Source organism: Polaromonas sp. P1_G1 (genome assembly GCF_056405595.1).
In genome coordinates this window covers 1-44,105 of the sequence record NZ_JBFUBU010000042.1, presented here as the reverse complement: position 1 = coordinate 44,105, position 44,105 = coordinate 1, and the positions used below count along the sequence as shown (strand labels likewise).

At 66.0% G+C, this 44,105-nt stretch carries 42 protein-coding genes and 1 pseudogene; 18 read left to right on the top strand and 25 right to left on the bottom strand.

Annotated elements, in window-relative coordinates; translation table 11 throughout:
- Positions 1 to 399: 399 nt before the first annotated feature.
- Together AC1D1Y_RS20040 and murU are read right to left on the bottom strand one after the other, a co-directional pair.
- Positions 400 to 1,791, bottom strand: coding sequence for an aminopeptidase P N-terminal domain-containing protein (locus AC1D1Y_RS20040; protein ID WP_477683884.1), 1,392 nt, complete (start codon positions 1,789 to 1,791; stop codon positions 400 to 402).
- Positions 1,792 to 1,812: 21 nt separating this feature from the next.
- A complete protein-coding gene (murU, locus tag AC1D1Y_RS20035) occupies positions 1,813 to 2,547 on the bottom strand; it encodes an N-acetylmuramate alpha-1-phosphate uridylyltransferase MurU (protein WP_477683883.1) in 735 nt (244 codons plus the stop codon).
- Between the two features lie 25 nt (positions 2,548 to 2,572).
- Between murU and AC1D1Y_RS20030 the strand changes: the two genes are divergently transcribed.
- Positions 2,573 to 3,406, top strand: a complete 834-nt coding sequence (locus tag AC1D1Y_RS20030; RefSeq protein WP_477683882.1) for a nucleotidyltransferase domain-containing protein — start codon at positions 2,573 to 2,575, stop codon at positions 3,404 to 3,406.
- 6 nt (positions 3,407 to 3,412) lie between these two features.
- On the opposite strand, the gene speD is transcribed toward AC1D1Y_RS20030, so the two are convergent.
- Entirely contained in the window at positions 3,413 to 3,790 is a 378-nt protein-coding gene (speD, locus tag AC1D1Y_RS20025; protein ID WP_477683881.1) for an adenosylmethionine decarboxylase, read from the bottom strand.
- 132 nt (positions 3,791 to 3,922) lie between these two features.
- Between speD and tkt the strand changes: the two genes are divergently transcribed.
- The 3 genes from tkt to AC1D1Y_RS20010 all read left to right on the top strand — a co-directional run bounded on the left by tkt (position 3,923) and on the right by AC1D1Y_RS20010 (position 8,433).
- Entirely contained in the window at positions 3,923 to 5,965 is a 2,043-nt protein-coding gene (tkt, locus tag AC1D1Y_RS20020) for a transketolase (protein WP_477683880.1), read from the top strand.
- Between the two features lie 54 nt (positions 5,966 to 6,019).
- A complete protein-coding gene (gene gap / locus AC1D1Y_RS20015; protein ID WP_477655540.1) occupies positions 6,020 to 7,018 on the top strand; it encodes a type I glyceraldehyde-3-phosphate dehydrogenase in 999 nt (332 codons plus the stop codon).
- Between the two features lie 161 nt (positions 7,019 to 7,179).
- Positions 7,180 to 8,433 carry an adenylate/guanylate cyclase domain-containing protein gene (locus tag AC1D1Y_RS20010; protein WP_477683879.1) on the top strand — a complete coding sequence of 418 codons (1,254 nt, stop codon included), beginning with the start codon at positions 7,180 to 7,182 and terminating at the stop codon, positions 8,431 to 8,433.
- A 16-nt stretch (positions 8,434 to 8,449) separates the two neighbouring features.
- On the opposite strand, the gene AC1D1Y_RS20005 is transcribed toward AC1D1Y_RS20010, so the two are convergent.
- The 9 genes from AC1D1Y_RS20005 to AC1D1Y_RS19965 all read right to left on the bottom strand — a co-directional run bounded on the left by AC1D1Y_RS20005 (position 8,450) and on the right by AC1D1Y_RS19965 (position 14,407).
- The gene (locus tag AC1D1Y_RS20005; protein ID WP_477683878.1) at positions 8,450 to 8,905 is read right to left on the bottom strand and encodes a hypothetical protein; all 456 of its coding nucleotides are present in this window, start codon (positions 8,903 to 8,905) and stop codon (positions 8,450 to 8,452) included.
- Positions 8,906 to 8,907: 2 nt separating this feature from the next.
- Complete coding sequence (locus AC1D1Y_RS20000) at positions 8,908 to 10,014, bottom strand: pirin family protein (protein WP_477683877.1); 1,107 nt, start codon at positions 10,012 to 10,014, stop codon at positions 8,908 to 8,910.
- Between the two features lie 100 nt (positions 10,015 to 10,114).
- On the bottom strand, positions 10,115 to 10,876 hold the full coding sequence (locus AC1D1Y_RS19995) for an ABC transporter permease (RefSeq protein ID WP_477683876.1): 762 nt from the start codon (positions 10,874 to 10,876) through the stop codon (positions 10,115 to 10,117).
- Positions 10,873 to 11,832: an ABC transporter ATP-binding protein gene (locus AC1D1Y_RS19990; RefSeq protein WP_477683875.1), complete on the bottom strand. Its 960-nt coding sequence runs from the start codon at positions 11,830 to 11,832 to the stop codon at positions 10,873 to 10,875. The genes AC1D1Y_RS19995 and AC1D1Y_RS19990 overlap by 4 nt, the downstream gene beginning before the upstream one ends.
- Positions 11,833 to 11,999: 167 nt before the next feature.
- Entirely contained in the window at positions 12,000 to 12,620 is a 621-nt protein-coding gene (locus AC1D1Y_RS19985) for a glutathione S-transferase family protein (RefSeq protein WP_477683874.1), read from the bottom strand.
- Positions 12,621 to 12,642: 22 nt separating this feature from the next.
- The gene (locus tag AC1D1Y_RS19980; RefSeq protein ID WP_477683873.1) at positions 12,643 to 12,990 is read right to left on the bottom strand and encodes a YciI family protein; all 348 of its coding nucleotides are present in this window, start codon (positions 12,988 to 12,990) and stop codon (positions 12,643 to 12,645) included.
- Positions 12,991 to 13,003: 13 nt separating this feature from the next.
- Positions 13,004 to 13,438 (bottom strand): VOC family protein, encoded by a 435-nt coding sequence (locus tag AC1D1Y_RS19975; protein ID WP_477683872.1) that lies wholly within the window; start codon positions 13,436 to 13,438, stop codon positions 13,004 to 13,006.
- A gap of 46 nt (positions 13,439 to 13,484) precedes the next feature.
- On the bottom strand, positions 13,485 to 13,901 hold the full coding sequence (locus AC1D1Y_RS19970) for a nuclear transport factor 2 family protein (RefSeq protein WP_477683871.1): 417 nt from the start codon (positions 13,899 to 13,901) through the stop codon (positions 13,485 to 13,487).
- A gap of 32 nt (positions 13,902 to 13,933) precedes the next feature.
- Positions 13,934 to 14,407: a VOC family protein gene (locus tag AC1D1Y_RS19965; RefSeq protein ID WP_477683870.1), complete on the bottom strand. Its 474-nt coding sequence runs from the start codon at positions 14,405 to 14,407 to the stop codon at positions 13,934 to 13,936.
- A 146-nt stretch (positions 14,408 to 14,553) separates the two neighbouring features.
- Here AC1D1Y_RS19965 and AC1D1Y_RS19960 point away from each other — a divergent pair, with 146 nt between their 5' ends.
- On the top strand, positions 14,554 to 15,222 hold the full coding sequence (locus AC1D1Y_RS19960; RefSeq protein WP_477683869.1) for a TetR/AcrR family transcriptional regulator: 669 nt from the start codon (positions 14,554 to 14,556) through the stop codon (positions 15,220 to 15,222).
- A 45-nt stretch (positions 15,223 to 15,267) separates the two neighbouring features.
- Here AC1D1Y_RS19960 and AC1D1Y_RS19955 read toward each other — a convergent pair whose 3' ends face one another.
- From AC1D1Y_RS19955 to AC1D1Y_RS19945, 3 genes are all read right to left on the bottom strand, one after another.
- Complete coding sequence (locus tag AC1D1Y_RS19955) at positions 15,268 to 16,308, bottom strand: porin (RefSeq protein WP_477683868.1); 1,041 nt, start codon at positions 16,306 to 16,308, stop codon at positions 15,268 to 15,270.
- A 190-nt stretch (positions 16,309 to 16,498) separates the two neighbouring features.
- Positions 16,499 to 17,491 carry a Bug family tripartite tricarboxylate transporter substrate binding protein gene (locus AC1D1Y_RS19950; protein WP_477683867.1) on the bottom strand — a complete coding sequence of 331 codons (993 nt, stop codon included), beginning with the start codon at positions 17,489 to 17,491 and terminating at the stop codon, positions 16,499 to 16,501.
- Positions 17,488 to 18,378 carry an N-formylglutamate amidohydrolase gene (locus AC1D1Y_RS19945; protein ID WP_477683866.1) on the bottom strand — a complete coding sequence of 297 codons (891 nt, stop codon included), beginning with the start codon at positions 18,376 to 18,378 and terminating at the stop codon, positions 17,488 to 17,490. Before AC1D1Y_RS19945 ends, AC1D1Y_RS19950 begins: the two co-directional genes overlap by 4 nt.
- Positions 18,379 to 18,457: 79 nt before the next feature.
- Between AC1D1Y_RS19945 and AC1D1Y_RS19940 the strand changes: the two genes are divergently transcribed.
- Positions 18,458 to 19,360 (top strand): LysR substrate-binding domain-containing protein, encoded by a 903-nt coding sequence (locus AC1D1Y_RS19940; RefSeq protein WP_477683865.1) that lies wholly within the window; start codon positions 18,458 to 18,460, stop codon positions 19,358 to 19,360.
- Between the two features lie 15 nt (positions 19,361 to 19,375).
- On the opposite strand, the gene AC1D1Y_RS19935 is transcribed toward AC1D1Y_RS19940, so the two are convergent.
- Positions 19,376 to 20,326: a LysR family transcriptional regulator gene (locus AC1D1Y_RS19935; protein WP_477683864.1), complete on the bottom strand. Its 951-nt coding sequence runs from the start codon at positions 20,324 to 20,326 to the stop codon at positions 19,376 to 19,378.
- A 121-nt stretch (positions 20,327 to 20,447) separates the two neighbouring features.
- On the opposite strand from AC1D1Y_RS19935, the gene AC1D1Y_RS19930 reads away from it, so the two are divergent.
- Positions 20,448 to 21,656 carry an MFS transporter gene (locus AC1D1Y_RS19930; protein WP_477683863.1) on the top strand — a complete coding sequence of 403 codons (1,209 nt, stop codon included), beginning with the start codon at positions 20,448 to 20,450 and terminating at the stop codon, positions 21,654 to 21,656.
- A 75-nt stretch (positions 21,657 to 21,731) separates the two neighbouring features.
- On the opposite strand, the gene AC1D1Y_RS19925 is transcribed toward AC1D1Y_RS19930, so the two are convergent.
- Positions 21,732 to 22,598 carry an oxidoreductase gene (locus AC1D1Y_RS19925; protein ID WP_477683862.1) on the bottom strand — a complete coding sequence of 289 codons (867 nt, stop codon included), beginning with the start codon at positions 22,596 to 22,598 and terminating at the stop codon, positions 21,732 to 21,734.
- Between the two features lie 133 nt (positions 22,599 to 22,731).
- Here AC1D1Y_RS19925 and AC1D1Y_RS19920 point away from each other — a divergent pair, with 133 nt between their 5' ends.
- Entirely contained in the window at positions 22,732 to 23,697 is a 966-nt protein-coding gene (locus tag AC1D1Y_RS19920; RefSeq protein WP_477683861.1) for a LysR family transcriptional regulator, read from the top strand.
- A gap of 17 nt (positions 23,698 to 23,714) precedes the next feature.
- Here AC1D1Y_RS19920 and AC1D1Y_RS19915 read toward each other — a convergent pair whose 3' ends face one another.
- Positions 23,715 to 24,317, bottom strand: coding sequence for a DUF4142 domain-containing protein (locus AC1D1Y_RS19915; RefSeq protein ID WP_477683860.1), 603 nt, complete (start codon positions 24,315 to 24,317; stop codon positions 23,715 to 23,717).
- 296 nt (positions 24,318 to 24,613) lie between these two features.
- Here AC1D1Y_RS19915 and AC1D1Y_RS19910 point away from each other — a divergent pair, with 296 nt between their 5' ends.
- Positions 24,614 to 27,037: a glucose/quinate/shikimate family membrane-bound PQQ-dependent dehydrogenase gene (locus AC1D1Y_RS19910; RefSeq protein WP_477683859.1), complete on the top strand. Its 2,424-nt coding sequence runs from the start codon at positions 24,614 to 24,616 to the stop codon at positions 27,035 to 27,037.
- A gap of 11 nt (positions 27,038 to 27,048) precedes the next feature.
- Here AC1D1Y_RS19910 and AC1D1Y_RS19905 read toward each other — a convergent pair whose 3' ends face one another.
- A complete protein-coding gene (locus AC1D1Y_RS19905; RefSeq protein ID WP_477683858.1) occupies positions 27,049 to 27,945 on the bottom strand; it encodes a LysR family transcriptional regulator in 897 nt (298 codons plus the stop codon).
- 169 nt (positions 27,946 to 28,114) lie between these two features.
- Between AC1D1Y_RS19905 and AC1D1Y_RS19900 the strand changes: the two genes are divergently transcribed.
- The 5 genes and pseudogenes from AC1D1Y_RS19900 to AC1D1Y_RS19880 form a co-directional block, all read left to right on the top strand.
- On the top strand, positions 28,115 to 28,870 hold the full coding sequence (locus tag AC1D1Y_RS19900; protein ID WP_477683857.1) for a glucose 1-dehydrogenase: 756 nt from the start codon (positions 28,115 to 28,117) through the stop codon (positions 28,868 to 28,870).
- A gap of 57 nt (positions 28,871 to 28,927) precedes the next feature.
- A complete protein-coding gene (locus AC1D1Y_RS19895) occupies positions 28,928 to 29,827 on the top strand; it encodes an SDR family oxidoreductase (protein WP_477683856.1) in 900 nt (299 codons plus the stop codon).
- Between the two features lie 76 nt (positions 29,828 to 29,903).
- Positions 29,904 to 30,245: a hypothetical protein gene (locus AC1D1Y_RS19890; protein WP_477683855.1), complete on the top strand. Its 342-nt coding sequence runs from the start codon at positions 29,904 to 29,906 to the stop codon at positions 30,243 to 30,245.
- A 168-nt stretch (positions 30,246 to 30,413) separates the two neighbouring features.
- Positions 30,414 to 30,692: a helix-turn-helix domain-containing protein gene (locus tag AC1D1Y_RS19885; protein ID WP_477683854.1), complete on the top strand. Its 279-nt coding sequence runs from the start codon at positions 30,414 to 30,416 to the stop codon at positions 30,690 to 30,692.
- Positions 30,689 to 31,762, top strand: a pseudogene (locus AC1D1Y_RS19880) (type II toxin-antitoxin system HipA family toxin); the annotation flags it as partial. The gene AC1D1Y_RS19885 and the pseudogene AC1D1Y_RS19880, both read left to right, overlap by 4 nt.
- Here AC1D1Y_RS19880 and AC1D1Y_RS19875 read toward each other — a convergent pair.
- Complete coding sequence (locus AC1D1Y_RS19875) at positions 31,762 to 32,775, bottom strand: AraC family transcriptional regulator (protein ID WP_477683853.1); 1,014 nt, start codon at positions 32,773 to 32,775, stop codon at positions 31,762 to 31,764. The pseudogene AC1D1Y_RS19880 and the gene AC1D1Y_RS19875 sit on opposite strands and share 1 nt — an antisense overlap.
- Before the next feature lie 186 nt (positions 32,776 to 32,961).
- Between AC1D1Y_RS19875 and AC1D1Y_RS19870 the strand changes: the two genes are divergently transcribed.
- Positions 32,962 to 33,510, top strand: coding sequence for a carboxymuconolactone decarboxylase family protein (locus AC1D1Y_RS19870; protein ID WP_477683852.1), 549 nt, complete (start codon positions 32,962 to 32,964; stop codon positions 33,508 to 33,510).
- Between the two features lie 6 nt (positions 33,511 to 33,516).
- Here the strand turns inward: AC1D1Y_RS19870 and AC1D1Y_RS19865 are convergent, their stop codons facing one another.
- Complete coding sequence (locus tag AC1D1Y_RS19865; protein WP_477683851.1) at positions 33,517 to 34,446, bottom strand: LysR family transcriptional regulator; 930 nt, start codon at positions 34,444 to 34,446, stop codon at positions 33,517 to 33,519.
- 142 nt (positions 34,447 to 34,588) lie between these two features.
- On the opposite strand from AC1D1Y_RS19865, the gene AC1D1Y_RS19860 reads away from it, so the two are divergent.
- Positions 34,589 to 35,599, top strand: coding sequence for an aldo/keto reductase (locus tag AC1D1Y_RS19860; protein ID WP_477683850.1), 1,011 nt, complete (start codon positions 34,589 to 34,591; stop codon positions 35,597 to 35,599).
- Between the two features lie 18 nt (positions 35,600 to 35,617).
- Here AC1D1Y_RS19860 and AC1D1Y_RS19855 read toward each other — a convergent pair whose 3' ends face one another.
- Together AC1D1Y_RS19855 and AC1D1Y_RS19850 are read right to left on the bottom strand one after the other, a co-directional pair.
- Positions 35,618 to 36,814, bottom strand: coding sequence for a Fic family protein (locus AC1D1Y_RS19855; RefSeq protein WP_477683849.1), 1,197 nt, complete (start codon positions 36,812 to 36,814; stop codon positions 35,618 to 35,620).
- Between the two features lie 259 nt (positions 36,815 to 37,073).
- The gene (locus AC1D1Y_RS19850) at positions 37,074 to 38,051 is read right to left on the bottom strand and encodes a GlxA family transcriptional regulator (RefSeq protein ID WP_477683848.1); all 978 of its coding nucleotides are present in this window, start codon (positions 38,049 to 38,051) and stop codon (positions 37,074 to 37,076) included.
- A 122-nt stretch (positions 38,052 to 38,173) separates the two neighbouring features.
- Here AC1D1Y_RS19850 and AC1D1Y_RS19845 point away from each other — a divergent pair, with 122 nt between their 5' ends.
- Positions 38,174 to 39,172: an SLAC1 anion channel family protein gene (locus AC1D1Y_RS19845; RefSeq protein WP_477683847.1), complete on the top strand. Its 999-nt coding sequence runs from the start codon at positions 38,174 to 38,176 to the stop codon at positions 39,170 to 39,172.
- Between the two features lie 7 nt (positions 39,173 to 39,179).
- Here the strand turns inward: AC1D1Y_RS19845 and AC1D1Y_RS19840 are convergent, their stop codons facing one another.
- Entirely contained in the window at positions 39,180 to 40,364 is a 1,185-nt protein-coding gene (locus AC1D1Y_RS19840; protein ID WP_477683846.1) for an NAD(P)/FAD-dependent oxidoreductase, read from the bottom strand.
- A gap of 219 nt (positions 40,365 to 40,583) precedes the next feature.
- On the opposite strand from AC1D1Y_RS19840, the gene AC1D1Y_RS19835 reads away from it, so the two are divergent.
- Complete coding sequence (locus AC1D1Y_RS19835) at positions 40,584 to 41,084, top strand: hypothetical protein (protein WP_477683845.1); 501 nt, start codon at positions 40,584 to 40,586, stop codon at positions 41,082 to 41,084.
- A gap of 115 nt (positions 41,085 to 41,199) precedes the next feature.
- On the opposite strand, the gene AC1D1Y_RS19830 is transcribed toward AC1D1Y_RS19835, so the two are convergent.
- On the bottom strand, positions 41,200 to 43,956 hold the full coding sequence (locus tag AC1D1Y_RS19830) for a polysaccharide deacetylase family protein (RefSeq protein WP_477683844.1): 2,757 nt from the start codon (positions 43,954 to 43,956) through the stop codon (positions 41,200 to 41,202).
- Positions 43,957 to 44,105: the final 149 nt, after the last annotated feature.

Genomic DNA, 44,105 nt, shown 5'->3' with positions numbered 1-44,105 from the left:
GGGTGGGGAGGAATACCAAATCCAAATACCGAATACCTGAAGAAACAAGGACTCGCCTTGGCGAGTCCTTGTTTGTCTTGGTTTGTTCTTTGGTATTTGTCTTCTGTCCCCGATCCCGATTGCCCCGTCCTGGCTGGGCCGAGGAGCGGAGGTCCAGACGGATCAGGGATCGCGTTGTTTGAGCCGAAGGCGAGTTTAGCGAGACCCCGGCTGGACCGAGCACCGCAGGTTGCCCGTAGCGCAGCGGAGGGACGCAGCAACCAGGGTCGCCTTTTCTTTTGCTTACTTTTCTTTTGGCGAAGCAAAAGAAAAGTGAGTAGCTGCCGGGCTACCCCCGGCCAGCAAGCCCATGCAGAGGGCGAGAGCGCGCAAGCCGGAGCAAGACCCGGCAAACCGTCCCTACCCCGCCATCAACCGCTCAATCTCATCCCCATCAACGGGCACCCCGCGCGTCATCAACTCACACCCCTTGGCCGTCACCAGCGCGTCGTCCTCAATCCGTATCCCAATATTCCAGAACTCCTTGGGCACGTTCTTGCCGGGCCGCACATAGAGGCCGGGCTCTATGGTCAGCACCATGCCGGGCCGCAGGATGCGCGAGGGCTTGCGCATGATGGGCTGGCCCATGGCGTCCTTGTCGGGGCGCGGTTTGCTGCCGGGCTCGCTGTAGTCGCCGCAGTCGTGCACGTCCATGCCCATCCAGTGGCTGGTGCGATGCATGTAAAACTGGCGATAGGCGCCGGACTCGAGCACGTCGTCGACCTTGCCGTGTTTGGCCTTGGGCAGCAGGCCGGTGTCGAGCATGCCCTGGGCCAGCACGCGCAACGCGGCCTCGTGCGGGTCGTTGAAGCGCTTGCCGGGTTTGGTCGCTTTCACCGCGGCGTACTGGGACTCCACCACGATGTCATACAACCTGCGCTGGGCCGGCGTGAATTTGCCGTCCGCCGGGAAGGTGCGTGTGATGTCGCTGGCATAACCGTCGAGTTCACAGCCGGCGTCTATCAGGCACAGCTCACCGGCCTTGAGTTCGGCATCCCCGGCGCGGTAGTGCAGCACGCAGGCATTGGCACCCGCAGCCACGATGCTGGTGTAGGCCGGGAACTGCGAGCCGTGGCGGCGGAACTCGTGCAGCAGTTCGGCTTCCAGGTGGTATTCGCGCAGGCCGCCCTTGAGGGGATTACGCAGCATGGCGGCCGAGGTCTGCATGGCGCGCACATGCGCGCCCGCCGAAATTTTTCCGGCGCGGCGCAGGGTGGCGATCTCGTGGCTGTCCTTGAAGAGGCGCATCTCGTCGAGCACGCCGCACAGGTCGTGCCGGCTTTGCGGGCATTCGTCGCCCAGGCGCACGCGGGCGCGCACCCTGTCCAGCCAGCCGTCGACGCGGGCGTCCAGGCCTTCATGTGTGGCAAACGGGAACCACACCGACTTCTGGTTGGCCAGCAAGGCCGGCATCCGCGTGTCCAGCGCCTCGGTGCTGAAGGCGGCATCCACGCCCAGCCGGGCCGGTGCGGCCTTGGGGCCCAGGCGTATGCCGTCCCAGATTTCGCGCTCCAGGTCCTTGGGGCGGCAAAACAGCGTGGTCTTGCCGCTGGCCTCAATCGCCAGCCAGGCCTCGGGCTCGTCAAAGCCGGTCAGGTAATAAAAGTAGCTGTCGTGCCGATACGGAAAATCGCTGTCGCGGTTGCGCGGGTACTCGCGCGCGGTGGGCAGCAGGGCGACGCCGCCACCGGCCGCCTTCAGGGCGCGGGCCACGGCGGCACGGCGTTTCTGGTAAATCGTGGTGGTGCTCATGGTGGCTGCGCTTTTCGCTTGTTAGTTCGTGGTGGCGGCTGCCTGGTTCAACTCGTCCAGCCGGGCCGGCGTGCCCACGTCGGTCCAGGGCCCGGGGTACAACTCGGCGCTGACCCGGCCATTGTCCATCGCGGCGCGCAGCAAGGGTGCCAGTGGGGCTTTGACGCCTTCGGGGTTGCCGAAGGGCATGCTGTCGAACAATTCACGGCGGTACAGGCCCAGGGTGCTGTAGGTGAATCTGGGTTGCGGGCTGTCCTTGGCCAGGTTCAGCGCCAGGCCGTCCGGGCCCAAGCCGAAGTCGCCTTGCGGGTTGTGGGACGGGTTGGCCACCAGCCAGAGGTGGGCCAGCTTGCCGCCCGCGATGAAACGGTCCACGGTGGCCTGGCTGAATTCAAAGCCCGGCACAAACACGTCGCCGGCCAGCAGCCAGAACACATCCCCCAACAGCGGCAACGCGCGCGCGATGCCGCCGGCGGTTTCCAGCGCGCCGCCGAAGTCGACGCCTTCGTGTGAATAGGCAATGGAAAGCCGCGAGCGGCTTTGCTGGTTGAAGTGGCTCTCAATCTGCTCGCCGAGCCAGGCGGTGTTGATCACCAGGTCGGTAAACCCGCCGCGCGCCAGCGCCTCGGCATGCCAGGCGATCAGTGGCTTGCCGCGCACCTTCAGCAGGGGCTTGGGCGTGCTGTCGGTCAGCGGGCGCATGCGCTCGCCGCGGCCGGCGGCCATGATCATGGCTTTGATGGGTGCAGAGGGCATGGCGGCAGTTTAACGGGAGCCGCTCATGCAGAATGCAGGACGACTGAAACCCGAAGAAATCGAAAGCCCGCCGATGATTCCTCCCGATATCCACGCTGAAATCATGAGCCGCCTCGCAGCGACCGAACGTGAGCACGGCGTGCGCATCCTGATGGCGATCGAGTCCGGCAGCAGGGCCTGGGGCTTTGCCTCGCCGAACAGCGATTTCGACGTGCGTTTTATCTACGCGCGGCCGGCCGACGACTATCTCTCACTCGACCTTGAGGACCGCCGCGACGTCATCGAATACCCCATCGTCGACGACATCGACCTCAATGGCTGGGACTTGCGCAAAGCGCTGCGCCTGTTCTGGAAGTCCAACCCGGGTTTTGTCGAGTGGATCCAGTCACCGATCAAGTACATCGAGAACGGCCTTTTCGCCGAAGAGGCGCGGCGTTTGTTGCCGCTGGTCTACTCGTGCGAGCGCGGCATCCACCATTACCGCAGTTCGGCCAAGGGCAACTACCGCGAACACCTGCAGGGCGAGCAAGTGCGGCTCAAGAAGTATTTTTATGTGCTGCGGCCCCTGCTCGCGGTGCGCTGGCTGGAACGCTACGGCACGGCCGCGCCGATTGAGTTCGCCAGCCTGCTGCACCTGATCGAGGGGGAGACGGAGCTGCTCGCCGACATCGCCGACATGCTGGAGAAAAAACGCGGCGCGCCCGAACTGGGCCTGTCGGCGCCGTTCACGCGGGTCAATGCCTTCATCGAGGCCGAACTCGCCAGGCTGGACGCGGCGGTTCCCCCGCCCGACGACCTGCGGCCCGCGCTGCCCTCGCTCAATACGCTGTTTCTGGCGGCCGCGCGCGAAAAATGGTGAGCCGGCTCACTGCGTATCCCCGCGGTCCAGCGAGCGCTGCTCGGTCCATTCCGGGTTAAAACGCCGTATCAGCGCATCCATCAGGCCGCGCGCGCGAGCCGAGTGGTCGGCGCCGAAGTTGCACACGTACACGTCCAGTGTCACGGCCTTTTGTTCGGGCCAGGTGTGAACGCACACATGCGATTCGGCCAGCAGCACGGTGGCCGTGATGCCGCCCGGGCCGTGCACGGTGTCGGGAAAGGTGTGGAACAGCTGGTTGACGGCCTGCAGGCCGGCGGCCTGCACGGCCTGCACGCACCAGTCGCCCAGGCGGGCGGCATCGGTGAGCCAGGCGGGATCGCAGCGGCATTTGTAAAGGTCGGCGGTCAGGTGTAAGCCTTGCATCCCCCGACTTTAGACGATGCGCGGCCCCGTTCCGGCCGTAACTTGGTTCCATATCCCGCCAAATTCCCGGGCCGGGGCCAGACGGTAAAATACCGGGTTACCCCTGATCTTTCCCCCTCCGGAGCAGCCTACATGGCAAACACGCAAATGATGGCGAATGCGATACGCGCACTCGCAATGGACGCCGTACAACAAGCCAATTCCGGACATCCCGGCGCCCCCATGGGCATGGCCGACATGGCTGTCGCCCTCTGGGGCCGCCACCTCAAGCACAGCCCGCACAATCCCAACTGGTTCGACCGCGACCGTTTTGTGCTCTCCAACGGCCACGGCTCCATGCTGATTTACGCCGTGCTGCACCTGACCGGCTACAAACTGCCGATCGCCGAACTGAAAAACTTCCGCCAGCTGCACAGCAAAACCCCCGGCCACCCCGAATACGGCTACACCCCCGGCGTGGAAACCACCACCGGCCCGCTGGGCCAGGGCCTGACCAATGCCGTCGGCATGGCGCTGGCTGAAAAGCTGCTCGCCAAGGAATTCAACCGCGAAGGCCACACCGTCGTCGACCACAACACCTACGTGTTCATGGGCGACGGCTGCCTGATGGAAGGCATCAGCCATGAGGCCGCGGCCCTGGCCGGCGCCTGGAAGCTCAACAAGCTGGTCGCACTGTATGACGACAATGGCATTTCCATCGACGGCCAGGTCGCGCCCTGGTTCATCGACAACACCGCCGTGCGCTTCGCCGCCTACGGCTGGAACGTGCTGGGCCCCATCGACGGCCATGACGCCGAGCTGGTCGCCAATTCCATCGAAGGCGCGAAGAAGTCCAGCGACAAACCCACGCTGATCATCTGCAAGACGCACATCGGCAAGGGCTCGCCGAACCGCGCCAACACCGCCAAGGCCCACGGCGAGCCGCTGGGCGCCGAAGAAATCAAGCTTACGCGCGAAGCCCTGAACTGGCCCTACGCCCCGTTTGAAGTGCCCAAAGAAACCTACGACGCCTGGGACGCCAAGGCCAAGGGCCTGGCCGCTGAAGCCGCCTGGGACGCGAAGTTCGCCGCCTACAAGGCCGCGCACCCCGAACTCGCCGCCGAACTGGTCCGCCGCATGAAGGGCGAGCTGCCCAAGGCCTTCGCGCAACTGGCGGTCGACACCGTCATCGGCTCGCACACCAAGGCCGAAACGGTCGCTTCGCGCAAGGCCTCGCAGCTCGCGCTGGAAGCCTTCACCGCCGGCCTGCCCGAAATGCTGGGCGGCTCGGCCGATTTGACCGGCTCCAACCTGACCAACACCAAGTCCACGCCCAGCCTGCGCTTCGACATGAACGGCGAAGTCGTGCTGACGGCCAACGCCGACGGCGTGAGCTCCATCGGCCGTCACATCAACTACGGCGTGCGTGAATTCGGCATGGCCGCCATCATGAACGGCATCGCGCTGCACGGCGGCTACATCCCCTACGGCGGCACCTTCCTGACCTTCAGCGACTACAGCCGCAACGCCATCCGCATGGCCGCGCTGATGAAGCTGCGCGTGGTGCACGTGTTCACCCACGACTCCATCGGCCTGGGTGAAGACGGCCCGACGCACCAGTCCATCGAGCACGCCGCCAGCCTGCGCCTGATCCCCAACCTGGACGTCTGGCGTCCGGGCGACACAGCCGAAACGGCCGTCGCCTGGGCCGTCGCGCTCGAGAACAAGAACAAGCCGACGGCACTGCTGCTGAGCCGCCAGAACCTGCCTTACTCGCCGAAGAGTGACCTCGGCAACATCAGCCGCGGCGCCTACGTGCTGGCCGAGCCGGCAGAAGTCGGCCTCAACAAGAAGGCCCAGGCCGTGATCATCGCCACCGGCTCCGAGGTGCAGCTGGCGCTGAAGGCGCAGGAAATACTGGCCGCCCACAAGATCGCCGTGCGTGTGGTTTCCATGCCCAGCACCACGACCTTCGACAAACAGAAAACCGCCTACAAGAGCGAAGTGCTGCCCGAAGGCCTGCCCCGCATCGCGGTGGAAATGGGCGTGACCGACGGCTGGTGGAAATACGGCTGCGCCGCCGTGGTCGGCATCGACAGCTACGGCGAATCCGCACCGGCGCCCGTCCTGTTCAAACACTTCGGCTTCACGGCCGAGAACGTCGCCAACACCGTGCGCAAGGTGCTGCGCAAATAAGCGCAGCTCGGCCGGCCCGGTTTAACCAATTTCAACTTCCAGGAGCAACAGCAGATGACTATCAAACTTGGCATTAATGGTTTTGGCCGGATCGGCCGCAACGTGTTCCGCTCGGCGATCAAGAGCTTCGGCGACATTGAAATCGTCGGCATCAACGACTTGCTCGAGCCCGACTACCTGGCGTACATGCTGAAGTACGACTCGGTGCACGGCCGCTTCGAAGGCGACGTGTCCGTCGAGGGCAACACCCTCATCGTCAACGGCAAGAAGATCCGCCTCACGCAGGAACGCGATCCCGCCAACCTCAAGTGGGGCGACATCGGCGCCACCGTTGTGCTCGAGTCCACCGGCCTGTTCCTCGACAAGGCCTCGGGCGAGAAGCACCTGGCCGCCGGCGCGAAGAAAGTCATCTTCTCGGCGCCGTCGAAAGACGACACCCCGATGTTCGTCTTCGGCGTCAACGACAAGACCTACAAGGGCGAGGCCATCATCTCCAACGCCAGCTGCACCACCAACTGCCTGGCGCCCGTCGCCAAGGTGCTGAATGACAAGTGGGGCATCAAGCGCGGCCTGATGACCACGGTGCACGCCGCCACCGCCACGCAGAAAACCGTGGACGGCCCGAGCAACAAGGACTGGCGCGGCGGCCGCGGCATCCTGGAAAACATCATTCCTTCCAGCACCGGCGCCGCCAAGGCCGTCGGCGTGGTGATTCCCGAGCTCAACAAGAAGCTGACCGGCATGTCCTTCCGCGTGCCGACTTCCGACGTTTCGGTGGTCGACCTGACCTGCGAACTCAACAAGGAAGCCACGCTGAAAGAAATCTGCGCCGAGATGAAGGCGCAAAGCGAAGGCGCGCTCAAGGGCATCCTGGGCTACACCGAAGACAAGGTGGTCGCCACCGACTTCCGCGGCGATGCCCGCACCTCGATTTTTGATGCCGACGCCAGCATCGCGCTGGACGGCACCTTCATCAAGGTGGTGGCCTGGTACGACAACGAATGGGGCTACTCCAACAAGTGCCTGGAAATGGTGCGGGTGGTGGCGAAGTAATTCGCCGCGGCTTCATCAAAAAAAGCGCCTTCGGGCGTTTTTTTTTGGCCGTCGCACATGAAAAGGCCGCAGGCGGTCAATGTCCGTTGACCCAAAGCCGGCCGGCCCGTATGGTCGCCCGATGCCGCGCCCATGCCGCGCGGCGCAAGGGGAGGAACATCATGGCGCTGCAGCCGTTTCGGGAGTGGCTCGTCCAGAAAAGCTGGGCGCACGGGGTGTATTACGCCAAGGCGGTGGCCTGCCTTTTGCCGCCGGCCGCGCTGGCCGCGGATGCGCCTTATTTCGGCGTCTCGCCGCAGCACTGGCCGCCGGGCTTCGCGGGCCTGCTGGCCTGGCAACTCACGGCGGAGCTGTTTTTCATCGCCGTCGCGCTGGCGGACCGCTTCCTGCCTCGGCTGCGAAACAGCGAAGCAGCGCTCAATGCGGCCTGTGCGGGGGCGATGGTGCTGGCCACCTGGGTCGGGGCGGTCCATGGCTGGATGTGGGGCGACCTGGCCATCTACGCCGCCGGCGCGACCTTTGTGGCGGCCGTAATGTGCACGCCCAGCCCGGTGCGCCGGCCGATGTACGTGCTGAGCTTTGGGGTGCTGGCCCTGGCCGCCGGCATGCGGGAGGGGGACGGCGTGGCGCTTCTGGCCGCGCTGGTCAATCCATTCTGCGTGGTCGTGCTGTGCATCGAACTCGACAGGTTCATGCATGCGCGCAACGCCGAGCTTTATGCCGAGATGCAGCGCGCGGACACCGAACGCGCGCGCGCCGACAAGGTGCTGTACAACGTGCTGCCGGCCTCCATCGCCGACGAACTCAAGCGCGACGACAAAGTCAACGCGGTGAAGTTCGACAACATGGGCGTGCTGTTCGCCGACATCGCCGGCTTCACGACTTTTTCGCGCGCCTTGCCGCCCGACGCGCTGGTCCTGGTGCTGAACCAGATCTTCTCGGCCTTTGACGGCCTGGTAGAAAAATACGGCCTCGAAAAAATCAAGACCATAGGCGATGCCTACATGGTCGTCGCGCACCATCGGCTTGAGGCCCTGGGGCGGCTGGCGCTCGACATGGGCGAGGCCCTGCGGCGCTACAACACCGGCAACGGCACGGAACTGGCCATACGCATCGGCATCCACACCGGGCCCGCGGTGGCCGGCGTGATCGGCGTGAAGCGTTTCCTCTACGACGTCTGGGGCGACACCGTCAACGTGGCCAGCCGCATGGAATCCAGCGGCGAGCCCGGCGCCGTCCACGTCAGCGAAGCGGTGTACCTGCAGACGCGCCAGTATTTTTCATTTGCCGCGCGCGAGCCCATCGATATCAAAGGTCGCGGCAGGATGTCCACTTACTGGCTGCTCGGGCCGGCGCGGGAAGCGGGCCCGCAGGCGACGAGCTGCGACACGGCGGTTGAAACCCTCGCGGCCTGACGCCCCCCTGGAGGGCTCAGCGGTCCAGCAGTTCGGCCGGCAGCGACAGGCCGGGACGCTCGTCGTCCCAGGCCATGGCGCTCATCTTCCAACCTTCGGGCGTCCTGATGAATTGCGTCGAGATCACACCGCGCGCCTCGAAGGCCTTGCCGTCCTGCGTGCCGGCCTTGCCATAGGCGCTGTAGCGGTGCGCGATGTTGCCGAAGACCTGCGTGGTTTCCGACAGCTCCCATTCCTTGAAGCGCGTCAGCGCGCCGCTGTCCACCAAGGCCTGGCGCGGCGCGATGAACTGGGCCACGGTGGATATTTCGGGTGTGGCCGCCGTGTTCTTGATGAGCAGGCCGGAAGCGACGAACAGGCCGTGAATGTTCTGGTAGGGCGGTGCGCCGCCGGCCTCGAACGATACGGCCTCAAAGAAAGCCGCCGCCAGCGCATCAAGCTCGTGCTTCACCTCTTCCGGTTTTGTGTCCATGTTCACGTCAGCTCCTTGAGGGGTATGGCGGCGCGCTCTGTTTCCGCCGGCCGCTCTTCGCGCCCGCCGGGGTAGCGCGCAAAACGCGCCGGCTCGCGGCCGTGCACCGGCGCGTCGTCCGTGAAGGACCAGCCGCCGAACTGCGTGCGCTGGTAATCGGCCAGGGTCTGCGCGATTTCGGCCTGTGTGTTCATCACGAAGGGGCCGTACTGCACCACCGGCTCGCCAATCGGCTTGCCTTGCAGCAGCAGGAATTCGGCTTCGTCGTCGCCGCTGTTGGTCAACTCCACGGCCGCATCGGCCCGCAGCGTAATGGCCGCATGGCCGCCGACGGCCTGGCCGGCCACGCCGGCCGACGTGCCTTTGAAAAAGTAGAGCTGGCGCTGCGTGCCGCTGCCCGTGGCGGCGGGTAAGGTCCAGCGCGCGCCGGGCGCCATGCGAATCGTCCAGATCGCCACGTCGGCATCGGCCTGCGCGGCCCAGGAGTCGGGCGGAGGCGCGAGCGGGTCGGTTTCGGCCTCGCCCAGGCGCCCCGCGATAACGGCAACTTCGGTCGTGCGACCTGCATCGTCAGTCACCACCTGGCGCGGGATGTCCCGGGACCAGAACATGGTGAAGTGCGGGTCCGCCATCTTGCCGGCCGCCGGCAGGTTGAGCCAGATCTGAAACAGCTCCAGCGGGTTGGGGCTCTTGGGGTCCAGCAGCGGGAACATCTCGGAATGCACCACGCCCTTGCCGGCTGTGAGCCACTGCACGTCGCCGCGGCCGAAACGCGCCGTGGCGCCCAGTGAATCGGAGTGGTCTATCAGGCCCTTGCGCACAATCGTCACGGTTTCAAAGCCGCGGTGCGGGTGTGCCGGAAAGCCTGGCACGGTGCTGCCGTGGTACATGCTCCAGCCGTCCTTGCGCGCGAAGTCCTGGCCGATGTCGCGTCCCGCGAGCGAGGCGTCCGGCCCCATCTGCGCATTGGCCCGGGGGTAGGCGTCGTCGTGATAGACGCAAAAGWGGAAGGGGTCCAGCGTCGCCCACGGAAAGCCGAGCGGCTTGACCTGCAGGACGGGGTGATTGGCGGCGTCGGTGGCGGAAGATGCGGCGGACGTGGCAGGCATGAAAAGGCCTTTCTGGCGTGAGACGTTCAAAGAAGACATATGAGGCCGGCCGCTGATGCTTCAAGCGGCGAGCCCGCCAACGGGGCTTCCTGCCGGTTCTTCAGCTCTTGAGTTTCCAGCCCGTGCGGAAGATCCACCACACCACGCCCAGGCACAGCCCCAGAAAGCCCAGGATGGCCAGCACGCTGAGGCCCACATTGACGTCGGCCACGCCGTAAAAACTCCAGCGGAAGCCGCTGATCAGGTAGACCACCGGGTTGACCAGGGCGATGTTTTGCCACAGCGGCGGCAACATGTTGATGGAATAGAACGCGCCGCCCAGGAAGGTCAGCGGCGTCACCACCATCAGTGGCACAACCTGCAGCTTCTGGAAGTTGTCGGCCCAGAGCCCGATGATGAAACCGAACAGGCTGAAGGTCAGCGCGGTCAGCAGCAGGAAGCACAGCATCCAGAAGGGGTGCGCGATGCTGTAAGGCACGAAGAGGCGCGCCGTGACCAGGATCAAGAGGCCCAGCATGACGGACTTGCTCGCCGCGGCGCCCACATAACCGATCACCACCTCCATCGACGACACCGGCGCCGACAGCAGCTCGTAAATCGTTCCCGACCACTTCGGCATGTAGATGCCGAAGGCGGCGTTCGAGATGCTCTCGTTGAGCAGCGACAGCATGACCAGGCCGGGGATGATGAAGGCGCCGTAGCGGATGCCGTCGATGTCGCCCATGCGCGAGCCGATGGCGGCGCCGAACACCACGAAATACAGCGAGGTGGAAATCACCGGCGAAGCGATAGACTGCATCAGCGTGCGGAAGGTGCGCGCCATTTCAAAGCGGTAGATCGCGCGGATGGCGTGCCAGTTCATGCGGCCTCCTTGATGTTGGCGGCGGGTTTGTCGGCATGAACCAGGCTCACGAAGATGTCTTCGAGCGAGCTCTCGCTCGAGTGGAGGTCCTTGAAGTCGATGCCGAGTTCGGCCAGCTGCTTGAGCAGGGCCGCGATGCCGGTTTCCTCGGTCTGCGTGTCGAAGGTATAGACCAGGGTGTGGCCTTCCTTCGTCAGCTCTAGCGGCAGCCCGGCCAGGGCGGCCGGAATGCTTTGCAGCGGCGTTTGCAGCTGCAGGCTCAGCTGCTTCTTGCCGAGCTTGCGCATCAGCACGGTTTTGTCCTCGACCAGGATCAGCTCGCCCTTGTTGATCACGCCGATGCGGTCGGCCATCTCCTCGGCTTCCTCGATGTAGTGCGTGGTCAGGATGATGGTGACGCCGCCGTCGCGCAGCTCCCGCACCATTTGCCACATACCCTTGCGCAGTTCGACGTCGACGCCGGCGCTGGGCTCATCCAGGAACAGGATGGTCGGCTCGTGCGACAGCGCCTTGGCAATCAGCACCCGGCGTTTCATGCCGCCCGAAAGCGCCATGATCTTGCTGTCCTTCTTGTCCCACAGCGACAGGTCGCGCAGCACTTTTTCGATATAGGCCGGGTTTGGCGGCTTGCCGTACAGGCCGCGGCTGAAGCTCACGGTGGACCAGACGGTTTCGAAGGCATCGGTCGACAGCTCCTGCGGCACCAGGCCTATCTTGGATCGCGCGGCGCGGTAGTCACGGACGATGTCGTGCCCGTCCGCCGTCACCGTGCCCGAACCGGGGTTGACGATGCCGCAGACGATGCTGATCAAAGTGGTCTTGCCCGCGCCATTGGGGCCCAGCAGGGCGAAAATCTCGCCGCGCCGGATCTCCAGGTCCACAGACTTGAGCGCATGAAAGCCCGAGGCGTAGGTCTTGCTGAGTTGCTGTATGGAAATGATGGGATTGGCTTGCACGCGGCATCCTGGTGTGAAGTGGGCACTCGAAGAAGAGTGCCCGAATCATTCTATCGAGCGCGGCGAAAAGCCGGGGACTAAGGGCTTTTCAAGGCCTTGCCGGCGCGCGCGCGAACGGCCGCTTCACGCCGCGCGGCGTCCCGAAGCCCGGCAGGCTTGCACCGCCTTCAGGCGGCTCGCTGTTCGGGCCAGGGTTCGCGCCAGGCCGGCAACTGGTTCAAGCGGTCGTGCCAGCGCCGGATCGCCGGGAAGCCCTCCAGCGGCAATCGTGTTTTTTCGGCGTAGGGCAGGGTGATGGCCACCGCGAAGTCGGCGACGGTCAAGGCATCGCCGACAAGGTACTCGCGCCCTGTCAGGTGCCCTTCCAGCACACCGGCATAGCGTTCGAAATCCGGCGTCACCCGGGCAATCTCGGCCGGGTCGGCCTCGCGTCCCAGGAAGCGCGGCTTGATGATGTGCTCGAAGTAAAAAGTACCGGTGGGCGGCGCGAACTCGGTCGCATCCCACATCAGCCAGCGCATCACCTCGATGCGGCGTTCATCGCGCGGCCAGAGTTCCGAGCCGGCTTTCTCCGCCAGGTGGCACATGATGGCGTTGGATTCCCACAGAACCAGTTCGTCATCGACGAGCACCGGCACCTTGGCGTTCGGATTCATCGCGCGGAATTCGGGCGTGCGGTGCTCGCCTTTTTCCAGCGCGACAGGAATGAATTCCAGCGGCGACTTCAGGTACCGCGCGACGGCGCAGGCCTTGCGCGGGTTCAGCGTGTCCGAGTAATAAAGCTTCATGGTTTTTTCGGTCGTGTGTTTGTCAAGCCGCCATGCGCGGCAGGTCGGACCAGACCGGCCGGACCTCTATGGTCGCGGCGCTGGCCATAGGGTGGCCGGCCGCGATGTCGATGGCTTCCCGCATGCCGGCGCATTCAATCAGCCCGTAGGCCGACATTTTTTCCACGCTCCTGGCGAAGGGGCCGTTTGTCACCACGCGCTTGCCGCCGCGCACCCGCACCGTGGCGGCTTCGCCCGGCGGGCGCAGCGGGTTGCCGTGCCGGAGGATGCCGCGGCCTTGCATGTCCCTGACCCAGGCGCCTATTTCGGCGACCAGGGCCGGGGTGGGCGCGAAGGCCGCGTCGTGGCAGATGATCAGCAGGAACTGCATGGGATGCGCCGCCTCAAGGCATGGGCAGCGGCTTGATCACCATCCACGACACGCCGAAACGGTCGACCACCACGCCGAAGGACGAGGCGAAAAAGGTCTTGGCCATCGGCATTTCCACCTTGCCGCCCTCGCCCAGCAGCTTGAACAGGCGCTGCGCCTCGGCATCGGKGGCCGCGGACACCGACAGCGAGAAGCCCTTGAACTCCGCCTTGCCGCCGCCCATGCCGTCGGAGGCCATCACTTCGGTCTCGCCGATCTTGAAGCTGGCATGCATGACGCTGTTGGGGTCGGGGGCCGGGCCGCCGTCGGGGCCGCAGCCGTCCGTCATGGGTTCGGGGTTTTCCTTGAAGCGCATCATCATCGTGACCTGAGCGCCAAGCGCCTTGCGGTAGAACTCGAGGGCCTCTTCGCAGCGGCCGTTAAAAAAGAGGTAGGACTGAACTAGCATGGGAATCTCCTTTGGGGTTGGTTTTGGGGGGGGTGGGGATGCGTGCCTAGCGCGGGAACAGCGCGGCGGAGGCCGGCCAGTCGGCCATCCGCGCGGCGGGAACAAGTGCGGGAACGGGCGTGGCCGGCCGTGTGTCGCGGCCGAAATACACCTGCACTTCCACGAGCTTGCCGCCCTGGAAGCGCAACCATTCGGTGTTGCGGAATTTCTTGCCCGTGGTGCTTTCGGCCTCATAACGTATGAAGGCCTCGTCGCCCTGGTCGAATATCTTCTCCACCGTGAAGCGGCACAGCGTGCGGCTGTTGGGCCAGCAGCGCGCGAAGTAGGCGGCGCGGTTGATGCGGTCGTCCAGCGGGCTGCTGAAGGTGAAGCGCTCGTCCAGCAGGTCTTCAAGGACTTGCCGGTCCTGCGTCTCGTACGCCGAAAAATACCGGCGCACCAGGGTGGCGATGGGGCTGTTCATGGCGGCGGCCTTTCTTGCAATGCTCTCCGGCTTCAGGCCCTGTCGTAGGCCTCTTTCAAATCTTTGATGCTGATCTTGCGCATCTTCAGCATCGCGCTCATCGCGGCGCCGGCCTTGGCCGGGTTCTTGTCGCCCAGCATTTCACCGAGTGCGGTCGGGATGATCTGCCAGGACAGGCCGAACTTGTCCTGCACCCAGCCGCACTGGTTGGGCGCGCCGCCGGCCGAGAGCTTGTCCCACAGCTCGTCCACCTCCGCCTGCGTCTTGCAGTCCACAAAGAGCGAAATTGCCGGCGAGAAGCTGAAATGCGGGCCGCCGTTGAGCGCCATGAACTCCTGGCCTTCGAGTTCGAAGCTGCCGGTCATGACCGTGCCTTCCGGCCCCGGGCCTTCCTTGCCGTAGCGCCGCAGCATGGTGATCTTCGAGTTCTTGAAGATCGAGACATAGAAGTTCATGGCTTCTTCGGCCTGGTCGTTGAACCACAGGAAGGGGGTGATTTTCTGCATGGTCGGGGTCCTTGTAAGGCGGGTTTCGCGGGGGAAATTCAGGATTCAGGGGCTTGTGCGGTGGCCCAATCAGCAGTATTGTGTACACCGTCCACAAAAGAATAGCAAAGATAATGAACGCTGTCCACATAAATACGTAACAAGCCATGTCGAGCGCGTCCCAGTCCCCGCCACCCCGCAGCACCTACCGCCATGGGGACTTGCGGCGCGCGCTGCTGGAAGCTGCGGTCGAGCTGGCCCGCGCGGGCGGCCCCGAGGCCGTGGTGCTGCGCGAAACCACGCGCCGCGCGGGCGTCGCGCCCAACGCCGCCTACCGCCATTTTGAAAGCCGCCAGGCCCTGCTCTATGCGGTTCGCTCCGCCGCGCTGGCGGCCGTGGCCCGCGCCATGGAGGCCGAGTTGGCCGCGCTGCCCCAGGATTTGCCGCCGGCCGAGTTCGCCCGCGCCAATGTGCGCGCGGTGGGCACCGGCTACCTGCGCTTTGCGCAGGCGGAGAGCGGGTTGTTCCGCACGGCCTTCGGGCCTTCGGATGATTTGAAGGAAAGAGCCCAGGGTGCGCCGGGCGATAGCGAGCGCAAGGGGCAAAGCGGGCTGGACCCCTTCGAGCTGCTGGGCGCCGCGATCGACAAACTCGTGAGCGCCGGCGTGATGTCGCCCGGGCGCCGCCCCGGCGCCGAGTTCCTCGCCTGGTCGGCGGTGCACGGCCTGGCCATGCTGGTCATCGACGGCCCGCTGGGCCCCATCCTGGGCCCGCAGATGCTGCAGATCGGTGAGCGCCTGATCGATATGGTGGAAAAAGGCCTGTGCGAGGCATAGGGCGCCAAGACAGGCACTGACCGGCCGTGACCGGTCATGGGGCGCTCAGAAGTTGTGCTGGATTCCCACCCCGTAGACCCGGACCACGTCGTTGGCGACACGGCTGTTAGGGTCGCTGCGGTCATAGAAGGCGTACAGCGAGGTGCGGCTGCTCATCTTGTAGGAGTAGCCCGCCTGGAAACGCTTTAGCTTGGCCGCAGGATCGCTCTGGACGTCCTTGCGTATGTAGTTGCCCATGATCTTGCTGTTGGGCGTCAGGTCCCAGGAAGCGCCAATCATTTGCGCGTCCACCTTGCTCCGCGACAGCGGGCCGCCCTGGAAGTTGTCGCGGTTGTACACCGCCCATGCGCGGATGTCCCCGAAGTCGTAGGAGCCGATCAGCATCCATTTGTTCTTGAAGTCATTGAGCAAGGCGCCGCCGCGTTTGCTGTCCTTTCCATAGCCGATGCCCAGGCCCAGCGGGCCGCCGCCTTCGCCGTAGCTCAGCGAGACATCGGTCTGCTTGTAGTCGCCCTCGAAGCGTATCGGGCCGGCGGGCGTTTCCGCCAGGCCTTCGCCATTGAGGTAGTGGCCGGCGCGGAAGACAACATTGCCGACAACCGGGCTGGCATAGCCGATGGCGTTCGACACACGAGTGCGTGCATTGAAGATGGAGGTGCCGATGGCGGTGGCGCCGGCATCGTGGATCACGTACTCCACGTTCCGGCTCAGGATCGCGTAAATCGGTGTGCGGCTGGGCGCCGCCGAGTCAAGGCGGCCGATATTGACGACACCGAAGTCACCACCAATCCCGACATAAGAGTTGCGGTACATCGGTGTGCTCGACGCCCCGGTGTCGGAAGAGATTCCCATCTCCAGCCCGAAGAGGGCTTTGAGTCCTCCGCCCAGGTCCTCGCTTCCCTTGAAGCCGAACCGGGACGCGTTGCCCGTCATCAGCGTCTGCGAGACGGAGCCGGTCTTCGAGTTCTCAAAGCTCGTGTCCATCCTTCCGTAGATCGTGACCGTACTTTGTGCCAATGCGGCTACAGGTGCCGTAGCGCTGACAGCGGCGGCAAGCGCGGCCAGGCAGACCATCGTGTGTTTCATCCCTCACTCCTAACTTAAAGTTTTTTTGACAGATGGCGGAGATCAATCACCGCCGCAGGGTATTCACAGGCAAAGCTCGCCCAGGCCTGCTGAAAATGTCGTCTTCAGCAGGACAGTGAATTCAGGGGTGCGCGGATGTCAATCGTCCGGCAGTCGCATCGTGGTGAGGCGCTTGGGATTCATGGGACGGTCAATCCAGAACGATCTTGTTGGCCTGGGCGATGTCCTTGAAGAAGCGGATCCGCTGGATGACTTCCTGGCGGTATTCGGCCGGCCGCACGTTCTCGGGCAGCATCGCGCCGCGTTTGCGCCAGGCTTCCTGCGTGTCTTTGTCACGAAGGACGGCGCGCACGGCGTCGTAGAGCTTCTGCACAATGGGTTCAGGCGTCCTGGCCGGTGCCGCCAGCCCCGTCCACGAGGTGAGATTCAGGTCGGGCAGCTTGAGCTCGTCAAAGGTGGGGACATCCGGCAACTGCGGCACGCGCAGCGGCGCGGCGACAGCCAATGCGCGCAGGCTCCCGTTCTGGAGCATGGCCAGGTTCGACGACAGGTTGTTCCAGGTCAGCTGGACCTGTCCCGAGAGCAGGTCCGCCAGCGCTGGCCCGGAGCCCCGGTAGGGAATGTGTGTGATGAAAAGGCCCAGCTTGGCCTTGAGAAGCTCCATGCTCAGGTGCGCCACCGAGCCGTTGCCGGACGACGCGTAATTCAATTTGCCGGGATTGGCTTTGGCATGGCGCACAAATTCGGCAAAGGTTTTGACCGTGAGCCTGGCGCTGGCAACCAGCACATTCGGCAGCCTGTCGATCAGTGTGATGTAGGCGAAATCGTTCACCGCGTCGTAGGGCAGGCCGGGCGACACCGCGGGGTTGACCACGTGGGTTGACTGCGAGGTGACGACCAGCGTGTAGCCATCGGGTGCGGCCTTTGCAACAATGCCGGTGCCAATCGCGCCGCCTGCGCCCGCCTTGTTGTCGATCACGACAGGCTGGCCCAGCAACCTGCCCAGCTTGTCGGCCATGGCGCGCGCGGAGATGTCCACCGCCCCGCCGGGTGGGAAGGGCACGATCAGGGTAATGGGCCGGCTCGGGTAGGCCGGCGTCTGGCCGAATGCCGGGCAGGCCACGGTGCCCGCCGCGCCGGCCGCAATGCCCAGGAATCCGCGACGGTTGCTGATGATGCTCATGCTGCGTCCTTGATGTTGAAGTGGCTTTTCGAGCGAATGGCTTCTTCCCTGATGTAGCCCGCGATGGCCTGCAGCACCAGGTGGATGCGCTTCCTGAGTTCAGGAAACTGCCGCTTGGGTTCGCGTGTTTTTTCGTCGAGGTAAAGAGACCTGTTGATCTCGATCTGCAGGCTGTGTTGCCCGTGCGCGGGCCGGCCAAACGTGCGCACCAGGTCTTGCCCCGCGTAAGGATCATTCAGTGCGACGGTGTAACCCTGCCGCCGGAACTCCTCCCCGACGAAATCCGCAAAGCCCGCGCTGCAGCTTGCCCCGTGCAGGTTGCCCAGCACGATGTCGGCCAGCGGCTTGTCTGGCAGCCCCAGGCGTTCATAGGCATTGCTTGGCATGGAATGGAGGTTGAGGTGCCAGCGCTCACCGTGCTGCGCGCTTGATTGGGTCAGGGCGTCCGCCAGCGCCCGTCGATACGGCCGCCAGCAGCCTTCAATCCGGCGTTCGATCTCGCTGGCGTGAAGCCGGCGGCTGTAGATCGGCTGCAGCGTTGGCGTCCGGCTGAACACGAGGCCGTTGCCCAGCCGCAGGCATGGCTGGGAGGGCGCCACCGGCCCTTTCCATTCACCGTCCAGCATGGCGAGGTCGATGTCGTCTTCGCTGCGGTTGGGGTCGATGTAGCTGCGCGGAAACGTTGCGTGCACCAGCGTCGCGCCGACCAGCGGGGCTGTATCCCACAGCTGTTCGACCAGGGTGTCTTCGCATTGCCGCAACTGCGGCAATTCAATCGCGAAGTCGAAATCCTGCGGATAGTAAGTACCGCTGTGCGGAGAGTCGCACACCAGCGCGATCGGATCAACGGCTGGGCGGACGACTTTGACGGGGGTGGCGTTGCTCATGGGCCGCAGTGTGCAACCGCGGCTGCGGCAGGGCAAACGACAATTTCAAAGCTGGTGATTAGATGATCTAATCAGCGCCATGAAATTCAAGTCGCCGTCGCTGGCCGAACTGCATGCCTTCCTCGGGGTCTGCCAGCTCGGCAGTTTCCGCCGCGCGGCGGAAGTGCTTTCCGTCACACAGGGCGCCGTCAGCCAGGCCATCCTGCGGCTCGAACAAAGGCTGGGTTGCAGCCTTTTCGACCGCCAGGCGACCGGCGTCGTGCCCACGGCCCGCGGGCGCGAATTCCAGAAGCTGGTCGAAGTACATGTGGCCGCGCTGGAGTCGGCCGTCACCCAGTTCGGCGGCGCGGCGTCGCAGCGCAAGGTGCGGGTGAGTGTCGTGCCGACCTTGGGAACGCGCTGGCTGGTGCCCAGGCTGGCGCGCTTCCAGTCACTGAACCCCGGCATCGAAGTGGAATTGCGCCAGTTTCGTTTCGACGAGGACTTCAAGCGCGACGACGTGGACTTGTGGATCGCATTGCGGCGGCCCGGCAGGAGATGGCCGCGGGGCATCCAGGGCCGTTACCTGCTCGGCAACGAGATCACGCCGGCCTGCACGCCCGCGCTGGCGCGAAACCTCCAGCAGCCCAAGGACCTTGCCGCGCACACCCTTCTTCATCACATCAACTATCCGGACAACTGGGCCCTGTGGATGGAGGGCGCGGGTGTGAAGCAGCCCGTGCCCGCGCTGGGTCCCGGTTTCGACCTCGGCAACAACCTGATCGTCGCGGCGACCGCCGGGATGGGGGCCATCGTCATCCAGCCTTGCCTCATTGAGGCTGAACTGGACAGCGGCAAACTGATCCTGCCTTTCGACACCCGCATCGCTACCGGCCGCGGTTATTACCTTTGCCAAAGATCGGCCACCGCCCACAAGAACCGCGCCGCGGAAGTGTTCGCATCCTGGCTGCAGGCGCAAGCCGGCGACGCGGCCCTCGCCTAACCCCGGCAACCGCCCTCAGGCGGCGCCCGCCGGCTCCGCGCGTGACGGCAAACCCATGCCCGTGGGCAGCCCCTCGCGCAGTGCCTCGATAAAGCGGCGCAGCTTGGCCGGGTAAAAATTCGAATAGGGATAGATCAGGTAGACCGGCAGCGGCGCGGCGCACCACTGCGGCGCCAGGTGCAGCAAGCGGCCTTCCGCCACGTCCTCGGCCACCAGCCAGGTCGAGGAAATGCTCGCGCCCAGGCCCAGCAGCGTGGCATTGCGCAGCGCGAACAGGCTGTCAGTGCCCAGGCGCGGCTGTATCGCGAAGCGGAACTCCTCGCTGTCGCGGCCGGCATGGCGGCGGGTCAGCGCCACCTCGTTGCGGTAAAAAGTCTGCAGCGCCAGCCAGGGCAGGGCCTGCAGTTCGGCCGGCTGCAGCGGTGGCGGCCGGCCCTGCAGCAGCGAAGGCGCGGCCACCACGATGCGCCGGACTTCGGCGATCTTCACGGCCACCAGCGAGGGGTCTTCCACCGCGCCCACGTGCACCGCGCAATCGATGCCCTGGGCGATGAAGTCCGGCGTGCCGTCGTGCAGCAGCCATTCCACCGTGACCCGTTCGTGGCGCCGCAAATAATCGACCAGCGGCCCCACCAGCCGCTGCTGGCCCAGTGCATGCGGCACCACCACGCGCAGCGTGCCCTCCGGCACTTCCTGCGTGCCGCGCAGGTCGGCCTCGAAAGCGTCCCAGTTGCCCAGCAATTCCTTGGCGCGGGTAAAACAGCGCTCGCCATCCTCGGTCAGCTTCATCGCGTGGGTGGAGCGCTGCAGCAGCTTCAGGCCCAGCGAGCGCTCCAGTGCCTGCAGGCGCCGGCTCACCGTGGGCTGCGTGGCGTTCATCTGCGCGGCGGCGGCCGACAGGCTGCCCGCCTCCACGATGCGCACAAAGGTCTGCATCAGTTCAATCCGGTCCGGCGCGGTTTTCATAGGGTGTCCGTTCTCTATCTTTGCATACGTATTGCGTATGACCATTGTGCCCAATAGCCGCCTTCACAGCGTAAAACCGGGCCCGCATACTCGCGTCCTGCCTTAAATCGGGATTTTCGACATGACCACCACCATCAATACGCATGACCAAGCCACTCCTGGCCTGCCGTTCTCGCTGATCCTCCTGCTCGCCACCGGTGCCGGCCTGGGCGCGGCTTCGCTCTATTACAGCCAGCCCATGCTGGCCCTGCTGGTCGCCGAATTCAAGGCCACGCCCGCGGCCATCGGCCTGGTGCCCACGCTGACCACACTCGGCTACGCGCTGGGCATAGGCCTGCTCGCGCCGCTGGGCGACCGTTATGACCGGCGCCGCATCATCSTGGGCAARGCCGCCGCGCTGGTGCTGGCCTTGCTGTTAGCCGCCTGCGCGCCTTCGCTGGCGGTGCTCGCGCTGGCCAGCCTCGCCATCGGTTTGGCGGCTACGCTGGCGCAGGACATCGTGCCGGCGGCCGCCACGCTCGCGCCCGAAGCGCAGCGCGGCAAGACCGTGGGCACCGTGATGACCGGCCTGTTGCTAGGCATATTGCTCTCGCGCGTGGTGGCCGGCGTCGTGGCCGAGCAGTTCGGCTGGCGCAGCATGTTCGTGGCGGCCGCCCTCGGCATCGCGCTGCTGGGCGCGGCCATGTGGCGGCTGCTGCCGCGCTTTGTGCCGACCACGCAGCTGCCCTACCTGGCGCTGCTGGGTTCGCTCGCCACGCTGTGGAAGCGCCACCCCGCGCTGCGCCGCGCAGCCATCGCCCAGGGGCTGGTCAGCATAGGCTTCAGCGCCTTCTGGTCCACGCTGGCCATCATGCTGCACGCCGCGCCCTTCAACCTGGGTAGCGGCGCGGCCGGCGCCTTCGGCCTGGCGGGCGCCGCCGGTGCATTGGCCGCGCCGCTGGCCGGCCGGCTCGCCGACCGCAAGGGCCCGGAAGTCGTCACGCGCCTGGGCGCCGCGCTGGTGGCCGCTGCTTTTATCGCCATGGCTTTAGGCCCAGACCAGCTGTGGCTGATCGCGCTGGGCGCGGTGGTCTTCGACCTGGGTGCGCAGGCTACGCTCATTGCGCACCAGACCCTCATCTACGGCATAGAGCCCGCCGCGCGCAGCCGCCTCAATGCGGTGCTCTTCATCGGCATGTTCAGCGGCATGGCGAGCGGCGCCTGGCTCGGCAGCGTGGTGCTGGCGCACGCGGGCTGGCAAGGCGTGTGTGTGATGGCCGCGGTGTCGGGTGCGGCCGCGTTGGTGGTGCGCATGTGGCCCGCGAAGAAGCTCGCGCCCTGCGCGGCCTGATGCGAATATTCCCGCGCTGATAAAAAAGGGCCTCTCGCGAGGCCCTTTTTTTATTTCTTATCCACGCAACGCGGCTCAGGCGGCCAGCGCTTCCTTAGGAAAGTCCGTCGACGCGGCCAGCGCCTTCCAGTCCTTCAGTTCGGCCTCGACAAACGCATGTTTGTCCGCAATCGTCTGCAGCGTGTCGGTGCCCAAGGGCAGGCGCAGCGGCGGCGTGGCGGAGTCCACCAGCGCCAGCATGGCCTGCGCCAGCCGTAGCGGGTCGCCGGCCTGCTTGTGGTTGATCTGCGTGGCGGCCACACGCACCCGGCCGGCGCTCGCGGCATAGTCGTCCAGGATGCGCGGCGACACGGCCAGCGAGTTGCCGTCCAGGAAGTCGGTGCGGAAGTAGCCCGGCTCCACCACCGTCACGTGGATGCCCAGCGGCGCGAGTTCGCCGTGCAGCGCTTCGCTCAGGCCTTCCACCGCAAACTTGGTCGAGCAGTACACGCCAAAGCCCGCACCGGACTGGTAGCCGCCCAGTGAGGAGATGTTGATGACGTGGCCGCTGCGGCGCTCGCGCATGGACGGCAGCACGGCGCGCGTGACGTTGAGCAGGCCGAACACATTGGTTTCATAAAGGCGCCGCACTTCGTCGGCCGTGGCTTCTTCGACCGCACCCAGCAAGCCATAGCCCGCGTTGTTGACCAGCACGTCGATGCGGCCGAAGCGCGCCAGCGCGGCTTGTACGGCAGCGGCCGCCTGCGCCTCGTCCGTCACGTCCAGCGGCAATGCCAGCAGCGCATCGCCCGCGGGGAATCCTTTCTGCACCGAAGCCGCGTCGCGCGAGGTAGCCACCACCGCCTCGCCGCGGGCCAGGGCCGCTTCAGCGATTCGCGCGCCTATGCCGCGCGCCGCACCGGTGATCATCCAGACACGTTTGAAATCCGTCTTTGCATTCATGGCCAGGTCCTTCAAAAAAAGTTGTTGAGGAGGGCAATGTAGGATTTCCATTAGGTGTTGAATAGCCGGGAGTCGCTGGGTTCATAATCAATCAAATCGTGATAATCATCACCCAGCCCCCGGGAGAATCGCCATGGCCTTGAATGAATTGCGCGCCATTGCCACCTTCGTCAAGGCGGCCGAACTCGGCAGCCTGCGCCAGGCCGCCGCGGCGCAGGCCATCACGCCGCAGGCTGCCAGCCAGGCGCTGGTGCAGCTGGAGCGGCACCTGGGCGTGCGCCTGTTCCACCGCACCACGCGCAGCCTGAGCCTGACGGAAGAGGGCGAGCAGTTCCTGCAGGCCGCGCAGCCCGGGCTCTCCACGCTGCAGCGCGCGCTGCACGGCGCGCGCCGCGGCCGCGAAGAGATCGCCGGGCCGCTGCGCATCGTCGCGCCGCGCTCCATCATGCTCGAGGTGCTGTGGCCGGTGCTTGAAGAGTATTGCCGCCGCTACCCACAGGTCGAACCCGACATCCAGATGGACGACCGCATCGGCAACTGGGTCGAAGACCGTGTCGACGTCGGCTTTCGCGCCGGCTCGCCGCCCGGAGGCGGCATCATCTCGCGGCGCATCCTGCCGCTGCAGCTCATCGTCTGCGCCGCGCCGGCCTACATCACGCAGCACGGTGCGCCGGCCACGATAGACGAGCTGGCGCACCACCGCTGCACCGGTTTTCACAACACGGGTAGCGGCAAAACCATGCCCTGGGAATTCAAGGTCGGCGAAGAAGTCGTGGGCCGCGTGATCGCGCCATCCTTCCTGGCCAACGACGTGGACCTCGAAGCCCGCGCCGTCGTCGCCGGCCAGGCCATAGGCCAGCTGATAGGCGTGACCGCCGCGCCGCTGGTGCGCGCCGGTCGGCTGGTGCCGCTGCTCACGCAACACGTCACCGACCACCTGGGCCTGCACGTCTATTACGGAAGCCGCAGCGCGCAACCGGCGCGGGCGCGCGCCTTCATCGACCTCGCGGTCGAGCGGCTGGTGGGCAACACGCAGTTTTTCCTGGAGCCGCACGAACTGGCGCCGCCCAAAACCGGCCGGCGCCGCAAGCAGCCCTGAGCTGCAAGCTCAGCACATCAGGACTTGGCGGAAGCGGTGGAGGCCGCCAGTGACCTGGCCATCTCCAGGTGCTGCTCCACCGTCGGCAGCATCTTGCCGGCAAGCGCCTTGAGGTCGCTGTCTTTGCCGTCCTTCTGCATCTTCTGCAACAGCTTCACGGTGCTTTCATGGTCGCCCACGCCGGCGCGCTTGGCGTATTCCTTGTCGAACAGGGTGCCCGACAGTGCTTTCAGCGCGGTGGCCTTGGTCTTGGCCATGGCGCCGGCGCCGTCCGGCAAGGTGACGTTCTTGGCGGTGGCCAAGGCCTGCACCTCGCCCAGCGCCTTGGTGTGATCGTCCACCATCTGCTGCGCGAATTTTTTCACCTCGGCACTCTGCGATTTTTCCAGCGCCATCTTGCCGGCGTCGACCTCGGCCATATTGCCCTGTGCCAGGTCCTGCAGCATCTTGCGGTCGCTGCGGTCCAGTTTGGAATCGTCTGCGGTATTGCTGGTGGCGGGTGCAGCGGGTGCGGTGCTGCTTTGCGCCCAGACAGTGGGCGCGACGGACAGCGCCAGCGCCGCCAGTACGGCAAGCGCCAGGCCGTAGGTGCGAAGTGAAGGTGTGGGTTTCATGGGCATGGAAAGCTCCTGGAAGAGTGGGTGAAATGCAGCGCCCGCGCATCACGCGCGAAAGCGCTGCCGACCTCCCAAGATCGCCTCTGCCGCCCGTGCGCGGCGCCGGGCATTTCCGGCGCTGCATGTAGGAATGCACCGCATGCCCGGTGCGAGATGGCCCGCCCGCGTTCCTACAGCCACGTCAGCCGCAGGCTGACGCACCAGGCGGCGCGCACGCGCTAGATTGGCTGTCTGCCGCTGCGCTTTTTTTGAATGCTGTGTGGGATACCACGGCTGAGCGCGCCGGCCCAAGAACAACAATGCCTTCTTCCAACATAGATCCCCTCCGTCGCCGCACGCCCTGGGTCACGGGCCTTGTGCTGCTGGTGCTCGGCGTGCCCTTGCTGCTGGCCGGCTCCTGGCTGGGCGTGCTGGGCGGCACCTGGTATTACCTGCTGGCAGGCCTGGGCTTTGTGCTCACGGGCGTGCTGCTGATGCGCCGCAGCCCGGCCGCGCTCTGGGTGTTTGCCGTGCTGATTGGCGGCACGCTGGCCTGGGCGATCTGGGAGACCGGGCTGGACTGGTGGCCGCTGGCCGCGCGCGGCGGCGTGGTGTTTGTCATCGGGCTGTTCCTGGCGGCGCCCTGGATCGCCCGCACCTGGCCCATCGGCGAGGCCGGCCATGAAGGCCTGACGGGCGCGCGCGGCGGCCGCTGGGCCTTGGGCGCGGTGCTGGGCGCGTTTCTCGTCGCGGCGGTCGTCACCTGGTTTCACGACGACAACCGCCTGGTGGGCATGCTGCCGCTGCCGCCCATGGGCGCCGCCGCCTCGTCGCCGCCCGCCGACGCTGTGCCGGCGGAGGACTGGCACGCCTACGGCCGCACCGGCCACGGCCAGCGCTATTCGCCCCTTGCGCAGATCACGCCCGACAACGTCAAGCAGCTCGAGATCGCCTGGYAGTACCGCACCGGCGATATGCGCGGCCGCCCCGGCGACCCTGAAGAAACCACCTTCGAGGTGACGCCGCTCAAGGTCGGCAACCGGCTGTTCTTCTGCACGCCGCACCAGTCGGTGATCGCGCTCGACGCCACCACCGGCGCCGAGATCTGGCGCTTCAACCCCGAGATCCAGAACAAGCTCGCGCTGCAGCACCTGACCTGCCGCGGCCTCTCCTACCAGCCGCCGCCCGCCGCACCTGTTCCGGCAACTCCGGCCGCCGGCGGCGGATGCGCGGCCAAACTCTTCATGCCCACGGCCGACGGGCGCGTCATCGCGCTGAGCCCCGACAGCGGCAAGCCCTGCACGGCCTTCGGCGGCGGCAAGGGCGAGATCGACCTCTGGGCCGGCATGCCCAACCTCAAGCCCGGCGCCTACTATTCGACCTCGCCCGTGGTGGTGAGCTCGCGCCTCCTCATCGTCGGCGGCACCGTGCTCGACAACGTCTCCACCAAGGAGCAGTCCGGCGTCATCCGCGCCTTCGACATCAACACCGGCGCGCTGGTATGGGCCTGGGATTCAGGCCGGCCCGACAACAGCGCGCCGCTCGCGCCCGGCCAGACCTATACCGCCAACTCGCCCAACAGCTGGTCCATCTCCAGCGTCGACGAAGCGCTGGGCATGGTCTACGTGCCCCTGGGCAACCAGCCACCCGACCAGTGGGGCGGCCAGCGCAGCCCCGCGGTCGAAACCTATTCGTCCTCGGTCGTCGCGCTGGACCTCGCCACCGGCAAGGTGCGCTGGAACTTCCAGACCGTGCACCACGACCTCTGGGACTACGACGTGCCGGCCCAGCCCAGCCTGCTGGACCTCAACATCAACGGCAACCGCGTACCCGCCCTCGTGCAGCCGACCAAGCAGGGCGAGATCTTTGTGCTGGACCGCCGCACCGGCACGCCGCTGCTGCCCGTCAGCGAAGTCCCCGCGCCGCAGGGCGCCGCGCAGGGCGACCGCAGCGCGCCCACGCAGCCAAAATCGGCGCTGTCTTTCAACCCGCCGCCGCTGACCGGCCGCGACATGTGGGGCGCGACGATGTTCGACCAGCTCTATTGCCGCATCGCCTTTCACCGCCTGCGCTACGAGGGCCGCTTCACGCCGCCCTCCACACAGGGCACGCTGGTCTACCCCGGCAACTTCGGCGTCTTCAATTGGGGCGGCGTGGCCGTCGACCCGGTGCGGCAGATGGCCTTCACCACGCCGACCTACCTGGCCTTCGTCTCGCAGCTGGTACCTCGGACCGACGACACGGCACTGATGGTGCAGGGCAAGCAACGGCCCGAAGGCAGCCTGCCCTCGCTCAATGAAAATTTCGGCGCGCCTTTTGCCGTCAAGCTCAGCGCTTTTTTGTCGCCGCTGGGCATCCCCTGCCAGGCGCCACCCTGGGGTTATGTCGCCGGCGCCGACCTCACCACCGGCAGCATCGCCTGGCAGCACAAGAACGGCACGGTGCGCGACCTCACGCCCCTGCAACTGCCCTTCCGCATGGGCGTGCCCAGCCTGGGCGGCCCGCTCGCCACGGCCGGCGGCGTCGCCTTCCTCTCCGGCACGGTAGACAACTACCTGCGCGCCTACGACGTCAACAACGGCGACGAACTCTGGGCCTCGCGCCTGCCCGCCGGCGGCCAGGCCACGCCCATGAGCTACACCGGCGCCGACGGCCGGCAGTACGTGCTGGTGGTCGCAGGCGGACACGGTTCGCTGGGGACGCGCGCGGGCGACTACGTGCGGGCCTACGCGCTACCGCGCTAGTTGAACCGTTCTTATCCGGCCCGGCTCATTGTGTCGGCGACCCAATCCACGAACACGCGCACACGTGGTGAGAGCTGGCGGTGGTGCGGGTACAGCACAGACACCGGCATGGGCTCCGGCCGGAATTGCGCCAGCACTTCCACCAGCGTGCCCGCTTCGAGTTGCGCGGCCAGGTGGTAGCGCGGCACCTGGATAAAACCCAGGTGCGCGGCGCAGCAGGCCTTGTAGGCGTCGGCGTCCGTCACCGCGACCGAGCCCTTGAGCTGCACCTGGCGCGGCGCGCCGTCCACGATGAAGTCAAAAGGCAAGGCCTTGCCTGTGCGGCTGGATAAAAAATTCACCGCGCGGTGGCCGCGCAGCGCCTCCAGCGTGTCGGGCCTGCCGTGTTGGTCCAGGTACTCGCGGCTTGCGCAGGTCACCTGTTCGAGCAAGGCCACGCGCCGCCCCACCATGCTGGACTCGGCCAGCTCACCCACACGCAGCACGCAGTCCACGCCCTCGCGCACCAGGTCCACCAGCCGGTCGCCCATGCCGATTTCCAGTTCGATGTCCGGGTAGCGCTCAAAGAATTGCCCGATCACCGGCAGCAAAAAATGCTTGGCCAGCGTGCCGTGCAAGTCCACGCGCAGCTTGCCGCGCGGCTTGCTGCCCGTGTTGACAAAGGCCGACTCGGCCTCTTCAAGGTCCGTCAGCAGGCGCAGGCAGCGCTCGTAATACGCCGCGCCGTCCTGCGTGGGGCTGACGTGCCGTGTCGTGCGCTGCAACAGCCGCACGCCCAGGCGTTTTTCAAGCTGCTGCACGGCGTGCGTCACGGTGGCGCGCGGCAGGCCCAGGTCGTCGGCCGCCTTCGTGAAACTGCCCAGTTCCACGATCCGCGTGAACAACTGCATCGAACTAAAACGGTCCATGGATCACGACTTGATTGTTGGCATTGGTTGAATAGTCATGGCAAGTTTACGGTATTTATCGCATATGGATTGAATAGAACAATACCTTCACTGGCTCACCAAAAGCGCAAAACCAAGCAGGCGCCGCGGGCAGTCAGAGCCACCCACTTTTAACCATCAGGAGTTTCAAATGACCGCTTCAAGCAACAACACCACCCAGGTTGCCATCGTCACCGGCGCCTCGCGCGGCATAGGTGCCGCCGTGGCCCAGCGCCTGGCCAAAGAGGGCTATGCCGTCGTCGTCAACTACGCCGGCCAGGCTGAAGAAGCCCAGGCCGTGGTGCAGTCCATCACCGCAGCTGGCGGCAAGGCTGTCGCCGTGCAGGCCGACGTGGCCAATTCCGCCGCCGTCAAAACCCTGTTCGACGACAGCATCCAGGCCTTCGGCCGCGTCGACTTGCTCATCAACAACGCCGGCATCATGCCGCCCAGCCTGCCCGCGCTGGCCGACACCGACGACGAGACCTTTGACCGCCTGTTCGCCGTCAACGTCAAGGGCACGTTCAACACCCTGCGCGAAGCCGCGGCGCGCCTGCAGCCCGGCGGCCGCATCGTCAACTTCTCGACCAGCGTGATCGGCCTGGCCCTGCCCGGCTATGCGGTCTACGGCGCGACCAAGAGCGCGGTCGAAACCTTCACGAACATCATGGCCAAGGAGTTGCGCGGCAAAAACATCCGCGTCAACGCCATCGCCCCCGGCCCCACGGCCACCGCGCTCTTCCTCAACGGCAAGACGCCCGAGACGGTGGAGCGCATGTCCAGGATGGCACCGCTGGAACGCCTGGGCACGCCAGAGGACATCGCGAGCGCGGTCGCCTTCCTCGTCAGCGACGACTCCGGATGGGTCAACGGCCAAACCCTTCGCGCGAATGGTGGTGTGGTCTAAGCACGCACTCATTGGCGCATCAACAACTTTTCAACCCTCTTCAGAAAGACACACACCATGAAATCCATCATCCTCGTCACCGGCGCCTCCACCGGCATAGGCCAGCTCAGCGCCCGCTCCCTCGCCCAGGCCGGCCACACCGTGTATGCCAGCATGCGCGACACCGAAGGCCGCAACGCGCCCAAGGTGCGTGAACTGCGCGACTGGAGTTTCGCCAAGGGCCTTGATTTGCGCGCCGTCGAACTCGACGTGCTGTCGCAGCCCTCGGCCGATGCCGCCGTGGCCCGCATCCTGGCCGAGCAGGGCCGGCTCGACGTGGTCGTGCACAACGCCGGCCACCTGGTGGTCGGCCCCAGCGAGGCCTACACGCCCGAAGAGATCATCAAGGTGCTCGACACCAACTTCCTGGGCACCCAGCGCGTGAACCGCGCCGCGCTGCCGGCCATGCGCCAGGCCGAAGCCGGCCTGCTGCTGTGGGTCAGCAGCAGCACGGTGCGCGGCGGCTTCCCGCCTTTCCTCGGCCCTTACGCCGCGGCAAAGGCCGCCATGGATTCGATGGCCGTCAGCATGTCCTATGAGCTCGCACGCTTCGGCATCGAAACCTCCATCGTCGTGCCCGGCGCCTTCACCAAAGGCACGGCCCACTTCCCCAGCGCCGGCAAGCCGGCCGACGCGGCCCTCGCCGCCGCCTATGCGCGCTACGACGGCGTGATGGACAAGGTCGGCGAACGCCTCTCGGCCCTGAGCCCGGCCGACGCCGACCCGCAGGCCGTGGCCGACGACATCACCCGCATCGTCGGCCTGCCCGCCGGCACACGGCCCTTCCGCTCGGTGACCGATTTCATCGACGACGGCGCCRCTGAAGTCACCGTGGTGGCCGAACGCGTGCGCGAAGAGTTCGCCCAGCGCATAGGCATCGCCGACATGCTCAAGCCCGTGGTGCGCCGCGCGGCCTGAGCTTGACTTCGAACCGGATGGCGGCGCAGGCCGCCATCCGCTTTCTACCTGCTTCTATATAGAGAGGACCCTCACCATGAACCCCACCCTCGTCCTGGCCCTGGGCCGCACGCTGATGGCCCTGGCCTTCATAGGCCCCGGCGCTTCGCATTTCCTTGATTCAGCCAAACAGCGCAACTACACGGCCGCCGCTGTGGGCGCCGTCGAAGTCGCCGCCGGCCTGGCACTCGCCTTCGGCTGGCAGGTGCGCTGGCTGGCTCTCGCCGCCGCGGCCTTCCTGCTGGTCGACGCCGTCCTCGCCCACAACTTCTGGGCGGCCACACCGCAGGAGCTGCGCAACCAAGTGCTGCATTTCTTCAAGAACCTTGCGCTGGCCGGTGGGTTTGTGCTGCTGGCTTCAGCGGCAACCGCCAGATAAGCGGGTTCGGGCCGAAAGGGGCGCTCGCTGGTCATTACTGGCTTGTATGTATCCAAGAAAAGTATGAAAATACAGATAAATTCTCCAAAAAAGTCTGTAATTTAATATAGTATCGATCCGGTGGCCCGCAAAAACCCTCTCTCCGAACCCCTGGAAGTCACACAATTTGTGACTGAAGTGGGACAGCGCATCCGCCTGATGCGGCGCGCCCGGCGCCTGACCCAGGCAGACCTTGCCATGCGGGCGGACGTGAGCCGCCTCACGGTGATCGCTGTGGAGGCCGGGGCCCTGTCCACACGTTTTTCGGACGTCGCGCGCCTGCTCTGGGCGCTGGATGACCAAAGCCTGCAAGCCGCGTTGGCCGACGCCGCGCAAGACGCCGCATACCAGGAGGCCGCGCGTGACCAGGTGCTGGGCGGCAAGGCACGCCGCGGGGAAAGCGCATGACGCGCAGGGCGCCGGTTTTTCGCTGGGGAAGCGATGCCGCCGGGCAGCGGGTACCGGTGCGGGTAGGTGAACTCACGCAGGAAACCGGCCGCTGGGAGTTTGTGTTTGACACCACCTATCTTGACCAGGGGAAAGCTGCGTTCGAACTGGACCCGGCCTATATCAGGGTCAAGCAGCGTTCGCCTTTCAGCCGCCTGGGCGTTGCACCGCCGCCCGTGTTCTGTGACGTGGCCCTGTCCGGCTGGTCGCTGGACGTGTTGCAAAGGCAGAGGCGCGCGTTGACGGGCAGCGATGAAGCCTGGGGCTGGTGGGAGCGGCTTCTGTATGCGCCGGCCGACGGCTTTGGCGCTTTGTTTGTCGGTCACCTCGCCGACAAACCCCCGTCGGAACAACTGCTTTTTCAGGCGCTGGGCAAGGTCTCGGCCGAAGCCTTGCAACGGGCACAACTGGACAGTTCATCGGGCGCCATGGGCGGCGAGCGGCCCAAAATTGCCGCTCTCTTTTATGACAAAGCCGTGGACAGGCAAGTCCCGGTCATCCTGAAGTTCTCACTGCCAGGCGAGCGCCCCGACACGGTGGTGGCCGAAGCCACTGCGCTCACGTTAGCGCGGGAGTTGGGGCTGAACGTGCCGTCGCATGCCGTGGTGCCGACCAACGATATCCCGGCTCTGCGGATCGCGAGGTTTGACAGAGATCCGGAAGCGATTGACCCGGTGCTGCATTGCGTCAGCGCCGCCACTGCCTTGGGGCTGACGCCGCCGGGCGACCGCGACGACGCCCGCAGAAGCTATCCGCAATTGCGCTCAAAGCTGCGGCAACCCGGCGATGCGTTTGAGCTGTTCCGTCGCATTGTGCTGAATGCAGCCGTCGGCAACAGCGACGACCATCCCTGGAACACCAGCTTGCGCCAGACAGGCCTGGGCGACTGGCAGCTTTCACCTCTGTACGACGTGTTGCCCCACTTTCACCGCCAGGGAACACCGGTTTTCAGCATGGCCATCCGGCGCAGCGGTACGCGCGTGGGCAGCATGGAAAACCTGGTGGGCGCCGGGCTTGAGCTGGCCGGACTTCAAGCCGACGAAGCGCGCGCGGTGATCGAGTCGATCGGCCAACTCGTTCGCACACGCTGGCGCGATGTGTTCGAGCAGCACGCCGGTGGTTTGCCGCAAGCCAGTTCGCAAGACTGGCAGCATGTGTTCGAGCCGCCGCAGGGCGCGTAGGGCCTTGCGCTAGGCTGCCCCTTCGCCCATTCCCGAGGCGAAACGCCCGTCTTCTGCACAAAAAGCCGCGACAGCGCCGATGCGCTGGCATAACCGAGCTGCGCGGCAATCGCTTTGAGGGACTGGCCGCCGCGCAGTTCGGCCTGTGCGATCGCCAGCCGCCAGCAGGCCAGGTAGTCCGCCGGCGTTTGCCCGACCTTCTGCCTGAACAGCAGCGCGAAGGCGCTGCGTGACATGCCGGCCGATTGCGCCAGGCGTTCCAGGCTCCAGGCCTCGCCGGGGTTTTCATGCACGGCGGACAACGCGCGCGCCAGGCGCGGCTCGGCCAGGCCGGCCAGCAGGCCTTCGGGCAGGCCGCCTTCTTGCGGGTTGTCGAGCAGCCAGCGCAGCAACTGCAGCAGCAAGACCTCAAACAGCCGGTCCGCCAGCAGGCGCCGGCCGCAGCGCACCTGCTCCGTCTCGGCAAACAGCAGGGCCAGCGTGTGCTCCAGCCCCTGCACGCGCGCGAGCGGCAGCACCACCAGCGCCGGCAGCGCACGCGCCAGCGGGTGGCTGGCACCGCCGTCAAAGGCCAGCGTCGCGCAGGTGAAGTCGGCGCCTTCCACCGGCGCATTGTGGAAGTCGTGCGCCAGCGGCCGCGGGTAAAACACCAGGCTGGGCTCGCTGACCTCCACCCGCTGCGGCGCGCCGCTTCCGGCGCGGTGCGTCACCACCATGGTCCCGCGGCGCATCACATGCAAAAACCCCAGCCCGGCCTCGGGCGTGAAATGCGTGACGCCGCACAGCGGCCCGTTGTGAAACATATGGGCGCGCACGCGAAAGCGGTCCATCAGGGCGGAAAGCCGGTCTAGTCCTTCGGTCATGGGGTCTGCTTTGCGGGAGTGGATGGCGGGCGAGGGGGGGGTTGTACGATAAGGATGATTTCATGGACGAATTCATCCAAAACGTCCTGATTGTCACGGGAAACTGCTCCCTGTGCAGCGACAGGCCTTTGGGCCGGCGCCGCGCGAGATGTTTCCCTTCAACCCCGACTTTTCAAGGACTCCACCATGTCACGCATCCCATTGATTGACCGCAACGCCACCTCCGCCGACCGCAAGGCCCTGCTCGACCAGGTGAACCAGGCCTTTGGCGCCACGCCCAATATGTTCAAGGCCGTCGCCAATTCACCGGCCGCGCTCCAGAGCATGTGGGGCTCGTTTGGCGCGCTGGGCGGCGGCGTCATCGACGCCAAGCTCGGCGAGCAGATCGCCGTCGCCGTCGCCGACCGCAATGCCTGCGAATACTGCCTGGCCGCCCACACCGCGCTGGGCCGCAAGGCCGGCGTCAGCGCCGAAGGCATGGCCGCCGCGCAGCGCGGCGAGTCCGCCGACCCGGCCACGGCGGCGGCGCTCGCGTTTGCGCTCAAGCTGGTGAACGAACGCGGCAATATCTCCGAGGCCGACGTGCACGCGGTGCGCCAGGCGGGCTTCAGCGACGAACAGGTCGTGGAGATCCTCGCGCACGTGGCGCTCAACCTCTTCACCAACTACGTCAACGTGGCGTTTGCCGTGCCTGTCGATTTCGCGCCCGTCAAGCTGAGCCGCGCCGCGGCCTGACAGCGTTCACGGGTAGAGTCCGGCGCCGGCCGCGAACTCCGCCTTGAACACCTCGGCCACCCAGTCGGCGAAGGCGCGCACCTTGGCCGTCAGGTGGCGGTTGCGCGGGTAGAGCACCATCATGGGCAGGTCTTCAGGCTGCCAGTCGGGCAGCACGCGCACCAGGTCGCCGCTGGCCAGCAGCGCGCAGGTGCGGCGCGTGAGCGGCGGCTGCGACAGGCCCAGGCCGGCCAGCACAGCGCCCATGTGGCTGTCGGCATCGTTGCAGCTGACCCAATGCGGGCGGTGAATTTGCCGCGCATCGCCGCCTCTGGAAAATTCAAACGGAAACACCTTGCCGGTTTTCGCGGAATGGAAGTTCACGAAGCGGTGCTGTTCCAGGTCTTCCAGCGTTTGCGGCGTGCCGTACTTCGCGAGGTAAGAGGGCGCGGCGCAGGTCACCACGCGCAGCCGGCCCAGCGGCCGCGCCACCAGGGTCTCGTCGTGCACCAGGCCGCCGCGTATCACGCAGTCCACGCCCTCGGCCACCAGGTCCACCGGCCTGTCGGTGCTGCCCAGCTCCAGCACCATGTCCGGGTAGCGCCTGAAAAATTCCGGCAGCGCCGGTGAGATCACATGCCGGCCCACGGCGGCCGGCACGTCCACGCGCAAGCGCCCGGCCGGCGTGGCCACTGCGCGGCGCAGCGTGCCCTCGAGTTCGCCCATGTCCTGCAGCATGGCCAGCGCGCGCTGGTGGTAGAGCGCGCCGTCGTCCGTCAGGCTAAGCCGGCGCGTCGTGCGGTTCAGCAGGCGCACGCCCAGGTGGGCTTCCAGCTCCTGCACCGTGGTGGTCACACGCGCCTTGGGCATGTGCAGCGCCGTGGCCGCCGCGGTAAAGCTGCCCAGCTCCACCACGCGGTTAAACACTTCCATCGCTTTGTAGCGGTCAACGCTCATGGTCTGCTTTCTGGTCTTTTTGTTCTTGAATTGGGTAACAGTTATTTTGAATTGCGGCAGTTTATTCTTTTTATTGATGCCAATACAGTCCTTCTACCCGCTCACACAAACACTGACTCCGAATTCACCGAAAGGCTCCCCAATGACCCGCAACATCCTCTCCTCCACCCGCCTGGGCTTTAGCGGCCCGCAATCCGTCTCGGCCATCGGCCTGGGCGCCATGGGCATGTCCGGCATGTATGGCGCCAGCGACGAGGCGCAAAGCATCGCGACCATCCACGCCGCGCTCGATGCCGGCGTCAACCTGATCGACACCGGCGACTTCTACGGCATGGGCCACAACGAGATGCTGATAGGCCGCGCCCTCAAGGGCCGGCGCGGCGAAGCGCTGGTCTCCGTCAAGTTCGGCGCGCTGCGCGACCCGAGCGCCGGCTGGCTCGGCATGGATGGCCGGCCCGCCGCCGTCAAAAACTTTCTGGCCTACAGCCTGCAGCGCCTGGGCACCGACCACATCGACATTTACCGCATCGCGCGGCTGGACCCGAACGTGCCCATCGAAGACACCATAGGCGCCATCGCCGACATGGTCAAAGCCGGTTTTGTGCGCCACATCGGCCTCAGCGAAGTCGGCATCGAAACCATCCAGAAAGCCCATGCCGTGCACCCGATTACCGACCTGCAGATCGAATACTCGCTGCTCAGCCGCGGGCCCGAGGCCGAGATCTTTCCCGTGCTCAAGCGCCTGGGCATAGGCGTCACGGCCTACGGCGTGCTCTCGCGCGGCCTGCTGTCGGGCTCCAAACCCACGGGCCCCGGCGACTTCCGCGCCCACCTGCCGCGCTTCACCGGCGACAACGCCGTCAAGAACCTGCAACTTGTCGACGTGCTGCAGCAGCTCGCCGCCGGCCTGGGCGCCAGCGCCTCGCAGGTGGCGATCGCCTGGGTGCTCGCGCGCGGCAAGGCCCTGGGCCTGGACATGGTCGCGCTGGCCGGCTCGCGCACGCTGAAACAGCTTGATGAGTCACTGGGCGCGCTCAAGCTCACGCTCAGCGCTAAGGACCTCCAGCGCATTGAAGCCGCACTGCCTGTCGATGCCGTGGCCGGTACGCGGTATGGGGCCGAGCAGATGGCGCATCTGGACAGCGAGAAATAAGACCGGCTCTAGACACGGTCAGACCGGCGTGTTGCCCGTGCCATTCCAGCCTTCCACATTGACGGCGTAGCGCGTTGCCTTGCCAACGCCTATCACCGTGAGCAAGCCGTGTTGCTGCAATTCCGTGAGGTCGCGGGTTGCCGTTGCTTTGGAAGTGCCGGTAATCTTGCTGTATTTGTCGGCCGTCATCCCGCCCAGAAAACCGCCGTCGCCGGCCTCCAGCAGGCGAGCCAATACCTTGCTCTGCCGTTCATTCAGGGCAAAGCCGGAGGCACGCAGGCGGAACGCCGTCTTTTGCAGCGCCTGTGCCACCACGGCTTGCGACCTGAGGCAGCAGGCCGTGAAGGCGTGCACAAACCATTGAACCCAGGGCGTGGCGTCCAGGCCGCCCCGCTGTGCCTGGTTCAACGCGTCGTAGTAGGCCTCCCTTGACTCGAACATCTGCCGCGAGAGCCCGAACAGGCGCGCCGATGAACCTATGTCCTGGGCGAGCGCCATGTCGACGATTGCCCGGCCGACCCGGCCGTTGCCGTCTTCAAACGGGTGTATCGACTCGAACCACAGGTGCGCGATGGCGGCGCGTGCGATGCCATTGATGGAAGGGGCGGCCGGCTGGGCCGCCGTGCGCTGCGCGGGGCGCGTGTCTTCAAACCAGGCCAGGAACAGCTGCATCTGCGCCGCGACGTCGCCCGATGCCGGCGCGATGTAGTGCACCTTTTCCCGGCCCAGGGGGCCGCTGACGATTTGCATCTCGTCCGCATGGTCGCGGTAGCGCCCCACGGCGACCCTGCGCAGGCCCGATGTGCCGCCGGGGAACAGGGCCGACTGCCAGCGGCACAAGCGGTCTTCATCCAGCACGGCTTGATAGCCGTCCGTCGCGTCCTGCATCAGCTCGATCAGTCCTTCCACGTGGCGGTCCTGCGTGGGCAGGTCCGCCAGTCCCAGCCGGCGGCACACGGAAGACCGCACCGCGTCCAGGTTCAATTTTTCACCTTCAATGGCCGCCGTGGCCATGGCCTCCTGAACCCACAACTCGCCGGTGATCGCCTGCGCCTCCGCCAAGCCTATGGCCTGCATCTGCCCCAGCAGCCGGCCTTGTTCCAGGCGCGCCAGATTCAGCTCATGCTCAAGCGCGCCGGCGTCGAACACCAGCGCTGGCCAGCCCGGCTGTTGCCATATATAGGCGGCCTTGGGAAACGAGGTTTGGGAGGGCATGAGCCGTATTTTAGCAAATACGGCTCACTTTTTGAGCCGCATCTTGGAAAATGCGGCTCAAATCAGTCTTTGAGCCTCGATGGCGGCGGGCGGAGCACGGGTTATGAACTGGCCTTGCTCTCCCCCGAGTCCGCTCCCTCCCCCGCTGGGGGAGGGCTGGGGTGGGGGCCCGCCGGCCTTTATTAAATACATACAGCGAACCTCAAGCGCCGGCAGCCCCCATCCCTGCCTTCCCCCAGCGGGGGAAGGAGTAAGAAGTTCAAGCCACCCCCTGCCCCGCAAAGCGCCTGCGGTAATCCTTGGGGCTCACGCCCAGGCGCCGCGCGAAGGCGCGCCGGAAGCCGTCCACATTGGCATAGCCCAGCGAATCAGCGAGCTTTTTGACCGGGACTTCGGAAGCTTCCACCTGGCGCCGCGCCTCGTCGATGCGCGCCGCCTCCACAAAGGCCGCGGGTGTCACGCCGGTGGCCGCGCGGAACACGCGCGCGAAGTTGCGCTCGCTCATCGCGGCGCGTTCGCACAGGGCCGGCACCGAGAGGTCCGCGCCCAGATGCGCCAGCACATAGTCCTGGATCTCGCGCACCACCGACTTGTCCGCCGTCTGCGCCGCCAGGTGCGCGCTGAACTGTGACTGCCCGCCCGGCCGCTTCAGGAACATCACCATCTTGCGCGCCACCTTCAGCGCGATGTCGCGCCCATGGTCTTCCTCCACCAGGTGCAGCGCCAGGTCCATGCCCGCCGTCACGCCGGCCGAGGTGTAGGTGTTGCCGTCTCTCACGTAAATCGCATCGGCCTCCACCCGCAGCGCGGGAAAGCAGGCGGCCAGCCGCTCGGTCGAGTTCCAGTGCGTGGCCACGCGTTTGCCGTCCAGCAGGCCCGCTTCCGCCAGCAAAAAAGCGCCCGTGCAGACCGATCCCAGGCGCCGCACCGAGCGCGCCTGCCGCTGCAGCCAGGCGCTGGTCTCGGGCTTGCCCGCCAGTTCTTCGGGCAGCGGGCTGCCGGCCACCAGCAAGGTGTCTATGCGGCTGCGGTGGTCGTGGATGGTGCTGTCCACCACCATGCGCATGCCGTTGCTGCCCTTGAGTTCGCCGGCCTGCGTGCCGATCAGCTGCAGCCGGTAGGCGCGCGGATTGCCCAGCTGCTGCGCGGCCTCGGCAAAAACGTCGGCCGGCCCGATCACGTCCAGCAACTGGACACGCGGGACGGCGAGTATGCAAACCTGGCAGGTGGCGGACATGGGGGCCTCTTTGGCGGGATCGGCTGCTTTTGCGGCCTTGCAAAAAACCAGCATAGCCGAAAATAGCCTACACGACAAATCCAGCCAACCTTTTCAGACCCCCAGCAGACCCCAAGGCCTCGATGAACACGACCACCGCCTCCACCGCAAGCTCTCCGGCTTTCCCCGCGGGTGCCTATTCCATACGCCAGCTGCCCATCAACCTCTACGGCGCCGTCATGGGACTGGCCGGCATGGCGCTGGCCTGGCGGCTCGCTGTGCCGGCCTTCGGCGCGCCCGCCGCCGTCGGCGAAGCCATGGGCTTTTTCGCGCTGGCCGTCTTCGTTGCGCACTCGGCCGGCTACCTGGCCAAGCTCGCGCTGCATCCCGATGCCGTGCGCCGCGAATTCACCGACCCGGTCTCCGGCAACTTCTTCGGCCAGTTCGCGATTTCATTGCTGCTGCTGTCCTCGGTGCTCATGCCCTACGGCCAGGCTTTCGCGCAAGGTTTGTGGACGGCCGGCCTGGTGGTGACCTTTGCGCTGGGCCTGCTCACCGGCAGCCGCCTGCTGCAGGGCAGGCTGGCCGCCGCCCACATGCTGCCGGTGTGGATCATTCCCGGCGTCGGCGTGCTCGACATCGGCGTCACCGGCGGCCACATGCCCATGGCCTGGGCCGGCGAGATCAACCTGCTGGCTATGGCCGTCGGCGCCATGGTCGCGCTGGTGCTGTGGACGCTCATCATTCACCGCCTGGCCCACGGCGAGCCGCTGCCCCTGGGCATGCGGCCTTCGCTGATGATTTTGATGGCGCCCTTTGCCGTCGGCTTCCTGGCCTGGGTCAACGTCTTCGGCCAGGTCGACCGCTTCGCCGGTGCGCTGTTTTACTTCGCGCTGTTTGTCTTCGTGGTGGTCTCGCCCAAGGTGTTCCGGCGCGACGTGCCCTTCTCGCCCGGCTGGTGGGCCGTCAGCTTCCCCATGGCCGCGCTGGCCAGCGCCGCCATCGTCTATTCAGAGGCGCGCGGCGGTGTGGTGCTGCATGGGCTGGCCGGCCTGCTGCTGGCGATGTTGACGCTGGCGCTGGCCGTGCTCACGGTGCGCACCTTGCACTGGGTGTTCAGCGGCAAGCTGTTCGCCGCTTAAGCAGAGCCTAGATGACATTCTTCTCAACCAGAGTCTCGCCGCGCAGTAGCCGTTGCGCCGCCAACGGCGACAAATCCAGGCTGGTGTAGCGCCCGTCGCAAATCCACTCCGCGATACCGCGCCCCACGGCCGGCGATTGCTGCAGGCCGTGGCCGCTGAAGCCGTTGGCCAGCAGCAGATTCGGCAAGGCCGGGTGCGGGCCCAGCAGCGCGTTCTGGTCATGCGTGTTGTATTCGTAATAGCCGGCCCAGGCGCGCTGCAGGCGCAGCGCCTCAAAGCCCGGCACGCGGTGCGCGAGTGTCAGCCAGGCCTGGTCGAAGAGTTCATAGTCCACCTCGAGCGGCGCATCGTTGTCGTCTGTGCCTTCAGCGGGCGGCAGGCCGCAGATCCAGATGTCGCCTTCAGGCCGGAACCACAGGCCGCTGGTGTCTATCACCAGCGGGCAATCGGGCGTCTTCGCGGGGCTGGCAAACGCATACACGCAGCGCCTGCGCCCATACACCGGCAAGTCCAGTCCCGTGCCGGCCATCAGCGGCCGCGCCCAGGCGCCCGCCGCATTCACCGCCCAGTCGCAGGGCAGTTGCGCGCCGCCCTGCAAGCTCACCGCGTTCACGCGGCCCGCCTTGTGCGCAAAACCCGTGGCCTCGGCCTTCAGGTACTTCACACCGAGGCTGCGCGCTTTCTGCTTGAAGGCCATCAGCAGGCCGTAGCCGTCAAACCAGCCTTCACCGCTCAGGCCCAAAGAGCCCAGCGCGAGGTCGTCCACGTTCAGCCACGGAAAGCGTTGCCGCAATGCGTCGGGTTCGAGCAATGCCACCTCCACACCGAGCGCGCGCTGCGTCGCATGGTTCTCGCGCAAGGTGGCCGCGCCGGCCTCCGTCGCCAGGTACAAATAGCCGCGCTCCGCCAGCCCGATCTCGGGCACGTCGCCGTCCACGGCCAGGTGCTGTTTGATGTTGCGAAGGAATTCAATGCCGAACTGCGAGACCGCGATGTTCACCGGCTGCGAGAACTGCTGGCGAATCGAACTCGCCGACAGCGCCGACGAAGCCTGCGCGTAGGTCGGGTCGCGCTCCAGCACCGTGATCTCGCCGGCAAAACGCGGATGGCTCGCGAGGAAATACGCAATCGCGCTGCCCATCACGCCACCGCCTGCGATGACGATTTTTTGTGGAGGTGTGGTGTTGCCCATGTCGTTCAATCTTGTCCTGCGTTCCCGATGCGCCTCATCCTACATGCGGCGCAGCTAGCCCGCGCATTTGTCGCCGCACAGCGACAAAACATGTAAAGCGTGGGCCGCAAATGCAAGCTTGTGTGTGCCGGGTCAACAGCGCCGCGTGCAGGCCGTTGAACACGAGGCTACCGTGACAACAACGGTCCAAGCTTCAATCCATCCTGAAAGGACTTTCTCATGAACAAACTGCTCGCTACCCTGATCGCCACCCTGTTCGTCGGCGTTGCTTCCGCGCAAACCCCCGCTCCCGTTGCACCGGCTGCTCCGGCCGCCACGAAAGCTGAAGTCAAGGCAGAAGCCAAGGCCGACAAGGCCGTCGCCGGCGCCGTGAAGAGCGAAGCCAAGGTCGATGCCAAGGCCGACGCCAAGGTTGAAAAGGCCGAAGCCAAAGCCGCTGAGAAAAGCAGCAAGGCCGATGCCAAGGCCGCCAAGGTGAAAGCCAAGGCTGAAGCCAAAGCCGCCAAGGCAGACCCCGAAGACAAAACCAAGGCCGAAGCCAAAGCTGAAAAGACCGGCGTCAAGGCCGACACCAAGGCCGCTTCCACCAAGGTTGACGCCAACGCCAAGGTCGACTCCCTGAAGGTCAAGACCGACGCCGACAAGGCCAACGCCAAGCTCGACACCAGCGCCGCCAAGGGCGAAGCCAAGGCTGACGTGAAAGCCGCCGCCAGCAAGTAATGGCGCAACATGGGCCGCTGGTCATTGATCGGCGAGCCCAACAAAAAAAGGGGGCAGGTTTATCACCTGCCCCCTTTACTTTTTGCGCTTCGAATCCTGCGCCGGTTCGCGTTCCTCAGCCCTTCTCCAGCTGCTGCTTCGCATGGCCCGCGCCCGGCCCCGTCGGCGCCAGTTCCAGGTAAGCGCTGAAAGCCTTCTTCGCCTTCTCGCCGTCGCCGGCCTTCGCATGGGCATCGCCCAGGTTCAGGTAGGCGACCGCGCGCGAAGGGTCCATCTTCACGGTGTTCTCGAACCAGCGCGCCGCTTCCTTGAACTTGTCCTGTTTGAAGTAGACAAAGCCCAGGTTGTTCGCGGCCAGCGCGAAGTCGGGGCGCAGCTTCAGCGCCTCGGTGAACTGCGCTTCGGCTTCGGCATAGCGTTTTTCCTTGTAGAGCTGCAGGCCGCGGTCGTTGGCGCGCTGCGCCAGCTGGCGCGCCGAACTCGGCACGGCCAGCGGCGTGACGATCTTCTGCTCGCCGCCCTGCAAGTCCTTCACCACCACCGTGGCCGATGCCGGCAAGGTAGCGGGGCTGTCGCCCGAGGTGCTGGGCGCGGCGGCAACCGCCGGCGGGCGTGTCGCGTCCAGCTTGCTGTTCAGCGCGATGGCGTCCAGCGGCAGCTGGCTGGTCTGCGCGCTCAGGAACTCGGCCTCCGCCGGCAGCGCGAACACAAAGTCGCCGCCCTCCGAACCCGGGAGGCTGCCGAAGGCCGGCGTCTGCCGCGACACCGCGGCCACCGCCGGCGCCACATAGGCGGCCAGCTCCGTCGCGGTGATCAGGCCGTCGCCGTTGAGGTCGGCCTTGCCCGTCAACGCCTGCAGCAGCGTCCAGGTGAACACCGAATGCCCGTTGGGCCCGCCGTCGGCCACCAGCTGGTCGGCGCCGCCCGCCGTCAGCATCTGCCGGCCCAGGCGTTTGGCGTTGTCGCGCAGGAAGTTGCCCGAGCCCGCGCCGCGCGTCAGCCCCAGGCCGCTGTAGCAGGCGTCCATCACAAACAGCACGTGCTTGGCCGTCAGGCTCTCGGCGATGTTCTGCAGCTCCGTCATCGGCACCGCATCGGTTGCGAGCTTGTTCGGATCCGAATCGGCCGGGATGATGTAGCCCAGGTCGCGGCCCGAACTGAGCTGGCGCGTCGCGCCATGGCCCGCGAAGAACACAAACAGCCGGTCGTTCTTTTTCATGCCGCTGCGCGCCAGCTTGTCATGAAACGCGCCCAGGATGCCGGCGCGCGTCGCCTCGCGGTTCTCCAGCGACAGCACGTGGTCCGCGCTGAAGCCAAAGCGCTGCACCAGCGCCTCGCGGATCGCCCGCGCGTCGCGCACCGCATACTGCAGCTTGGGCCAGTTTGCATAGTCGTCGATGCCGATCACGATGGCCCATGAATCGCTGTAGCCCGGGTTGGCCGCCACCGGCGCGGGCGTGGCCGTGTTGTTGTTGCCGCCCTTGGCCACGCTGAAGCCATTGCCGTCCCAGCCCGCGAACTGGTAGCCCTCGGCCGACAACCGGTCCAGAATCGCCGGCAGCGCTTTCACCGTGCGCTCGTGGATGTCGTGGAACAGGATGATGCCGCGGCCCTCCTTGTCCACCGTGCGCAGCACGCGCTCCACGATGGAGCTCGGCACCGGGTCGGCCCAGTCCAGCGAATCGATGTTCCACATCACCGACCGCAGCTGCGCGCCCGACAGCAGGTCCAGGCCCTCGTCATTGCGCGCGCCGTAGGGAAATCGGAACAGCGGCGAACGCCGCGCGTCCACCGCTTTCAGCAGCTCGTCGGTGCCCATCACCTCCGACTTCAGGCCCTCACCCTTGAGTTTGGACAGCTGCGCATGCGTCATGCTGTGGTTGGCCAGCGTGTGGCCAGCCTCCAGCAGCTTGCGGCTCACGTCGGCGCGCGGGCCCAGCTTGGTCTTGCCGTCCGCCGCCACCGTGCCCAGGTTGCTGCCCACCTGGAAGAAGATGCCCGGTGCGCCGTATTGCTTGAGGATGGCCGCAATCTCCGCCGTGTACACGCCGTGCGGGCCGTCGTCAAAGGTCAACACGATGGTCTTGGGCGGCAGGCTGTAGCCGAACACCTCGCCCTCTTCCTCACCCTTGGCCTTGCGTGTGGGCGCCTTGGGCGCCGGGTAAGGCATCACCACGCCGAAGTCCTTCAAAATCTGCGCGCGTGTGTACAGCTTCTTGAGGCTGGCCACATAGTCTTCCCAGCGCTCGCGCTTGAGTTCAATCGCGCGCGGCTCAAAGCGGCCGAACACCAGGCGGATTTCCTTCTCGTAGTTGCGCTCGATTTCCTGCAGCGCGTCCAGGTCCTCGCCGATGCGCTTGTGCAGCTTGATGGCCGGCAGCGAAGAGTCCGCCGCCACCGCGGCCTGCAGGCTGCGCAGCAGTTCGCGAAACGCCAGGCGGTCCGCGTCGAACAGGCTCTTGTCGCTCTCGATGTAGTCCAGCAGGCCGGCCACCGCGTCAAAACGCTGCGCGTTGCCCGAGGCCGCCAACGCCGCCATCTGCGCCTCCAGCGCGGCCACGCGCTCGCGGTTCTCRTGGAACAGGCCCTGGCCCACCTGGTTGGCCATGGCGCGCTCGTTCACGCCCAGGGCTTTTTCGTCGGCGAACAGCACGATGATCTTGCGGTAGCCGGCCAGCAGCTCCTGCATGCCCGCCAGCAGTTTGCGGGTGTCCAGCGGCTCGGCGGTCGCCACCGCCACCGCGGCAACCGCCACCTTGTCCTGCTTGCCGCGCCAGGCCCGGCTGTCCAGGCCGATCACGACGGCCGTGCCCACGGCCAGCAGCAGTACGGTTCCCGTGGCCGCCAGGGCCAGTTTTGTTTTTGGTGTCATGGTGTTGTAGTTATGGCAAGCCCGGCCGCGCCGGGTGTTGGTTCAATCGCCCTCCGGCGCGCTCCCTGTGCGGTGGATCATAGCTTTGCGCCGTGGGTGGGCGCTTTGATTCAACTCCCTCCCCCGCTGGGGGAGGGCAGGGGTGGGGG

What these genes read in the sequence shown, in the direction of transcription:
- AC1D1Y_RS20040 (WP_477683884.1), bottom strand. Translation starts at nt 1,791, where the DNA reads ATGAGCACCACCACGATTTACCAGAAACGCCGTGCCGCCGTGGCCCGC.
- murU (WP_477683883.1), bottom strand. Translation starts at nt 2,547, where the DNA reads ATGCCCTCTGCACCCATCAAAGCCATGATCATGGCCGCCGGCCGCGGC.
- AC1D1Y_RS20030 (WP_477683882.1), top strand. Translation starts at nt 2,573, where the DNA reads ATGCAGAATGCAGGACGACTGAAACCCGAAGAAATCGAAAGCCCGCCG.
- speD (WP_477683881.1), bottom strand. Translation starts at nt 3,790, where the DNA reads ATGCAAGGCTTACACCTGACCGCCGACCTTTACAAATGCCGCTGCGAT.
- tkt (WP_477683880.1), top strand. Translation starts at nt 3,923, where the DNA reads ATGGCAAACACGCAAATGATGGCGAATGCGATACGCGCACTCGCAATG.
- gap (WP_477655540.1), top strand. Translation starts at nt 6,020, where the DNA reads ATGACTATCAAACTTGGCATTAATGGTTTTGGCCGGATCGGCCGCAAC.
- AC1D1Y_RS20010 (WP_477683879.1), top strand. Translation starts at nt 7,180, where the DNA reads ATGGCGCTGCAGCCGTTTCGGGAGTGGCTCGTCCAGAAAAGCTGGGCG.
- AC1D1Y_RS20005 (WP_477683878.1), bottom strand. Translation starts at nt 8,905, where the DNA reads ATGGACACAAAACCGGAAGAGGTGAAGCACGAGCTTGATGCGCTGGCG.
- AC1D1Y_RS19995 (WP_477683876.1), bottom strand. Translation starts at nt 10,876, where the DNA reads ATGAACTGGCACGCCATCCGCGCGATCTACCGCTTTGAAATGGCGCGC.
- AC1D1Y_RS19985 (WP_477683874.1), bottom strand. Translation starts at nt 12,620, where the DNA reads ATGAAGCTTTATTACTCGGACACGCTGAACCCGCGCAAGGCCTGCGCC.
- AC1D1Y_RS19980 (WP_477683873.1), bottom strand. Translation starts at nt 12,990, where the DNA reads ATGCAGTTCCTGCTGATCATCTGCCACGACGCGGCCTTCGCGCCCACC.
- AC1D1Y_RS19970 (WP_477683871.1), bottom strand. Translation starts at nt 13,901, where the DNA reads ATGAACAGCCCCATCGCCACCCTGGTGCGCCGGTATTTTTCGGCGTAC.
- AC1D1Y_RS19965 (WP_477683870.1), bottom strand. Translation starts at nt 14,407, where the DNA reads ATGCAGAAAATCACCCCCTTCCTGTGGTTCAACGACCAGGCCGAAGAA.
- AC1D1Y_RS19960 (WP_477683869.1), top strand. Translation starts at nt 14,554, where the DNA reads ATGTCGAGCGCGTCCCAGTCCCCGCCACCCCGCAGCACCTACCGCCAT.
- AC1D1Y_RS19955 (WP_477683868.1), bottom strand. Translation starts at nt 16,308, where the DNA reads ATGAAACACACGATGGTCTGCCTGGCCGCGCTTGCCGCCGCTGTCAGC.
- AC1D1Y_RS19950 (WP_477683867.1), bottom strand. Translation starts at nt 17,491, where the DNA reads ATGAGCATCATCAGCAACCGTCGCGGATTCCTGGGCATTGCGGCCGGC.
- AC1D1Y_RS19945 (WP_477683866.1), bottom strand. Translation starts at nt 18,378, where the DNA reads ATGAGCAACGCCACCCCCGTCAAAGTCGTCCGCCCAGCCGTTGATCCG.
- AC1D1Y_RS19940 (WP_477683865.1), top strand. Translation starts at nt 18,458, where the DNA reads ATGAAATTCAAGTCGCCGTCGCTGGCCGAACTGCATGCCTTCCTCGGG.
- AC1D1Y_RS19935 (WP_477683864.1), bottom strand. Translation starts at nt 20,326, where the DNA reads ATGAAAACCGCGCCGGACCGGATTGAACTGATGCAGACCTTTGTGCGC.
- AC1D1Y_RS19925 (WP_477683862.1), bottom strand. Translation starts at nt 22,598, where the DNA reads ATGAATGCAAAGACGGATTTCAAACGTGTCTGGATGATCACCGGTGCG.
- AC1D1Y_RS19920 (WP_477683861.1), top strand. Translation starts at nt 22,732, where the DNA reads ATGGCCTTGAATGAATTGCGCGCCATTGCCACCTTCGTCAAGGCGGCC.
- AC1D1Y_RS19915 (WP_477683860.1), bottom strand. Translation starts at nt 24,317, where the DNA reads ATGCCCATGAAACCCACACCTTCACTTCGCACCTACGGCCTGGCGCTT.
- AC1D1Y_RS19905 (WP_477683858.1), bottom strand. Translation starts at nt 27,945, where the DNA reads ATGGACCGTTTTAGTTCGATGCAGTTGTTCACGCGGATCGTGGAACTG.
- AC1D1Y_RS19900 (WP_477683857.1), top strand. Translation starts at nt 28,115, where the DNA reads ATGACCGCTTCAAGCAACAACACCACCCAGGTTGCCATCGTCACCGGC.
- AC1D1Y_RS19890 (WP_477683855.1), top strand. Translation starts at nt 29,904, where the DNA reads ATGAACCCCACCCTCGTCCTGGCCCTGGGCCGCACGCTGATGGCCCTG.
- AC1D1Y_RS19875 (WP_477683853.1), bottom strand. Translation starts at nt 32,775, where the DNA reads ATGACCGAAGGACTAGACCGGCTTTCCGCCCTGATGGACCGCTTTCGC.
- AC1D1Y_RS19870 (WP_477683852.1), top strand. Translation starts at nt 32,962, where the DNA reads ATGTCACGCATCCCATTGATTGACCGCAACGCCACCTCCGCCGACCGC.
- AC1D1Y_RS19865 (WP_477683851.1), bottom strand. Translation starts at nt 34,446, where the DNA reads ATGAGCGTTGACCGCTACAAAGCGATGGAAGTGTTTAACCGCGTGGTG.
- AC1D1Y_RS19860 (WP_477683850.1), top strand. Translation starts at nt 34,589, where the DNA reads ATGACCCGCAACATCCTCTCCTCCACCCGCCTGGGCTTTAGCGGCCCG.
- AC1D1Y_RS19855 (WP_477683849.1), bottom strand. Translation starts at nt 36,814, where the DNA reads ATGCCCTCCCAAACCTCGTTTCCCAAGGCCGCCTATATATGGCAACAG.
- AC1D1Y_RS19850 (WP_477683848.1), bottom strand. Translation starts at nt 38,051, where the DNA reads ATGTCCGCCACCTGCCAGGTTTGCATACTCGCCGTCCCGCGTGTCCAG.
- AC1D1Y_RS19845 (WP_477683847.1), top strand. Translation starts at nt 38,174, where the DNA reads ATGAACACGACCACCGCCTCCACCGCAAGCTCTCCGGCTTTCCCCGCG.
- AC1D1Y_RS19840 (WP_477683846.1), bottom strand. Translation starts at nt 40,364, where the DNA reads ATGGGCAACACCACACCTCCACAAAAAATCGTCATCGCAGGCGGTGGC.
- AC1D1Y_RS19835 (WP_477683845.1), top strand. Translation starts at nt 40,584, where the DNA reads ATGAACAAACTGCTCGCTACCCTGATCGCCACCCTGTTCGTCGGCGTT.